At 67.7% G+C, this 45650-nt stretch carries 44 protein-coding genes; 23 read left to right on the top strand and 21 right to left on the bottom strand.

Annotation, left to right across the window (positions count from 1 at the left end; all coding sequences use genetic code 11):
• Positions 1 to 300: 300 nt before the first annotated feature.
• Entirely contained in the window at positions 301 to 2904 is a 2604-nt protein-coding gene (locus QH290_RS36255) for a bifunctional FO biosynthesis protein CofGH (RefSeq protein WP_280387904.1), read from the bottom strand.
• Between the two features lie 232 nt (positions 2905 to 3136).
• Between QH290_RS36255 and QH290_RS36260 the strand changes: the two genes are divergently transcribed.
• The 3 genes from QH290_RS36260 to QH290_RS36270 all read left to right on the top strand — a co-directional run bounded on the left by QH290_RS36260 (position 3137) and on the right by QH290_RS36270 (position 7027).
• Entirely contained in the window at positions 3137 to 3667 is a 531-nt protein-coding gene (locus tag QH290_RS36260) for a PH domain-containing protein (RefSeq protein WP_280264097.1), read from the top strand.
• Positions 3664 to 5292 (top strand): PH domain-containing protein, encoded by a 1629-nt coding sequence (locus QH290_RS36265; protein WP_280387906.1) that lies wholly within the window; start codon positions 3664 to 3666, stop codon positions 5290 to 5292. Before QH290_RS36260 ends, QH290_RS36265 begins: the two co-directional genes overlap by 4 nt.
• Positions 5293 to 5437: 145 nt before the next feature.
• The gene (locus tag QH290_RS36270; RefSeq protein ID WP_280387908.1) at positions 5438 to 7027 is read left to right on the top strand and encodes an alkaline phosphatase D family protein; all 1590 of its coding nucleotides are present in this window, start codon (positions 5438 to 5440) and stop codon (positions 7025 to 7027) included.
• A 273-nt stretch (positions 7028 to 7300) separates the two neighbouring features.
• Here QH290_RS36270 and QH290_RS36275 read toward each other — a convergent pair whose 3' ends face one another.
• The 5 genes from QH290_RS36275 to typA all read right to left on the bottom strand — a co-directional run bounded on the left by QH290_RS36275 (position 7301) and on the right by typA (position 12518).
• Positions 7301 to 7720, bottom strand: coding sequence for a hypothetical protein (locus QH290_RS36275; RefSeq protein ID WP_280264094.1), 420 nt, complete (start codon positions 7718 to 7720; stop codon positions 7301 to 7303).
• The gene (locus tag QH290_RS36280; protein WP_280264093.1) at positions 7717 to 7875 is read right to left on the bottom strand and encodes a hypothetical protein; all 159 of its coding nucleotides are present in this window, start codon (positions 7873 to 7875) and stop codon (positions 7717 to 7719) included. The genes QH290_RS36275 and QH290_RS36280 overlap by 4 nt, the downstream gene beginning before the upstream one ends.
• A 5-nt stretch (positions 7876 to 7880) precedes the next feature.
• A complete protein-coding gene (mshB, locus tag QH290_RS36285) occupies positions 7881 to 8774 on the bottom strand; it encodes an N-acetyl-1-D-myo-inositol-2-amino-2-deoxy-alpha-D-glucopyranoside deacetylase (RefSeq protein ID WP_280264091.1) in 894 nt (297 codons plus the stop codon).
• Positions 8771 to 10522 (bottom strand): ABC transporter family substrate-binding protein, encoded by a 1752-nt coding sequence (locus QH290_RS36290; RefSeq protein WP_280264116.1) that lies wholly within the window; start codon positions 10520 to 10522, stop codon positions 8771 to 8773. Before QH290_RS36290 ends, mshB begins: the two co-directional genes overlap by 4 nt.
• A gap of 94 nt (positions 10523 to 10616) precedes the next feature.
• Complete coding sequence (typA, locus tag QH290_RS36295; protein WP_280264090.1) at positions 10617 to 12518, bottom strand: translational GTPase TypA; 1902 nt, start codon at positions 12516 to 12518, stop codon at positions 10617 to 10619.
• Between the two features lie 167 nt (positions 12519 to 12685).
• Between typA and QH290_RS36300 the strand changes: the two genes are divergently transcribed.
• Together QH290_RS36300 and QH290_RS36305 are read left to right on the top strand one after the other, a co-directional pair.
• Positions 12686 to 12862: a hypothetical protein gene (locus tag QH290_RS36300; protein ID WP_169814185.1), complete on the top strand. Its 177-nt coding sequence runs from the start codon at positions 12686 to 12688 to the stop codon at positions 12860 to 12862.
• A gap of 20 nt (positions 12863 to 12882) precedes the next feature.
• On the top strand, positions 12883 to 13176 hold the full coding sequence (locus QH290_RS36305; RefSeq protein ID WP_280264085.1) for a 4a-hydroxytetrahydrobiopterin dehydratase: 294 nt from the start codon (positions 12883 to 12885) through the stop codon (positions 13174 to 13176).
• On the opposite strand, the gene QH290_RS36310 is transcribed toward QH290_RS36305, so the two are convergent.
• Complete coding sequence (locus QH290_RS36310; RefSeq protein ID WP_425301588.1) at positions 13088 to 14419, bottom strand: mannosyltransferase; 1332 nt, start codon at positions 14417 to 14419, stop codon at positions 13088 to 13090. The genes QH290_RS36305 and QH290_RS36310 overlap by 89 nt on opposite strands.
• Before the next feature lie 293 nt (positions 14420 to 14712).
• On the opposite strand from QH290_RS36310, the gene QH290_RS36315 reads away from it, so the two are divergent.
• Positions 14713 to 15531: an Rv1157c family protein gene (locus tag QH290_RS36315; protein ID WP_483244070.1), complete on the top strand. Its 819-nt coding sequence runs from the start codon at positions 14713 to 14715 to the stop codon at positions 15529 to 15531.
• Between the two features lie 189 nt (positions 15532 to 15720).
• Positions 15721 to 16035, top strand: a complete 315-nt coding sequence (locus QH290_RS36320) for a hypothetical protein (RefSeq protein WP_280387938.1) — start codon at positions 15721 to 15723, stop codon at positions 16033 to 16035.
• Positions 16036 to 16042: 7 nt separating this feature from the next.
• Here QH290_RS36320 and QH290_RS36325 read toward each other — a convergent pair whose 3' ends face one another.
• Both QH290_RS36325 and QH290_RS36330 read right to left on the bottom strand, forming a co-directional pair.
• On the bottom strand, positions 16043 to 16765 hold the full coding sequence (locus QH290_RS36325; protein ID WP_280387911.1) for a DUF1906 domain-containing protein: 723 nt from the start codon (positions 16763 to 16765) through the stop codon (positions 16043 to 16045).
• Positions 16766 to 16949: 184 nt separating this feature from the next.
• Positions 16950 to 18077, bottom strand: a complete 1128-nt coding sequence (locus QH290_RS36330; RefSeq protein ID WP_280387912.1) for a hypothetical protein — start codon at positions 18075 to 18077, stop codon at positions 16950 to 16952.
• A gap of 592 nt (positions 18078 to 18669) precedes the next feature.
• Between QH290_RS36330 and QH290_RS36335 the strand changes: the two genes are divergently transcribed.
• From QH290_RS36335 to QH290_RS36355, 5 genes are all read left to right on the top strand, one after another.
• Complete coding sequence (locus QH290_RS36335) at positions 18670 to 19320, top strand: ABC transporter permease (RefSeq protein WP_280264110.1); 651 nt, start codon at positions 18670 to 18672, stop codon at positions 19318 to 19320.
• A complete protein-coding gene (locus QH290_RS36340) occupies positions 19313 to 20551 on the top strand; it encodes an ABC transporter ATP-binding protein (RefSeq protein WP_280387914.1) in 1239 nt (412 codons plus the stop codon). The genes QH290_RS36335 and QH290_RS36340 overlap by 8 nt, the downstream gene beginning before the upstream one ends.
• Positions 20548 to 21306 (top strand): ABC transporter permease, encoded by a 759-nt coding sequence (locus QH290_RS36345; protein WP_280264075.1) that lies wholly within the window; start codon positions 20548 to 20550, stop codon positions 21304 to 21306. The genes QH290_RS36340 and QH290_RS36345 overlap by 4 nt, the downstream gene beginning before the upstream one ends.
• Complete coding sequence (locus QH290_RS36350; protein ID WP_280387915.1) at positions 21303 to 22313, top strand: glycine betaine ABC transporter substrate-binding protein; 1011 nt, start codon at positions 21303 to 21305, stop codon at positions 22311 to 22313. Before QH290_RS36345 ends, QH290_RS36350 begins: the two co-directional genes overlap by 4 nt.
• Positions 22314 to 22386: 73 nt before the next feature.
• The gene (locus QH290_RS36355) at positions 22387 to 23106 is read left to right on the top strand and encodes a helix-turn-helix domain-containing protein (RefSeq protein ID WP_280264072.1); all 720 of its coding nucleotides are present in this window, start codon (positions 22387 to 22389) and stop codon (positions 23104 to 23106) included.
• Positions 23107 to 23116: 10 nt separating this feature from the next.
• Here QH290_RS36355 and QH290_RS36360 read toward each other — a convergent pair whose 3' ends face one another.
• Positions 23117 to 23641 carry a hypothetical protein gene (locus tag QH290_RS36360; RefSeq protein WP_280264070.1) on the bottom strand — a complete coding sequence of 175 codons (525 nt, stop codon included), beginning with the start codon at positions 23639 to 23641 and terminating at the stop codon, positions 23117 to 23119.
• 184 nt (positions 23642 to 23825) lie between these two features.
• Here QH290_RS36360 and QH290_RS36365 point away from each other — a divergent pair, with 184 nt between their 5' ends.
• The gene (locus QH290_RS36365) at positions 23826 to 24518 is read left to right on the top strand and encodes a respiratory nitrate reductase subunit gamma (protein ID WP_280264068.1); all 693 of its coding nucleotides are present in this window, start codon (positions 23826 to 23828) and stop codon (positions 24516 to 24518) included.
• Here QH290_RS36365 and QH290_RS36370 read toward each other — a convergent pair.
• Complete coding sequence (locus QH290_RS36370) at positions 24455 to 25825, bottom strand: ABC1 kinase family protein (RefSeq protein ID WP_425301585.1); 1371 nt, start codon at positions 25823 to 25825, stop codon at positions 24455 to 24457. The genes QH290_RS36365 and QH290_RS36370 overlap by 64 nt on opposite strands.
• 131 nt (positions 25826 to 25956) lie before the next feature.
• On the opposite strand from QH290_RS36370, the gene QH290_RS36375 reads away from it, so the two are divergent.
• The 5 genes from QH290_RS36375 (at position 25957) to QH290_RS36395 (ending at position 30762) form a co-directional block, all read left to right on the top strand.
• Positions 25957 to 26586 carry a TetR/AcrR family transcriptional regulator gene (locus QH290_RS36375; protein WP_280264066.1) on the top strand — a complete coding sequence of 210 codons (630 nt, stop codon included), beginning with the start codon at positions 25957 to 25959 and terminating at the stop codon, positions 26584 to 26586.
• A 232-nt stretch (positions 26587 to 26818) separates the two neighbouring features.
• The gene (locus QH290_RS36380; protein WP_280264064.1) at positions 26819 to 28102 is read left to right on the top strand and encodes a PucR family transcriptional regulator; all 1284 of its coding nucleotides are present in this window, start codon (positions 26819 to 26821) and stop codon (positions 28100 to 28102) included.
• A 127-nt stretch (positions 28103 to 28229) separates the two neighbouring features.
• On the top strand, positions 28230 to 28421 hold the full coding sequence (locus tag QH290_RS36385; protein WP_280264062.1) for a YegP family protein: 192 nt from the start codon (positions 28230 to 28232) through the stop codon (positions 28419 to 28421).
• A gap of 252 nt (positions 28422 to 28673) precedes the next feature.
• Positions 28674 to 30116: a glycine betaine/L-proline transporter ProP gene (gene proP, locus QH290_RS36390; RefSeq protein ID WP_425303696.1), complete on the top strand. Its 1443-nt coding sequence runs from the start codon at positions 28674 to 28676 to the stop codon at positions 30114 to 30116.
• 112 nt (positions 30117 to 30228) lie between these two features.
• Entirely contained in the window at positions 30229 to 30762 is a 534-nt protein-coding gene (locus tag QH290_RS36395; RefSeq protein ID WP_280387919.1) for a DUF402 domain-containing protein, read from the top strand.
• A gap of 371 nt (positions 30763 to 31133) precedes the next feature.
• On the opposite strand, the gene QH290_RS36400 is transcribed toward QH290_RS36395, so the two are convergent.
• Positions 31134 to 31406: a hypothetical protein gene (locus QH290_RS36400; protein WP_280387921.1), complete on the bottom strand. Its 273-nt coding sequence runs from the start codon at positions 31404 to 31406 to the stop codon at positions 31134 to 31136.
• A 153-nt stretch (positions 31407 to 31559) separates the two neighbouring features.
• Here QH290_RS36400 and QH290_RS36405 point away from each other — a divergent pair, with 153 nt between their 5' ends.
• A complete protein-coding gene (locus QH290_RS36405; RefSeq protein ID WP_280387923.1) occupies positions 31560 to 32720 on the top strand; it encodes a helix-turn-helix domain-containing protein in 1161 nt (386 codons plus the stop codon).
• Between the two features lie 40 nt (positions 32721 to 32760).
• Here the strand turns inward: QH290_RS36405 and QH290_RS36410 are convergent, their stop codons facing one another.
• Complete coding sequence (locus QH290_RS36410; RefSeq protein WP_280387925.1) at positions 32761 to 33432, bottom strand: HAD family hydrolase; 672 nt, start codon at positions 33430 to 33432, stop codon at positions 32761 to 32763.
• A gap of 293 nt (positions 33433 to 33725) precedes the next feature.
• On the opposite strand from QH290_RS36410, the gene QH290_RS38275 reads away from it, so the two are divergent.
• Together QH290_RS38275 and QH290_RS36415 are read left to right on the top strand one after the other, a co-directional pair.
• Positions 33726 to 34133 carry a hypothetical protein gene (locus QH290_RS38275; protein ID WP_425303695.1) on the top strand — a complete coding sequence of 136 codons (408 nt, stop codon included), beginning with the start codon at positions 33726 to 33728 and terminating at the stop codon, positions 34131 to 34133.
• A gap of 41 nt (positions 34134 to 34174) precedes the next feature.
• Positions 34175 to 35959 (top strand): AIPR family protein, encoded by a 1785-nt coding sequence (locus QH290_RS36415; protein ID WP_280387927.1) that lies wholly within the window; start codon positions 34175 to 34177, stop codon positions 35957 to 35959.
• Between the two features lie 252 nt (positions 35960 to 36211).
• Here the strand turns inward: QH290_RS36415 and ychF are convergent, their stop codons facing one another.
• The 3 genes from ychF to QH290_RS36430 all read right to left on the bottom strand — a co-directional run bounded on the left by ychF (position 36212) and on the right by QH290_RS36430 (position 39485).
• Positions 36212 to 37306, bottom strand: coding sequence for a redox-regulated ATPase YchF (gene ychF, locus QH290_RS36420; RefSeq protein ID WP_280387929.1), 1095 nt, complete (start codon positions 37304 to 37306; stop codon positions 36212 to 36214).
• A 40-nt stretch (positions 37307 to 37346) separates the two neighbouring features.
• Positions 37347 to 38903 carry a serine/threonine-protein kinase gene (locus QH290_RS36425; protein WP_280387931.1) on the bottom strand — a complete coding sequence of 519 codons (1557 nt, stop codon included), beginning with the start codon at positions 38901 to 38903 and terminating at the stop codon, positions 37347 to 37349.
• Between the two features lie 117 nt (positions 38904 to 39020).
• Positions 39021 to 39485 carry an SgcJ/EcaC family oxidoreductase gene (locus tag QH290_RS36430; RefSeq protein ID WP_280264047.1) on the bottom strand — a complete coding sequence of 155 codons (465 nt, stop codon included), beginning with the start codon at positions 39483 to 39485 and terminating at the stop codon, positions 39021 to 39023.
• Positions 39486 to 39642: 157 nt separating this feature from the next.
• Here QH290_RS36430 and QH290_RS36435 point away from each other — a divergent pair, with 157 nt between their 5' ends.
• Entirely contained in the window at positions 39643 to 40071 is a 429-nt protein-coding gene (locus QH290_RS36435; protein ID WP_280264105.1) for a PaaI family thioesterase, read from the top strand.
• 235 nt (positions 40072 to 40306) lie between these two features.
• On the opposite strand, the gene QH290_RS36440 is transcribed toward QH290_RS36435, so the two are convergent.
• From QH290_RS36440 to QH290_RS36460, 5 genes are all read right to left on the bottom strand, one after another.
• Positions 40307 to 41140, bottom strand: coding sequence for an SRPBCC family protein (locus tag QH290_RS36440; RefSeq protein ID WP_280387933.1), 834 nt, complete (start codon positions 41138 to 41140; stop codon positions 40307 to 40309).
• The gene (locus tag QH290_RS36445) at positions 41133 to 41693 is read right to left on the bottom strand and encodes a helix-turn-helix domain-containing protein (protein ID WP_280264043.1); all 561 of its coding nucleotides are present in this window, start codon (positions 41691 to 41693) and stop codon (positions 41133 to 41135) included. Before QH290_RS36445 ends, QH290_RS36440 begins: the two co-directional genes overlap by 8 nt.
• Before the next feature lie 54 nt (positions 41694 to 41747).
• Positions 41748 to 42596 carry a carbohydrate ABC transporter permease gene (locus QH290_RS36450; protein WP_280387936.1) on the bottom strand — a complete coding sequence of 283 codons (849 nt, stop codon included), beginning with the start codon at positions 42594 to 42596 and terminating at the stop codon, positions 41748 to 41750.
• Positions 42593 to 43468, bottom strand: coding sequence for a carbohydrate ABC transporter permease (locus QH290_RS36455; protein WP_425301589.1), 876 nt, complete (start codon positions 43466 to 43468; stop codon positions 42593 to 42595). Before QH290_RS36455 ends, QH290_RS36450 begins: the two co-directional genes overlap by 4 nt.
• A gap of 221 nt (positions 43469 to 43689) precedes the next feature.
• On the bottom strand, positions 43690 to 44994 hold the full coding sequence (locus QH290_RS36460; RefSeq protein WP_280264040.1) for an ABC transporter substrate-binding protein: 1305 nt from the start codon (positions 44992 to 44994) through the stop codon (positions 43690 to 43692).
• A gap of 469 nt (positions 44995 to 45463) precedes the next feature.
• Here QH290_RS36460 and QH290_RS36465 point away from each other — a divergent pair.
• The coding region (locus QH290_RS36465) for a hypothetical protein (RefSeq protein ID WP_280387940.1) at positions 45464 to 45650 on the top strand (187 nt) is incomplete at its 3' end.

Consider the following 45650-nt stretch of genomic DNA (forward strand, 5'->3'; position numbering starts at 1 on the left):
CCCGCCGTGCGGGCCCCCCCCCCAATCCCCCCCCCCCCCCCCCCCCCCACCCACCCCCCCCCCCCCCCCCCCCCCCCCCTCTCCCCGCCCCCCGCCCCCCCCCCCTAATCCCCCCCCCCCCCCCCCCCGGGGCCCCCTCAGCCGGGGGAAATGCTGGGGCGCGCCGTGAAGCGGGAAATGCTGGGGCGGGCCGTGAAGCGGGGAATGCTGGGTCGGGCCGTGAAGCGGGGAAATGCTGGGTCGAGCCGCGAAGCGGGGAATGCTGGGACCGGGCGGGCGGCAGCCTTGGGGGTGGGCGGGTTAGCCGACCGGTAGGGGGAGGGGTGGGGTGCGGTGGGGTGGGGTGCCGTAGGTGGTGGTGCGTTCGCGGACGGGGCGGCCTATGCCGGAGGCTATTTCGGTCAGTTCGGCTACGGTTTTGGCGGAGCCGTGCTGGGAACCGGCCATGCGGGAGATGGTCTCCTCCATCAGGGTGCCGCCCAGGTCGTTGGCGCCACCGTTGAGCATCACCTGAGTTCCCTTGGTGCCCAACTTGACCCAGCTGGTCTGGATGTTGTCGATGCGGCCGTGCAGCATGATGCGGGCCAGGGCGTGGGCGGCGCGGTTGTCGCGGATGGTGGGCCCCGGGCGAGACGCCCCCGCCAGGTACAGCGGCGCGCTCTGATGCACGAACGGCAGCAGCACGAATTCGGTGAAACCGCCTGTCTCGTCCTGGATTCCGCGCAGCACACGCAGATGCCCGACCCAGTGCCGGGGGCTGTCGACGTGCCCGTACATCATCGTCGAGCTGGAGCGGATGCCCAGCTTGTGCGCGGTCGTGATGACATCGATCCAGGCCGAGGCCGGGAGCTTGCCCTTGGTCAGCACCCAGCGCACCTCGTCGTCGAGGATCTCCGCGGCCGTGCCCGGAATCGTATCCAGCCCGGCCTCTTTCAGCGCCGCCAGCCAGTCGTGCACGCTCTGCCCGCCGCGCGAGGCACCGTTGACGATCTCCATCGGGCTGAACGCGTGCACATGCATCGACGGCACCCGCCGCTTCACCGCGCGCACCAGATCGGCGTAACCGGTCACCGGCAGATCCGGGTCGATGCCGCCCTGCATGCACACCTCGGTGGCGCCGTCGACATGCGCCTCCCAGGCCCGGTCGGCGACCTCCTCGGCGCTCAGCTTGAACGCGTCGGCGTCGCCCTTGCGCTGGGCGAACGCGCAGAACCGGCAACCGGTGTAGCAGATGTTGGTGAAGTTGATATTGCGGTTGACGATGTAGGTGACGTCGTCGCCGTTGGTGTCGCGGCGCAGCTGATCGGCCAGCGCGGCGATCGCGTCCAGTTCTGCCCCGTCGGCCGTGGCCAGCGCCAGGTACTGATCGTCGGACAGCCCCGCCGGATCGCGCTCGGCCGCCCGCAGCGCCGCCAGGACGTCGGCGTCGAACCGCTCCGGCGCGGTGGCGGCCAGCTCACGCACCTGCTCGCGGATGGTCTCCCAGTCGCCGAACGCGCCCACGACATCCTCGCCGCCGAGCCCGGCATCGCTGCGCGCCTCGGTATTGCGGCCGTCGGTATCGATCGCGGTGTTCAGGTCGACGCGGCCCGCGGACTCCCACGACTCGTCCGGCTCCTGCCAGGGCAGGCCGCGCGGTATCGCGTCCGGATCCGCCAGTCCCGTCCGCATATCCGACAGGGCCGCGACGTGGGCTCCGATGCGCGGGTCTACCCACGGATTCCCGGCCCGCACATAGCGCGGATGCGCGGAGGTGCGCTCGGCCAGCCGGTAACCGGCCGCCTCGGTCATCTCGGCCAGGGTGTCCAGATTCGGCCAGGGCCGTTCGGGATTCACGTGGTCGGGGGTCACCGGCGAGACGCCGCCCCAGTCATCGATCCCGGCCTCGATCAGCGCCCGGCACTCGGCCTGCGACACCAGGTTCGGCGGGGCCTGCACGGCCACGTCCGGCGGCAGCAGCAGCCGCGACACCGCGACCGTGGCGAGGAACTCCTCGATATCGGCATCGGGGGTGTCGCGCATCGCGGTGTCGTCCTTGGCCCGGAAGTTCTGGACGATCACCTCCTGAATGTGCCCGAATGCCTTGTGCTGCTTGCGGATCGCCATGATCGACGCGGCCCGCTCGGGCAGCGTCTCACCGATGCCCACCAGGATGCCGGTGGTGAACGGCACCGACAGCCGACCCGCGTCGGTGATCGCGCGCAGGCGCACCTCCGGATCCTTGTCGGGGCTGCCGTAGTGGCAGTTGCCCTTCTCGGTGAACAGCCGCGCGGCGGTGGTCTCCAGCATCAGGCCCATGGACTGGCTGACCGGCTTGAGCCGGGAGATCTCCTCCCACGACATGACGCCGGGGTTGATGTGCGGCAGCAGGCCGGTCTCCTCGAGCACCATGATCGAGACGGCCCGCAGGTAGTCCAGGGTCGAGTCGTAGCCGTGCTCGTCGAGCCACTGCGCCGCCTCCGGCCAGCGGTCCTCGGGGCGGTCACCGAGGGTGAACAGCGCCTCCTTGCAGCCGAGCGCCGCGCCGCGCCGGGCGATGTCCAGCACCTCGTCGGGTTCGAGGTACATGCCGCGGCCCTCGGCGCGCAGCTTGCCGGGCACCGTCACGAACGTGCAGTAATGGCACCTGTCGCGACACAGGTGTGTCAGCGGGATGAAGACGTTCTTGGAGTAGGTGATGGTCTTCGCCCGGCCCTGCGATCCGACCGCCGCATCGCGCACCCGCGAGGCGCTGCGGCTCAATTCCACCAGGTCGTCGCCGCGGGCGTGCAGCAGGACGGCGGCCTCGTCGACGTTCAACGTCACTCCGTCGCGGGCCCGCCGCAGCGCCCGGCGCATCGCCGAGGCGGTCGGGGGTGCGGGCGGGATGCCAGGGTTCGGTAGATCCGTCACGCCCTCGATCATGCGCCAACCATCCGAGTGTTCTCCCTCCGGTGCCTGTGACGTGAGACAACCAGGCGTTCCGGTGGGCTATTCCAACTTCGGCAAACCGGTGTCGAAATGCCTGCCGCACAGCGTGTTACTCCGGCGGGTCGCGGTGCTACGCGGGAGTGCACTCCGGACATTTCGACGTCGGATGCGGGCGGCTGCGGTGCGCACCGGCCGCGAAACGCGTGTCCATGGAACCATGGCTGACATGGCGTACCCCGACGACCGGGCCCGGGTCGCTGCCTCGCCCGGGCGCAGCATCATGGCCGAACCGGCGTGGCGGCCGAGCCCGCGGGCGAAATTGCTGTGGGCGCTGGGCCCGGCCGTCGGCTGGGCGATCGTGCTGATCGGCGAGCTGGTGTGGATCGTCGTGGACGGCACGCATCGGGCCGCGCAGCTTTCGGCCGTGGCGGCGACGCTGGTGGTGGCGGCGTTCACCGTGGCGGTGGTGCCGCTGTGGCGGTACGCGGTGCACCGGTGGGAGGTGACCGACGAGGCGGTCTACACGCGCACGGGATGGATCACGCAGGAGAGCCGGGTGGCCCCCATCACCCGGGTCCAGACCGTCGATACGCAGCGCGGGCCGCTGGAGCGGATGCTGGGGCTCGCCACGGTCACGGTGACGACGGCCTCCTCGGCGGGGGCCGTGCAGATCAGCGCCCTGGACCTGCCCGTCGCCGAGCAGACCGTGACCCGGCTGACGGAGATCGCGGCGCTGCACCGAGGGGATGCGACATGACCGAACCCCCGCCTGCGTCCTGGCAGCGGCTGGACAAGCGAATGCTGCTGGTGCATCCGGTGCGGGAGATCGTCCGGTACATCCCGTTGCTCATCGTGTCCGTGGTCGTCGGGACGCGCAATGACAATCCGGGGTGGGGACTGCTCGCGCTCGTGGTCATCGTGGGATTCGCGGTCGCGCGGTGGTTCACCACGACCTATCGCATCGGCGCGGACAACGTCGAACTGCGCACGGGGGTCGTGCAACGCAAGCGGCTGGCGGTGCCGCGGTCGCGCATCCGTTCGGTCGACATCGAGGCCGACCCGCTGCATCGCGGGCTGGGGCTGGCGGTGCTGACCATCGGGACCGGGCAGCAGGTGGGCAAGGACGAGCAGTTCAAGCTCGACGCCCTCGATGCTCGGCTGGTGCCGGGGCTGCGCGCGGAACTGCTCGCGCATCTGAACAAGATGGAAGACGTTGGCGCACAGCATGGTTCGCTGACCGGTGAACCAGCGGCAGGCAGCCCCGACACCCCCGCACCGGCACCGGGCGAGACGGATGCGCACCGCGAAGGCATCGAAATCGCGCACTGGCAACCGCGTTGGGTGCGGTACGCGCCGCTGTCGCTGACCGGATTCGCCATCGTCGCGCCGGTGGTCGGCCTGGCCTTCCAGTACGGCCTGGCCGAGGCCATCTTCCGTTCCGACGCGGTGCACAGCGTGGAGGGCCGCGGGGCCTGGTTCCTGACGGCGGTGGTGGTGGCGCTGGTCGCCGCGGTGGCGGCGATCGTCAGCCTCGCCGGGTGCGCGCGGTATCTCGCAACATATTTCGGCCTGCGCGTGCTCGACGACGGCCGCACGCTGCACCTGCGGCACGGCCTGTTCACCACCCGCCAGACCACCCTGGATCTGGCCCGCCTGCGCGGCGCGACGGTGAACGAGCCGCTGCTGCTGCGCCTGGCGGGCGGCGCCGAACTCGAGGCCATCATGACCGGCACCAGCCCCCGGCAGAAGATCCTCCCCCAAGCCCCGCGCGCCGCGGTCGACCGCACGCTGGGACATCTGCTCGCGAGCCGAACCGCACGCCGATCCCTCACCGCGGCAACACAATCCGATCCCGCGTCGGCAACGACCGAAGCAGCGACATCGGCGGATATCACGGCATCGGCCGCACCGGCGACGATCTCGCTGAATCCACACGGCCCGAGGGCTCGGCAGCGTCGCTATACGCGCGCGCTGACACCGGTTCTGGTGGCGGCGATCGCGGTTGTCGCGATATCGGTTGCGGGGGTTGATGTTCCGCTGTGGATGTGGCTCGTGCTGGCCCTGATCGCCCTGGCGGCAACGGCTTTGGCCTACGACCGCTACCGCGGCCTCGGTCACGCCGTGCTACCCGCGGCGGGCGACCGCCCCACCTGGCTGATCACCCGCAGCGGCTCCCTGGACCGCGACCGCGACTGCCTCGAGGCCCCCGGCATCATCGGATGGACCCTCCGGCAGACCTTCTTCCAGCGACGGGCCGGGGTCGCCACCCTCGTCGCGGCCTCGGCCGCCGGGAAGAAGCGCTACCACGTGGTGGATATCCCCGTCGACCAGGCGTGGGCGCTGATCGAGAGGGTGACGCCGGGACAACTCGGGCACCGGTAGGCCCCATTCGTTCGAAGTCTGTTCGACAACCGTTCGCCCACACCGGCATTCCGTTCATCTCACCGTGATGACACCGTTGTCTTCGGGTCAACCGACAGTTATCTCATGGGATGTCCAGATAATGAGCCGAGGGAAGAGGTTGAACATGTCCGGCACTGTCTCGCGCCGTGGAATCCTGCTCGGCGGCACGGCTCTCGGGGTGACCGCGGCGGCGCTGGGTGATCCGCTCGCGCGGGCGGTGCCGCCGAATCCGTCTCGGCGCCTGGGGGATCCGTTCACGCTCGGTGTGGCCTCCGGGGATCCGGCCGCCGACGGCGTGGTGCTGTGGACCCGGCTCGCGCCCGATCCCCTCGCCGACGACGGCCGCGGCGGCATGCCGGACCGGGCCGTGCCGGTCGACTGGGAGATCGCGATGGACGAGCGGTTCGCGATCGTCGTGCAGCGCGGCACCGTCGAGGCGCGGCCGGAGCAGGGGCACAGCGTGCACGTCGAGGCCGCGGGATTGCTGCCGGGCGCCGAGTACTTCTACCGGTTCCGCGCCGACGGGCATCTCTCACCGGCCGGACGCACCCGCACCGCGCCGATCCCCGGGCTGGGCGCGCTCGGCATCGGCAGCGCCCTCACCATGTGCTTCGCCTCCTGCTCCCAGTTCGAGCACGGCTACTTCACCGCGTATCGCCGTCTGGCCGAGGAACATCCGGATCTGATCCTGCACCTGGGCGACTACATCTACGAGTACGCCCCCGGCGGCTACGTCCTCGACGAGGGCAACGCTCGCGACCACGCCGGGCCCGAGACCGGGACGCTGGCCGACTACCGGCGGCGTCACGCCCAGTACAAGGACGATCCGGATCTGCAGGCCGCGCACGCGATCGCCCCGTGGGTGCCGGTCTGGGACGACCACGAGATCGACAACAACTGGGCCGGGGACGTCTACGAGAAGCCCGAGAAGCCGCAGCCGAACTTCCTCGCCCGGCGCGCCGCCGCCTTCCAGGCGTATTACGAGAACATGCCGCTGCGCCGCGGCGCGGCACCGAGCGGCACCGGCATGCGGTTGTTCCGCCGCGTCCACTGGGGTGACCTGGCCACGTTCCACATGCTCGACACCCGGCAGTACCGCGACGATCAGGCCTGCGGCGACGGCGCCAAAACCTGTCCGGCACGCCTGGATTCGCGGCGCACCCTCACCGGAGCCGAGCAGCGGCGCTGGCTGCTGGACGGGTTCCGCGGCTCGCGGTCGCGCTGGGATGTTCTCGGGCAGCAGGTGTTCTTCGCGCAGCAGGACGTCCAGCCCGGCCCGGGCGAGAAGAACAATATGGACGCCTGGGACGGCTACGCCGCCGACCGCGACCGCGTCGTCGCCGGGTGGGTCGACGCCGGGGTCCGCAATCCGGTGGTGCTGACCGGCGACGTGCACGCCTCGTGGGCCGCCGACATCAAGCAGCGCTGGAACGATCCCGGCGCCCCCACCGTCGGCACCGAGCTGGTGGCGACCTCCATCACCAGCGGCGGCGACGGCTCGGAGACGACCGCCGAGACCGCCGCCGTGCTCGCCGAGAACCCGCACATCAAGTTCCACAACAACCGCCGCGGCTACGTGCGCACGCGCATCGGCCCCACCGAGATCCGCGCCGACTTCCGCGCGATCCCTTACGTATCCACGCCGGGCGCTCCCGTGGAAACCAAGGCCTCGTTCATCATCGAGGACCGCAAGCCCGGCCTGGAACGGGCCTGATTCCGGCCAAAAGCACGCCGGAAATACAGGAAGCCGGGCACGGCACGCGCCGGAGTGACAGGGGCCGAGCACAACACACACCGGAAAGACAGGCGGCCGAGCACAACACGCACCGGAAAGACGAGCAGCCGGGCACAACACGCACCGGAAAGACGAGCGGCCGGGCACAACACGCACCGGGAAGACGAGCGGCCGGGCACGGCACGCACCGGAAAGACAGGCGGCCGGGCACAACACGCACCGGAGACGGGCGGCCGGGCTCGGTGGGAGGGCTCAGGTGCGCGGGCGGACGAAGGTGCGGCGGAACAGGTAGAACCCCGCCGGGATCAGTCCGGCGGCCAGCAGGACCGGGGCGGTCCAGGTGTCGGTGAGCAGCACGTCGCCGCCGGGGCCGGTCGTGGCGCAGAGCAGGAAGCCGAACAACCACGCCGCGAGCGGCAGGGCCATGGCGGCCGGGCGGTTCGTCACCACGCCCATGCCCATCACCAGCAGCACGTTCACCACGGCCGCCACGAGGATCGAGAACGGGAGCGGGGTGCTGCCCACGTATGTCGGCAGATACAGCACCTCGAGGACGAGCGAGAGCAGGCCCTCGAACACCAGGAGCCCGGCCAGCGTCGCGCCGAGCGCCGCCCACCCGGGCGGCTGCACACCCGGCGCCGCGGCCGCGCGGTCGATCGAGGCCGCCGTCACGGCACCGGCGGGAAGCCGAGCAGGGTCAGCAGGTGACTCTGCATATCCACGAATCCGTAGAGCACGTGCAGGTACAGGTCGTGCTGCGCCTGCCAGTGCGGTTTCTGGCTGTCGACGAACGCGACGATGGCGTCCTGCAGGCTCCAGTTGTACATGGGGGTCAGTCTAAGCCCGCGAACAGGTCGTGCTCACGGCCGTCGGATCCGACCGGCCCCAGCCGCCCCCGCACGAGCACGTAATGCTCCTCCGGCAGCACCGGCTGGGCAATGTTGTTGGACAGCGCGAACTCCCGTCCCGACGGCGCCACGCTCACCTGGGTGGCGTGGGCGCGCAGCGCGGCGCGCTTGGCCGCCAGGGCGTCGGACACGTCGATGGTGGTGGTCACGGATTCGCTGGACACGCAGGCCAGATCGCCCGCGGCCGGGAGCCGCCAGCCCGGCGGCAGCGCCCCGGGCAGCCGGTCGACGGTGCGCCGGGCGAGCGCCTCGGTGTGCAGGCGCAGCACCTCGGCATCGGTCACGGTCCAATACGCCTTCGGCGTATCCCAGCCCCGCTCCTTCGCGGCGTCGAGGGCGGCCATCGTGATCCGGTGTGCCCGAACGTGATCGGGATGTCCGTAGCCGCCGCGCGGGTCGTAGCCGACCACCACCCGCGGCCGCGCCTCCAGCAGCACCTGCACCAGCGCGTCGACCGCGGCCTGTCCGGAGTTCGCGAACGCGCGCGGATGCAGCGGCTCGAGCGGGCGCGGATCGGCGACGGTGCCGGTCATCCCGGAATCGCGCCAGCGCCCGGCGCCGCCCAGGAACCGCGGCGGCCCGGCATCCAATTCCGCCAGCGCCCTGGTCAATTCGCCGATCCGGTAGCCGCCGAGCTGGTCCGCCTGGTCACCGGCCAGCTGCGCCCACTGCTCGCCGATCACCTCGCCCTCCTCGCCGAGCGTGCAGGTCACCACGGTCACCGGGACGCCGCGCCGGCGATAGTGCGCGATGGTGCCGCCGGTGGCGATGGATTCGTCGTCCGGATGCGCATGGACCAGGAGCAGACCGCCACTCACGACAATCGCCGCCAGGTCCCCGCCCCACCGAAGATCCCGACCTCGATGGCGCCGCTCAGCGAGACCCCGTCCATGCGCGAGCTGGCGGCCGCCACACCGTTGTCCTGCATGATCGGCAGCACGGTCGCCAGGTCCCAGAGCTTCGGCTCGGCCTCACCGATCACCTTGGGCGCGTCCTGCCCGTGCAGGGCGGTGTCGATCGCCGGTTGCAGCGCCGGATCGCAGATTCCCGAGATATTGCTCGGCGCCTTGCGGAAGTCCTCCACCCGCGACGACGACGTGTCGTCCTGCGGGGTGGCGGGCGGGGGCGGGCAGCCGTAGCGGGAGGCCAGCACGGTGGCCGGGTCGTTCCCGGCGCGGTCCCAGCCCACGACCGCATCGACCGTGCCGTCCAGCAGTTCCTTGCCGTAGAGCTCCTCGGCGGGCAGGCTGCGCACGCTGGCGTCGATGCCCGCGCTGCGCAACATGTCGGCCGCCGTGTTGGCCACGGCCAGCGCGGTGGTGTCCTTGTCCACCGCGCCCAGGCGGACGGCGAGGGTCCTGCCGTTCTTCACCACCTGGCGCGGCTGCGGCGCCGGGGACGTGGCCGAGGCGCCCTCCGTCGGGGTCTCCGGCGCGCGTGCGTATCCGGCCTCGGCCAGCAGCGCGAACGCCTCATCGGCGGAGATCCGCGGCGGCGCGGTCGGCGCGTAGCCCGGGTCCGAGGGCGAAAGCACCTGGGCCCGAGCCGGTTCCGTCCACGCCCCGGTCTGCGCGCCGACGGTCGCCAGCAGCGTCGGATCCAGCAGCGCCAGCACGGCGTGGCGCACCCGCTGATCGGTGAGGTCGCCGACGCGGCCGTTGAGCGCCAGCTGCAGTTCGCGCGCCTGCGGCATCATCGAGGTCCGCACCGCCGGGATCGCCTGCAGCTGCGACTGGGTGGCCGTGCCGCCGCGCACCAGCGCCATCTGCGCATCCCCCGAGCGCAGCGATTCGGCCAGCTGCGCGGTGGTGCCGCCGCGCCGCAGCATGATCTGATCCGGCACCGCGGGGGTGCTCCAGTAGCGGTCGTTGCGCTCGAGCAGGATCTCCTCGCGCCCGGAGTCGGCCTGCTTGACCCGGAACTGCCCGCCCGAGATCGGATTCTGGTCGATGAGGCCGCGCTCGACGGCCAGCGCCTTCTGGAAGCCGCCCGGCGAATCCTTCAGCAGATGGGAGGGCAGCAGATCGGTGAACAGCTGCTGCCACGCCGGATACGGCTCGCGGAAGGTGACCGTCACGGTCTTGCCGCCGTCGGAGGAGCCCACATCCGAGATCTGGCGGTACCCGGCGGGATCCACCACGCCGGGCTGGGTGATCATCTGCTGCCACAGGTACCGGAAGTCCTCGGCGGCGATCGGCGCACCGTCGGACCACGACGCCTGGTTCTGGATCTTGTAGGTGAGGGTGAACGGCTCCTGCGCGGTGACATCCGCCGACACCATCAGCGCGCCGTCGGGCACCCAGTCGGTCGCGCCGGGCACCGTCGGCGAGGGCACCGGCCGGAACGGACTGGGGAACACCATCGAGCTGACCGCGTTGGTGGCCGGCGACTGATTGGATCGCAGGTGCGGATTGAACCCGATCCCGATGTCGTCGACGGCCACCACCACCGTGCTCTTGGTGGGCTTGGCCGGTGTGGTCTTGGGGCTGTCGGTGCTCTCGATCGGCGGCGGCGGATTCGCCGTGCATCCGGCGAGCACCGCCACCGACGCCACCAGCATCAGCATCACCCGCGGGCGACGCCTGCCTCTCAGTGCTGCAGACACAGTTCGCGAACCTACACGCTCGCCGCGGCCCGCCCGGAAATGCACTGGGTGCGGGCTACGCGTTCTGGGAGGCGCGGTCGCGGGCCTTGCGGCGCGAGGCCTCCCGGCCCCGCTCGGTGGCGCTGAGGATGACCTTGCGCACCCGCACCACCTCCGGGGTCACCTCGACGCATTCGTCGCCCGCGCAGAACTCCATCGCGGCTTCCAGATCCAGCTGCAGCGGCTTGGCGAGGGTCTCGAGCACATCGCCGGTGGCCGACCGCATATTGGTCAGCTTCTTCTCGCGGGTGACGTTGATGTCGAGGTCCTCGGCGCGCGGGTTCACCCCGACGACCATGCCCTCGTAGGTGTCGGCGCCCGGCTCGACGAAGAACTGGCCGCGGTCGGCGAGCTGGATCATGGCGAACGGCGTCACCGATCCGGCGCGGTCGGACACCAGTGACCCGGTGTGCCGGGCCCGGATCTCACCGGCCCACGGCGCGTAACCGTCGAAGACCGCGTTGGCGATGCCGGTGCCGCGGGTCTCGGTGAGGAAGTCGGTGCGGAAGCCGATCAGGCCGCGCGACGGGACGATGAACTCCATCCGCACCCACCCGGCGGCGTGGTTGCTCATCTGCACCATCTTGCCCTTGCGGGCGGCCAGCAGCTGCGTGATGGCGCCCAGGTATTCGTCGGGGCAGTCGATGGTCAGCTCCTCGTACGGTTCGTGCACCTTGCCGTCGACCTGCTTGGTCACCACCTGCGGCTTGCCGACGGTCAGCTCGAAACCCTCGCGGCGCATCTGCTCGACCAGGATCGCCAGCGCCAGCTCACCGCGGCCCTGCACCTCCCACGCGTCGGGGCGGCCGATATCGAGCACCCGCAGCGAGACATTGCCGACCAGTTCCTGATCCAGGCGCGCCTTCACCATGCGTGCGGTCAGCTTGTGGCCCTGCACCCGGCCGACCAGCGGCGAGGTGTTGGTGCCGATGGTCACCGAGATGGCGGGCTCGTCGACGGTGATGCGCGGCAGCGCGACCGGATTCTCGACGTCGGCCAGGGTGTCGCCGATCATGATCTCGGGGATGCCCGCGATGGCGACGATATCGCCCGCGATGGCCTCCTCGCCGGGCTGCCGCTCGACACCGATGGTCTGCAGCAGCTCGGTGATCTTGACCGTCTTGGTGCCGTCGGCGTGCATCCACGCGACGTTCTGCCCCTTGCGCAGGGTGCCGTTGTGCACGCGGACCAGGGCGAGACGGCCCAGGAAGGGCGAGGCGTCGAGGTTGGTGACGTGCGCCTGCAGCGGCGCCGCGGCGTCGCCCTTGGGCGCGGGCACGTACTTCAGCAGCACCTCGAACAGTTCGTCGAGGTTCTCCGCATCGGGGGTGGTGCCGTTCTCGGGGCGGGTGGTCGAGGCCTTGCCCGCGCGGCCCGAGGCGTAGAGCACCGGGAGATCCAGGGCCAGCTCGGCGGCCTCGGAGGCCTCGTCGTCCAGGTCGGAGGCCAGATCCAGCAGCAGGTCGTGGGACTCCTCGACGACCTCGGCGATGCGCGCGTCGGGCCGGTCGGTCTTGTTGACCACCAGGATCACCGGCAGCGAGGCGGCCAGCGCCTTGCGCAGCACGAAGCGGGTCTGCGGCAGCGGCCCCTCCGAGGCGTCGACCAGCAGCACCACGCCGTCGACCATGGACAGGCCGCGCTCGACCTCACCGCCGAAGTCGGCGTGGCCGGGGGTGTCGATGACATTGATCACGGTGACGCTGCCGTCGGCGTTGTGCCGGTGCACGGCGGTGTTCTTGGCGAGAATGGTGATGCCCTTCTCGCGCTCGAGATCGCCCGAATCCATCACGCGATCGACCAGCTCGGCGCGCTCGGCGAACGCGCCGGACTGCCTGAGCATCGCGTCGACCAGCGTCGTCTTGCCGTGGTCGACGTGAGCCACAATCGCGACGTTGCGGAACTCGACAGACGACACGTTGAATCCTCCTGCTGGATGAGATGGTTGCCGGCCAACCCTCGCCGTAGAGGGTCAGTGCAAGACAGGTGGACGAGTGACTCACCGGGCATGCGGCCAGGTACACAGTACCGAAATGCGGGGCGGCACCGATTCCGGGCCATCCCGGTTAGGCTATGCTTACCTTCATGGGCAAGGTCAAGGCCAAGGAGGTGTCCCGCCTCAAGCCGAAGAAGAAGTGCTGTCGCAAGAAGACGCGCTGTGTGAAATGCCCTGTCGTGATCATGCGCATGAAGAAGGCCGAGTCCGCGGGGGTGTGCGGGAAAGACCTCAAGAAGTATCTCAAGCAGGCGCGCGCGGCCTGAGTCGAGAGTAGAACCGGGGTATGAGTACCCCACTGTTGACCGAGGACGAAATCGCCACCGCGCTCGAGAAGCTGCCGGACTGGACCCACACCGGCAACAGCATCGCCCGCACCGTCGAGGCCCCCTCGTTCCTGGCCGGGATCGAGCTGGTGCGCCGGGTCGCCGGGGAGGCCGAGGCGGCCAACCATCACCCCGATATCGATATCCGTTGGCGCCGTGTCACTTTCACGCTGTCGACGCACTCCGAGGGTGGGCTGACCCGGATGGATACGGCGCTGGCGCAGGAGATCGATCGGCTGGTTCAGGAGAGCTGAGCCGCCCGGTCCGGATCACCCAGACATAGAACGCGACGACACCGATCAGGTCGACCGCACCCAGCCAGGACAGGATCCCGGGCCGGGAGATCGTCCAGATCGTGGGCTGGAAGAACGACAGCACCCACGGCAGCCCGACCAGTGCGGTCGCCAGCCAGTAACCGGCCAGGACCCGGGCGCCCGCCGCCGCGCGCCACGGGCCGTACAGCAGCCACAGCACGAGCGGCAGCAGCCACACCCAGTGGTGCGACCACGAGATCGGCGACACCAGCAGCCCGAACAGCTGCACCACCAGCAGCGCGCCCAGCCGGTCCCCCGCGCCGAGGGCACGCCAGGCGAAGAAGGCCAGCACCGCGACGACCACGACACCGCCGAGCCACCACGGCCCGAACGGGATTCGATGTCCGCCGACGTGCCACGGCGCACCCGCGTCATAGCCCAGAATTCGGGTCAGCGCTCCCCGCAGCGACTGGTTCCAGACCGAGCCCACCGGTCCGATGCGGTTGGCATCACCGATCAGCGGCCCGAAGTACGTGCGGGTCTCGGCCGGGGAGATCGCGAAACTCACCCCGACCGTCGCCGCGAAGACCACCGCGGCCCACACCGCGCTCGCCCAGCGGCGCTGGGTCAGGAAGTACAGCCCGGTGACCGCCGGGGTCAGCTTCACCCCGGCCGCCACGCCGACCAGCAGGCCCGACAGCCACCACGCCGTGTAATAGGCGGCGGCCATCCCGGCCAGCACCAGGAAGACGTTGACCTGCCCGTAGTCCATGGTCGTGCGGGTCGGTTCGAGCCACAGCCCCACCGCGGTCCACCCGATCGCGGCCGTGCGCCAACGACTCTCGCGCGCGGCGTCGCCGAGCAGCAGGGCGAAGCCGATCCGCACCACCGCGTACAGCGCCGCCGCGATCAGCAGCAGCCAGACCACCGCGACCAGGGTGAACGGCAGGAAGTGCAGCGGGTAGAACACCACGGCCGCGAACGGCGGATAGGTGAACGGCAGCGGGAAGTCCGGGGTCTTCTCCGCGTAGGTGTAGTCGAAGAGGTGTCCGCTGCCCAGGCTGGCGGCGCCGTCGACGTAGACGTGCAGGTCGACCAGGTTCATCCCGTTGGGCGACAACAGCATCCACGCCAGCCGGGCCAGCACGGACAGACCCAGCGCGAGCAGGGCGACGCGGCGTCTGCCTCCGGTCCCGTCGCTACCACCGGAGGCCAATCGGAGCAGTCGGTTCACGGCGTGCAAACTTTCCGGTCGGTGACGGGCCGCGACAAGATTACCGGCGGGAGCGCCGAGGCCGAGAAGCGCCCATCTTGTAACATTTGCATCACTGATCACTTCAGTAACACCGGAGTGGGGTTATGGTCCGAGAACGGCACATAGCCGAGGAATAGCTCTCGACAAGATCGCGGCACGGCTGTACAACACGGCTGCTCTATCCCTAAAGTGACGCAAGCGATGCGGCCGCATCGCCGGATGAGGTACCCGAGGTAAGGACGGCTACACCAGTGCTTCGCACCAGAGGATCGCGGTTCGCAGTGTCCGCGCTGGCCCTCGCGGCCGGCGCCACCGTTGCCGCGTCTACCGCGGTCGCCGCCCCGGCGCCGAAGCCGCAGGCCCCTGCCAGTGCCCCCCTGATTCCCGAGGGCGTGCCGATCGACGCGATCGCCAACCTGGCGCCCGCCATCGTCGGTGCCGCCGCGGGCGCCGCCGATATCGCCTCCCCCGGCCAGCAGACCATCCTCGACCAGGCCAAGCAGATCCTGAACTCGGCCAACCTGCCCCCGCAGGTGAAGGCGGCGCTGCAGGCCATCATCAAATTCCTCGACGGCAGCGGCGGCGGTGGCCCCGAGCTGCCCGAGAACGGCCCCAATATCGCGCAGTTCCTCTACCCGACCATCGGCAAGGGCTGCATCGGTCCAGGCACCGATTCGGTCGGTACCGCGCTGGCCGTGCCCGGCCCGGCCGAACTGCCGCCGCCCGGTCCGCAGGGCGGTCAGGCCGGTTTCGTGTTCACCGCGCTGGGCACCAAAGGTTTGACCCCGCAGCAGAATCCGCCGATGACCGTGCAGTGGCTGAATTTGGATACGCGCCAGAGCGCCATCCAGCCGCTGACCGACGAGGCGCACATCAACCCCGACGGCCCGGCCACCCTGTCGACGATCGCCAACACCGGCCCCGGCCGCGTGATCGCGGTGATCTCCGGCTCGCTGACCACCCAGGCCGACGCCGAGAAGCCCCCGATCACCTGCTCGTTCCTGCCGACCCTGGGCTTCTTCAACGTCGCCCCGGCGGCCCCCGCGGTGCAGGCCCAGACGCAGCCGCAGGCACAGGCCCCCGCGCAGGCACAGCGTTAACCCCTAGCCGCACAAGGCCCGGAGCCGTCCCTGGACGACACTCCGGGCCTTTTGCCGTCATAAGCGCGGCAACCTGCGATGACCTGTGGTAGACCGGCAAATATGGCGACTGTCGATGAGCTCGTACGGTCCGCAGATTCCACCGCACCGGCGGCGCGCAAGGCCGGTGGCCGCTCCCGCCGGTCGGTCATGTCGCGCCGCTCCTACAAATCGGTGCTGTCCTCGCGCTCGCACCGATCGATCCTGTCGTTCCGGTCGGAGGGTTCGATCCTGTCGATCGGCTCGGCCTACTCGATCCTGTCCGTCGGCAGCGTGGGGTCGGTGCTGTCGGTGGGCTCCATCGGTTCGTTCTTCAGCCTGGGCTCCGCGTTCTCCGGGCTGTCGCGCTGGTCGCTGTTCTCCTGGATGGGCGTGCGCGAGGCGCCGGAGGCCCGGCCGCTGCTCTCGGTGGTTCCCGACGAGCCGGATCTGTGCGTCGACCCGACCTGTCACTGCCAGACCTGAGGCGCGGCTACCACCACTGCCCGTACTGCGGGGTGAGGATGTCGTTGACGTCCACACCCACGCCGCCGACCGAACGCTTGTCGATCTCGAACTGGTGCAGGTTCGCCGCGGGATGCACGAAGCCCTTCGGGGTGCCCCAGTTGTGTTGCCAGAACCAGGATCCCAGCCCGGCGGCCTTCGCCCAGGTGATGGTCGGCGCGTTGGCGTAGACGCCGACGTTCTCGCCGCCGAGCACCGACTGCCAGCCCATCAGGTACGGGGCGATCATCGTCGCGAACTCGGCCTCGGTGGGCTTGTCGTCGATGGAGGCGTAGATGGGTACGCCGTCGGGCCCGCCCGCCTCGCGGTGCAGTTCCAGGCCGCGCTCGGCGTGCTTCTTGCCCGCCTCCAGCCCGCCGCGCCAGTCCGCGGTATCGGCCTTGCCGTATTGGTAGCAGGACACGACCGACAGCCCCGCCTCGCGCAGCGCGTCGACCTCGCCGGCGCGCAACGGCTTTCCCTCCATCCACTCCGCGCCCGGACGGCGATCGGAGACGTACCGGATCACGCCGATATGGCCCGCGGCGCGGATCTCCTCGGCCGCGGGCACGGCACCCGCGTAGTCCAGGAGCGTGCCCAGCCCACTGCCCGTGGCCGCGGCGTTCGGGGCGAGCGCCGAGAGTCCGGCGGTGGCGGCGGCACCGGCGGCAACGCCGAACAGGGTGCGCCGAGACATGGGTGTGGAACGCATCGAAGTACTCCTTCGCGCAGTGCCTGACCTGGAACCGGCCACCCTGCAGGCCGGGAACTACCCGGCGCACCTTCCCCAAGCCTGTGCGCGCCGGGAGCCTCGAACGTGAACTCATTTCACCACATGCACACAGGAACCGCCAGGCTCACCGTGCACATCATTCACACGAGCCACACGGTGGACATCAGGCAGCACCGTCGATCCGCGTGCCCACGTCGATCGTTCGGAAGGAGGTGTCGGCGAGTTCGGCGCGGATGACGGCCGCTACCTGGTGGGCTATCTGCTGGCGGATGTTGCCCAGTTTGCCGAGGGCGCGGGCTCGCCAGCCCTCGGCGTGGAGGTCGACGGAGATGGCGCGGGGGTCGGGGGCGGAGGCGTCGATGACGATCAGCAGGGGGTCGGCGGCGCGGGCGATCAGGACCACCGGGATCTCGACCTCGGCGCGGTAGCGGTTGGCCTTGAGGACGTCGACGGTGATGTCCAGCGCTACGGGGATGGTCAGGTCGAACGACACCGGATCCTCGCCCACGCGGTCCGACAGCCGCGGCATCCGGACGGTGCCCTGCACCTCGACCGTCGCCGCCTCGCGCGGCCCGGTGCGCAGCGGGCCCACCTCGATGGCCCGCCCGGCCAGGCCCTCGACCACCTCGCGGACCCGTTCGGCGGTGACGATGCGCGGAAAGAAGCGCTGCCCGAATTCGTCGTAGCCGATCCAGTCGAACGACTCCCGGGTCGGATGCGGCGACCGGGTCCCGTTCAGGATGGCCTCGACGTCGAACACCCGCCCGCGGCGCGCGCCCGGATCGGCGAGCATGGCATTGAGGCGGTTGGCCACCTCGCGCTGCACCAGCACCGCGATCGGATCCAGCAGCAGCTCGAACGCGGCGCCGATGGCCTGCGCGCGCACCACGAAGCTGACGTCGCGGGGGGTGACCGGCGGAATGTCGATGATGACCAGCAGCGGGTCGGCGGTGCGCGCGTGCAGGGTGAGGTCGATCTCGACGACCGCCTCCAGCCGCAGCCGCTGCCCGCCGAGGGTGATGGTGACGTGCAGCGATACCGGCAGCCGGACCTCGAAGGTGACATGCGGCCCGCTGCGCGCGATCACCGGCTTCCCCACGCTGCCCTCGGCGACGAAACCGGCCAGCCCCGCGGGACCGACCGAGAACGGCCCGATCGTCATCCCGCGCCCCGCCATCCCGGACACCGCGGCCTCGATGCGCGCCGGCGTCACCGCGTGGGTGACGAACCTCTCACCGAATTCCGCGTAGTCGATCCAGGCCGGATGGTCGTGGGCGATGGACTGTCGCATGAGCTCCCGGTACCTCGCAGTGTCGGACGGCGTGCGCGCCCGTCATGGACACCCCGAGCGCGGCAGGAGGCGCCGGAAATCTGCCCGCGCCGTACGGAAATGCAGATCCCTGTCCTGCCGATGAGGGGGCAGCAGGACAGGGCCCGCGACGGCGGCGCTGCCGGGCACCGCCGGGTTCATCGTAGGACGAGGTGCTCGAGGCACCTCCCCCCACCAGCCAGATATATCCCCCGCAGGTGGATACGTTTCACAAACGACCGAACCCGACCATACCCGGAATCTCGGCCCGGATGTAATGGTGAATTCCGATAATGCGCGCCGGGACGGCGGGCGCGCCCCTTCGGCACGAGATCCTCGACGGCGACCGCTCGTGCCGTCCCCGCCGGGGCATCGCTTCGCCGTAGTGAGCATCGCGAGCGGACGCGCCGCCGGTCAAGGCGCCCGGGTGTCCCACTTTGTCCCAGTTGCGCCGCGCCGCCGCAGCATTCGCGCGCGGGTATCACCAGTGCGACAAACGGGCCGAAATGCCCTACTTTTCCTCCCTGTGTCGATACACTCTGCCCGGACGTCGAGGATGTGGGAGGGCTAAACCCTGGACACGCTGTGGAACTTCGTCGTCGATCACCGAAACCAACTGCTGACCGACTCGTATCTGCATGTCTCGGCGGTCGTGCAGTCGGTGCTGCTCGCGACGGTCGTGGCCGTGCTGATCGGCATCGCCGTCCATCGCAGTCCCTGGGGTTCGGCACTGTCCACCGCGGCCGCCAGCATCATTCTGACCGTTCCGTCGTTCGCCCTGCTGGGTCTGCTCATTCCGGCCATGGGCCTGGGCGTGCTGCCGACCGTCACGGCCCTGGTGCTGTACGCGCTGCTGCCGATCCTGCGCAACACCATCATCGGCCTGGCCGGGGTCGATCCGGCCGTCGCCGATGCGGCCCGCGGCGTGGGCATGAACCGGCTGCGCATCCTGGCCCGCATCGAGATGCCGCTGGCCTGGCCGTCGATCCTGGCGGGCATCCGCGTCAGCACCCAGCTGAGCATGGGCATTCTGGCCATGGCCGCGTACGCCAAGGGTCCGGGCCTGGGCAACCTGATCTTCTCCGGTCTGGCCCGGCTGGGCAGCCCGACCGCGGTGCCGATGGCGCTGACCGGCACGGTGCTGATCATCGTGCTGGCGCTGGCGCTCGATGCCGCACTCGTCCTCATCGGCCGCCTCACCACTCCGAGGGGAATCCGTGACTGATACCGCGACCGCCGTCTCCGAGCACACCGAGGACCATCCCCGGGCCGAGATCGTGCTCGATTCGGTCACCAAACGTTATCCGGGACAGCGGGATCCGGCCGTCGAGAACGTCTCACTCACCATCCCCGCCGGGGAGACCGTGGTCTTCGTCGGCCCGTCGGGCTGCGGCAAGACCACCACCATGCGGATGATCAACCGGCTCATCGAGCCGACGTCGGGCACCATCACCATCGACGGGCGCGACGTCGCCGCACAGGACGCCGATCGGTTGCGCCGCGGGATCGGCTACTCGATTCAGCAGGCCGGGCTCTTCCCGCACATGACCGTGGCACGCAATATCGCCACCGTGCCGGGCCTGCTCGGCTGGGACCGCGCCCGGGTCACCGCCCGCATCGACGAGATGCTCGAGCTCGTCGGCCTGGACCCGGGCACCTTCCGCGGCCGGTATCCGCGGCAGCTGTCGGGCGGTCAGCAGCAGCGCGTCGGGGTCGCGCGGGCCCTGGCCGCCGACCCGCCGGTGCTGCTGATGGACGAGCCGTTCGGCGCGGTCGATCCGATCACCCGCGGCCTGCTGCAGGACGAGCTCATCCGGCTGCAGGCCGAACTGCACAAGACCATCGTCTTCGTCACCCACGACTTCAACGAGGCGGTCAAGCTCGGCGATCGAATCGCGGTGCTGGGCAACCGATCTCGCATCCTCCAGTACGACACCCCGGCCGCGATCCTGGCCGAACCGGCCGACGAGACCGTCGCCGGGTTCGTCGGTGCCGACGCCGCGCTCAAGCAGCTCACCCTCACCCGGGTCGAGGACGTCGAGCTGCGGCCGTGCGCGACCGCCATCGAGAGCGATCCGATCGACCCCATCAGAACCGAACTGGCCCAACGGGATTGGAAGTGGGGCCTGGTACTCGATGCCGCCCGCCGGCCGGTGCGGTGGGTGTCCGAGGCGCACCTGGCCCACGCGTCGTCGCTGCGCGATCTCGGGCTGCCCGTCACCAGCACGGTGACGAACCGGTCGACGCTGCAGGAGGCATTGGAGGCGCTGCTGGCCGACAGCACCGCGCACGCGGTCGTCACCGGTCGCCGCGGCGAATACGTGGGCCTGGTCACCATCGACACGCTGGTCCGGCATCTGTCCGAGATCCGGGCCGAGCACACCAGCGCGGAGTCGGGTGACGCCGCCGCGACCGGGACCGGCACGGCGACAACGGATTCGGGCGACGAGCAATGAGCACGACCACCCGGCATCCCGAACGGCGGGCAGAGCGCGTCCGGCTGCTCGCCCAGCCGGCGCTGGCCGTCGCCGCCGCCGTCGGCGTGCTGGTGTGGGCGTTCACACGCGACCTCACCGCCACCCAGCAGGCGAGCATGAACGCCGACAACATCGCCACCGCCACCCGCCAGCACGTCGTGATCACCGCGACCGTCATCGCGATCGTCGTGGTGATCGCGGTGCCGCTGGGCACGCTGCTGACCCGGGGCCGCTGGCGGCGGCTGGCGCCGCTGTTCGTCGGCATCGCCAATATCGGATCGGCCGCCCCGACCATCGGCCTGATCGTGCTCACCTATCTGTGGACCCAGAAGACGGGCTTCTGGGTGGGCGTCGGGCCGATCGCGCTGTATTCGCTGCTTCCCGTGCTGCGCAACACGATTCTCGGTTATCAGCAGGTCGATCCGATGCTGATCGATGCCGGGCGCGGGCAGGGGATGTCGGGGGCTACGGTGTTGCGCCGCATCGAATTTCCGCTCGCGGTGCCCTACATCCTGGCCGGGCTGCGCACCTCGCTGGTGCTGGCGGTGGGCACCGCGACGCTGTCGTTCCTGGTCAGCGCGGGCGGGCTCGGCATCCTCATCGACACCGGCTACAAGCTGCGCGACAACGTGACGCTGTGGGTCGGCGCCATCCTCGCGGTCGCGCTGGCGCTGCTGGTGGACTGGCTCGGCGCGCTGGCGGAGCGGTTCCTCGAGCCGAAGGGGTTGCGATGAGGCTGGACGGAATCCGGCATTCCGGGGAGAAGGCAAGCAGGTGGGCCAAGCTGGCTGCTCCCCTGGTGGCTCTCGGACTGCTCCTGTCCGGCTGTGGTCTGGAGGCCGGGGGCGCGGTGCCGCTGCGCGTCGGGCCCGGCAGCATCAAACCCGTGGCGGAACTCGACGGTGTGCGAATCATCGTGGGCTCCAAGGACTTCACCGAGCAGATCATCCTCGGCTACCTGCTCGAATTCGCCCTCAGCGCCGCCGGAGCGGAGGTGCGGGACCTGACCGCCATCACCGGCTCCAACAGCCTGCGCGACGCCCAGCTGCACGGGCAGGTCGACGTCGCCTTCGACTACACCGGCACCGGCTGGATCAACTACCTCGGCAACGAGACCCCGATCCCCGACTCGCAGGCGCAGTTCGAGGCCGTCCGCGATCAGGATCTCGCGAAACACGGCATGGTGTGGGCGAATATGGCGCCGATGAACAACACCTACGCCCTGGTGACCAGCGCCCCCAGCCAGCAGCAGACCGGCGCCACCACCCTGTCGGACTACGCGCGCCTGGTGAATACCGACCCCGCCACCGGAAATACCTGTGTCGGAACCGAATTCAGCGTCCGCCAGGACGGATTCCCGGGCCTGGTGCGCAAGTACGGCGTCGATATGGGCAAGGTGAAGAAGCAGGTCATGCAGGATGCGCTGGTCTATCCGGCGACCGCGAACGGCACCTGCCAGTTCGGATCCGTCGCCGCCACCGACGGCCGCATCCCGGCGCTCGACCTGAAACTGCTCGAGGACGACCAGAAGTTCTTCCCGAAATACAATGCGGCGCTGGTGATGCGGGAATCATTCGCCACCGCGCATCCGCAGGTCGCCCAGGTGCTGGAGCCGATCTCGCGGCTGCTGACCAACGAGTCCATCACCGAACTCAACCGCAAGGTGGACGTGGAGGGTCAGGAGCCCGCGAACGTCGCCCGCGACTGGCTGGTCGCCGAAGGGTTCGTCACCTCGCGCTGAGCCGCCGCCCCGGACACGGTAGGTTTCTCGGCGGTAATCGCTAGACGCAGCATCCGGTCCGGGAGGTACGGCAGTGGCCGACGCGCATATGGCCATTGCGCACTATCTGCGCGAACGCCGCGAAGCGGCCGGTCTCACGCGCGCCGAACTGGCCCAGCGGGCAGGCGTCTCCGAGGCGCTGATCCAGAAGATCGAACAGGGCACGCGCGCACCGACACCCACCGCGCTCATCGCGCTGTCCGATGCGCTGCGGATACCGACGCAGTTCGTCGACCATGCCCTCGAACTTCTCCAGCCCGCGCGGCGGCAGACCACCGATCTGTACGGCGACCTCGCCGAGGGCGAAATCGACTTTCTGAACAGCCTGCCGCATCCGGCGTGCTACCTGACGCTGCCCGCCCGCGACCTGATCGCGGTCAACGACGCCCACCGCCGGTACTTTCCCACGCTGCTGCCCGGCACCAACGTCATCGCGTGGACGCTGCTGGATCCGATCGCCCGCCACGTCCTGGCCGATTGGGAACAGCAGGCGCACGTGCTCGTGCAGGCGTTCCGGTACATGGCCCCGGGCGTGGTGACTCCCGAACGTTGCGAGGAGATCATCCGGATGTGCCGGGCGGCACCCGAATGGGACCGGCTGTGGTCGACCGACCTTCCTCCCGACAACATCCCGCACCCGGTGCGTATGCGCTCGCCGGAGACCGGCGAATGGTGCCCCATGCACGTCCACCTGTTCAAGATCGAGATCCCGACCCGCCCGTGGTGGCTGTACTCGCTGATGCCCGCGCGCTGAGCCGCAGCCGTCAGGCGACGGCCGTGCGCAACGCCAGCCAGCCCTCCTCCGGCTCCGCATAACCGTGGTACATCAGCGGAATGCGTTGGTCCACACCGAAATAGCGATAAACGGCCAGCATGGCCCGGCGGACGGCGTGATCCTCGAAATCGTCGATGCGGCGCAGGCCGATGGGATGCTCGGGAAGCAGCGACAGCCGGGCCAGCTCGTCCGCATTCCCCGTGTCCAGGCCCAGCGGGCCGTCGGCGATGTAGTGGTCGTGGTAGACGGTGCGCAGACGCGCGCCCGGCAGCGCCGGATGGTCGGTGGACTCGAATGCCACCAGGCGGGCCCGTGCGCCGGGCAGGCCGCGGCCCTGCAGTGCCGCGACGAGGTCCGGGTCGCGGCGCGGGCCGTCGCCGACCGGCGCCTGTTCGAGCAGGTGCAGCATGCAGGCGCCGCGCACGCGGGGTTCGGGGACCAGGAACAGGCTCACCATCGGCCCCCGGTGCGCCGCACCGGTGAGGCAGATTCTGGCGGGTAACGGATCGGACATCCGGTCTCCTGACGACGAGGGCCGAGGAGCGCTACGCAGTCAAATATGCCACAGTTCCGGCGCCCGCGACCAGGGTTGCCCGGATACGCACCGGTAGGTGTCCAAGGTCCCTTGCCCGGGATTTGCGGCTCTGCGAGCGTGAGTGTCCCCGACATCCCACCATGGAAGGCGATGACCCGACCCCTTGACGGTTCTGCTGTGGATCGTACTGCCCTACTGCGCCCTGGGATCCTTTGTGCTGGGCCATATCTGGCGCTTTCGCCGCGACCGCTTCCGCCCGGCCCCGGACGCCGACCGCGCCGAACGGTACGGCGCCATCGCGTTCCGGCTCGGCGCGAGCCTGGTGATCGCCGCCCGCCTCGCCGACCTGTTCGCCTCCGGCCCGCACGACCACCCGCCCGGTGGCATGTATGTGCTCATCCTGGCGGTCGAGGTCGTCGCGCTACCCACCGCGGCCGCCGGTGCGGTGATGCTGATCCTGCCGTCGGTCATCGCGGGCACCCATCGCGGCCCGGTCACGCCGGTGGATCGCATCACCCTCCCCGTGCTGACCGCGATGCTACTGTCCGGCGTTCTCATCAGGCTGGATCCGAATTCCACCGCCGACGGCTACCGCACCGCCGAGACCCTGTTCAGCTGGGCCCGGTCGCTGCCCACCCCGCATCCGAACCCCGACGCGATGGCCGATGCCCCCGCGCTCTACCAGGCGCGCGGCCTGATTCTCGTACTGCTGCTGGGCATCTGGCCCTACACCCGCCTCGCGGACCTGTTCGCCGCGCCGATCGCCGGATGGGTGCCCAGGGTGTTCCGGCGTCAGCGGCGGCTTTCCCAGCGCGCCACCGTCCGCCCGATCTCGGTGGTCGGCGGCTCACGATAGAGCCACTCCCGCGCGATGCGGTGCCAGTTGTTGGTCGTCCCCAACTGGCCCAGCGCCGCGAAGGTGAACAGATCCACCCGCCGCGAGAAGACGTGCTCGGGCGGCAGCCGCTGCTGCCGCATGCCCTGGAATTCGGCGGCGCGGGGATCGACGGCGAGAACCACGGCGCCCGTGGCGATTTCGGGCGTGATCGTGATCTCCTCGTCGAGCAGATGCCAGCCCGCGGCGGCCCACACGTACTCGAGGACCTCCTGCGGATCGATACTCGCGGCCGGATCGATGATGCCGCGACCGACCCACAGGTCGTAGAGGTCCCGGGCGCGCAATTCACCCGCCGCGCGCATGCCCGCGCGCTCCAGCTCGACATACTCCGGTTCCATCGAGTGGTACAGCCCGAAATCCACGAATCCGACCCGGCCGTCGGTGGCGAGGAGAATATTGCCGGGGTGCGGATCGCCGCAGAACTGGTAGTCGGAGAACACGGTGTTGACGTAGAAGCGATAGATGAGCTCACCTATCCGGTCGCGGTCGTCGTCCGGCAGCTGCTGGATCTGCGGAAAGGACTTCCCGTCGAGGAATTCGGTCACCAGCACGTTGTGCCCGCAGAGTTCCTCGATGCTGTCCGGGACCGTGATGAACGGATGATCCCGATAATGCGAGGCCACGCGATGCTGGCTCACCGCCTCGCGCTCGTAGTCGAGTTCGCTGCCGATATTGCGGGCGATCTCGTCGAGCACCTCGTTGTCGGCCGCGCTGGGCAGAATGGATTTCCAGAGCCTGCTGATCATCACCAGATTGCGCATATCGGCCTCGACGGCCCGGTCCACGCCCGGATATTTGACCTTGACCGCGACCTGGCGCCCATCGTGCAGCGTGGCCCGGTACACCTGGCCGATCGAGGCCGCGGCGATCGCGTCCTCGTCGAAGTCGGCGAAGATTCGCGCCATGGGCCCGAGGTCGTCCTCGATCACCTTCCGCATCGCCGAGAACGGGGCCGCGGGAGCCTGATCGCGCAATTCGGCGAGCTTGTCGCGGAACATCTCGCGATGCGATTCCGGGAGCAGGTCGACATCGAGCACCGACAGCATCTGACCCAGCTTCATCGCCGCGCCCTTCATGCCGCCGAGCACCGTGACCAATTGCTGCGCGGTCTGCAAGGTGGACCGCTCGGCGAGCAGCTGCCGCGCGTCCTCGGGTTTCCCGATCATGGACAACCGCGTGCCGACTCCGCGGACCGCCTGTCCCGCGACCAACCGGCCCATCCTGCTGCCGCGCGCGAAACGGCCCTTCGGCACTCGACTGCCCACCAGCGCACCTCCATTGGCACATGCTTCGAATGACGCGGTGTTCACTCTGCACGTTTTCGGCCCGTGGCAACAGGGGGCGTGACTAAACTGAGCGATGCTCATCTTCTAGCGACAGCAGGCAGGAGGTCGCGATGCCGACGAAAGCGGTGGGCCAGCGTCGTCGCCCGACACAGGACCGGGCCAAGGCAACCAGGGAGCACATCCTCGACACCGCCGCACAGCTTTTCGGGGAGCGTGGCATCGCCAATACCTCGACGAACCGCATCGCGGCCGAGGCGGGGGTGAGCGTCGGGACGGTCTACCGGTACTTCTCCGACCGCTCCGTCATCGTCGAGGAGCTGCTCGGGCGGTTGCTCGAGAATGTCGAGCGGCGCTTCACCCAGCGGGTGTTCGGCCTCTCGGAAAAGTCTGTCCTGGAGATGATCACCGGCATCCTGGAGGTCATCACCGACGAGCTGGTGGACAATGCCCGCCTGGTGCGCGCGCTGGTGGCGGGCGTGCAGTTCTACAGCAGCGGCATCCCCGAATTCGAGCCGCGCCTGCGCCTGCTGGTCAAGGTGCTGGTGATCCAGCTGCTCGGCCCCGGTGACGATCACGAATACGACGTGATGACATTCGTGCTGATCAACACGGGTTTCGCGGCGGTGCTGCGGGCGTCGGCGCTGGAGGTCGACAGCCAGGAGCGCAAGGAGGCCATCGAGATGACCGCGCGCATGATGGCGGCCATGGCCGAGGCGGAGATCAAGTCCCGCGCGGCGTGAAACACGCTCGTCTCATGAAAAATGAGCACCTACCCAACTATGGGCTCCTCCGCTCTTACATCGTTTGGGCCACGAGCGGACCAACTGCCTGCTGAGGGCCCGTTTTTGCGACCGTCACCCACCTCTCAAAGAGGAGTAGAAGGTGAGCGCGCGCTCGGCTTACCGTTTGTGACAGAGCAAACAGCGATAGCAGACCACCGCGTCTGACTCATGGTTGGAAGAGAGGTCGCCGATGACCGCCGACACGTCGAACAACCCAGGCCTGACGTACTCCGGCACGCCGTTGTCCGAGCCGCTGAAGAACGTGCGCGCCTTGTCTCGGCAGATGGTGGGGCATTTCGTGGAGACGGTGGCGCCGTGCCGCACGCTCCCCGGGGACGCCATCCACGGCGACGTCACCAGCATCACCCGCCTGTGCCTGGAACTGGCGGTCAGCATGCTCGACGGTGTCGACGTCCCGGAGAAGATCCGCAAGCTCGAGGACACCGCCGGGCAGTGGGCGCGCGAGGGCGTGCCGATCGACACCATCCACCACGCCATCCACGAGGGGTTCCGCCTCGGCTTCGATCTCGTCGTCACCAGTGCCACCAACAGCTACCGGCGCATGCGCGACGACGGCGAGGAGGTGCTGCTGCTGCGGCGCGGCGACTACGACAACCTGATCGGCGGTGCCAAGCTCGTCGTCGACATGCTCGACACCATGACCACCGCGGTCTCGAAAGCCTATGTGCGCGAACTGCGTTCGGTGGTCAGCGAGCATCACACGGCGGTGCACACCCTGACCTCGGCGCTGCTCGGCGGGCATCCGACCTCCACCATGGCCCGCGAATGCGGCATCGAGATCGCCGAGCAGTACAACGTGCTGGCGCTGGCCATCCCCGCACATCCCGAGGAGGCCAATCCGATGGTGGACGGCGCGGTGGTCGCCCGGCGCAAGCTGCGGCGCATCCAGGCCGCGCTGGCCCCCGGACACGACGGCCACACGGTCCTGTCGCTGCTCAGCGTCGACGGCGGCACCCTGCTCATCCCCACCACCGACGGCGACTCCGACGAGCTCGACCGGCTGGTCACCACGCTGTCGCAGGCGGCGCAGGTGCCCATCACGGCGACGGTCGTGACCGCGGGATCCCACGACATTCCCGCTGCCGCCGATCGGGCCCATCAGCTGCTCGACATGGTGCATCGGCTCAAGCTGGTCCGGGGCCTGTACCGATTCGACGACATCGCCCTCGAATATCAGCTCACCCGGCCGGGTCCCGGCCGCGAGCACCTGGGCACCCTGCTCGACCCGCTCGACGCGCACCCCGAACTGCTCGAGACCCTGCAGCGGCACATCAGCAACAACCTCAACCGCCAGCGGACCGCGCACGCCCTGCACATCCACACCAACACCGTCGACTACCGGCTCAAACGCATCGCGACCCTCACCGGCTGCGATCCCACCCACGCCAGCGGGCTGTGGTACCTGCGCTCGGCCCTCGTCGCGCGCAGCTACCGGCAGACCCATCCGGCGTAGGGAGGCCGCGCACTACTTGCGGTAGTCGGTTTGTGATTGGCGTGGGCCAATTCGGGCAACTCCATAGCGTGCGCGCCGTCTCGGCTGGTGGGCGCGTTTCCCGACGATATGGAACGGGAGGAAGACAATGTCCGGCAAATTCGAACTCTTCGCCGATGCCGCCGATAAATTCCGGTGGCGCCTGAAGGCCGGGAACGGCGAGGTCATCGCGCAGAGCCAGGCCTACGCGACGAAGGACGCGGCGAGAAAGGGCATCGCCTCGGTGCAGAGCAACGCCGCCGATGCGACGGTCGTCGATCTCGCCGAAGCATCCGGATAACCGATGCGATCGAGCCCCATCCGGCACGCCGGGTGGGGCTCGATCGCGGAGACCGCAAACTTGCGGCATCCCTATCTGGTGCGCCTACCTGGAGCGGACCCACCGCGCGCTTACGATTCGCTGTTGACAGCGGCAGGGCATTCTCCGTCGAGAGTGGGGAGCGCGGCGATGGAACAGAGCAGCGGCCACCGGTCGGCGCGCGACGTCATGGCCGCCATGCCGGGGCATGTGCGGGCCGAATTCACTCGGCGCATGCGCAAGCGCGGCCGTCCGCTCGCGCTGAAGGACATCACGGTCGTCGATGCCGGGATGCTGAAGCGGGCCGTGGTCGCCGCCTCCGTCGGCAACTGCATGGAATGGTTCGACTTCGGCGTCTACAGCTATCTCGCGGTGGTCATCGGGAAGGTGTTCTTCCCGGATGTCGGCGCGGGCGTGCAGGTGCTGGCCTCGTTCACGACCTTCGCCGCGGCCTTCCTGGTCCGGCCGCTGGGCGGGTTGTACTTCGGTCCGCTCGGCGACCGGATCGGCCGCCAGAAGGTGCTGGCCACCACCATGCTCATGATGGCGGGCAGCACCTTCGCGATCGGCTTCATCCCCAGTTACGCCTCGATCGGCGTGGCCGCCCCGATTCTGCTGCTGGTCTGCCGGATGGTGCAGGGCTTCTCCACGGGCGGCGAGTACGGCGGCGCTACCACGTTCGTCGCCGAGTACTCCCCCGACCGGCGGCGCGGATTCCTGTGCAGCTGGCTCGATTTCGGCACGTTCACCGGTTACGCCGCCGGGTCCGGCATCGTCACCCTGCTCACCGCGACCCTCGGCGATCAGACGGTGGAGGACTGGGCCTGGCGCCTGCCGTTCCTGATCGCCGGGCCGATCGGCGCCATCGGCCTGTACATCCGGCTGAAGCTGGAGGACAGCCCCGCCTACCAGGAACAACTCGACGCACACGACCGGGATCTGGCCGAGCAGGAGTCCGGCAGCGGGCGGCTGCGGGAGATCGGGGAGATCCTCACCCGGCACTGGCGGGCCGTGCTGATGTGCATCGGCCTGGTGCTGCTGTACAACGTCACCAACTACATGGTGACGGCGTACCTGCCGACCTATATGACCGAATCGCTGCACCGCTCCGCCACGCATTCGGACATCCTGGTGCTCAGCGCGATGGCGCTGGTGGTCTTGCTGATCACGTTCGTGGGCCGCGCCAGCGACCGTTTCGGGCGGCGCCCGGTGTTCCTGACCGCGGCCGTGGCCCAGATCGTGCTCGCATACCCGTGCTTCCTGCTCATCCGCCAGGACGGCTGGGTGCTACCCCTGCTCGGCACCCTGGTCCTGGCCGCACTGCTGGCCGGTTTCGCCGGACCCAGCGCCGCCACCCTGCCCGCCCTGTTCCCCACCGCCATCCGCTACGGCGCCATGGGCATCTCGTTCAACATCGCGGTCTCCGCCTTCGGCGGCACCACCCCCCTGGTCAACACCGCCCTCGTCGACGTCACCCACAACCTGATGATGCCCGCCTTCTACCTCATAGCCTCCGGCGTCATAGGTTTCACAGCCGCCCTGTTCCTCAAGGAATCCTCCCTACTCCCCCTCCGCGGCTCCCAACCCATGGTCGGGACCAAGGAGGAAGCAGAACGCCTGGTGACAACCTCGGAACTGGCATTGGCGGAGCTACGGGCGGAGTCGTCGAAACGCTGAACTCGAGCGCGGCGGCGAAGCCCATATGTTCATGGCATCGACCGCTCGATCACGCCGAAAGGCCTACAGCGCAGGGCATCCCGTCAACCGCGGCGAAGCTAACGTGGAGGCTATGTCCGGGTTCACGGTCGGGTCCATGGTGCTGCGGCGCGAGGTACTGCACGGCCAGGTGTGGATGACTATGCCTGTTCAGGTCATCGCGGATGACGATGTACTCGCCGTCTGGATCGAAGACGGCACCCCCTTCACATTCCCGCAGCATCCGTTCGGCCCACACCCATGGTCGAGCCAGGACCGGTGGACCGGCAGCAGCGTATTGCAACTGTATCGCCCCACCGACGCCTATTCGGTCTGGGCGTTCTTCCACGGTGACCGGCTCGACTGTTGGTACATCAACTTCGAAAGGCCTTACAGCCGTGGTCAGAACTACTTCGACACCGACGATCACGGCCTCGATATCGTCATCAGGGACGGAGATTGGCAGTGGAAAGACCGTGAAGACGTCGCCAAACAGGTCGCCGACGGCCGCCTCACCCCTGCAGAAGCCGAAACAGTCTGGCACGAGGCCGAACACGTCGCTTCCGCGTTGAATCATGGCACCTGCTGGTGGGTTTCGCGTTGGGAGAACTGGAAGCCGATCCGGTAACCGATCAGCGCTGGTCGTCCTCGTCTCCGATTCGGTCTCGGATCTCGTCCACCGAACAACCTGGCCGCGGTCGCTCGGGCCAAAGCAGTGCCACCGAGAAGACAGCGGTCGGCACCGCAACAGCGGCGAGCAACCCGATGACGACCCATCCGCTCATCGGCCGAGCCCGGACTTGATCGCCAACGCCGCCCGGCCACGCAGACTGATCTGCCACCGGCCCCTGCGGCCCGATACCACCAGGCCGCGGGCATCCAGAGAAGCCAGCGCGTAACGAGTACTCCACCCTGTCAACGACGCCTCTCGACCTATCTGGGCGACGGTCAGCATCCCGCCAGGAGCGAGAACCGACAGAACGGCCACCTCGGTGGCCTTCATGCGCCCGCTCCCAACACGGTCCAGCGACTGAAAGACATTCGCGGACAAACCGTTTCGACATCCGCCACCTGCATAACCGCATCAATCTCCAGAGCACCCAGATGATTCGGAGCCGGGACGACCACCACGTCGACATCCGCAGCACGCGCGTGATCCACCAACCGAACCGGCGAATAATCAGGCCAGATCAGCACATACCCCAACCGCCGAGCCAACCGCCGCACCCGCGCCACATCCCACTCCACCGAATCCGACACCTCGAGGTCCATCCACCCGAGCGCGGTAGGTATACGCCTCATCTTCATCCGCCCCTTTCATTGTCTGGTTCGGTCCAGATTCGGCGCCGGGACCAGGGCGAAGGGCCAGCAGAGGGACAGTCCAAACCAGTAGAAGAGCTGGCCGCATGCCGTTAGGCTCGTGGAATGGGGCAGCATGCTGGAGAACGAATTGCGGCGGAGCGGAAGCTGGCCGGCCTCACGCAACGCCAGCTCGCCACCCGCGCCAATTACTCGTTGTCGATGTTGAAAGCCGTGGAACAGGGCCGCGAGGTGGCGTCCCCCGGGTTCCTGTCCGCAGTCGCCCGAGCACTGCGAATCACACCGGAACAGCTCACCGGCGCACCCTTCGATGACGGTAAGCCACTCGCCGACGCAATCAACGAGCTGTCGATCCTGCTGACCGAAGGCCGGTACGCTCGTGCCGTCGAACCGGATTCGCTCGACCGCATCGATACGGATCTTCGAGCGGCACAGAACTTGTACCGCCGGGATCGCACACGGCAGACGATCGAGGCACTGCCCGGAATCATCCGCAGACTGCACGGGGCCGTGCGTGAGACCTCCGGCGATACGACAACCCGCGCGTACACACTGCTCGTGTCGGCATACATACTGGCTGAATGGTCGGTCCGCCGCACCGGCCACCTCATGCTGGCCCTTCCCGCGCTGGATCTCGCCGATACTTATGCACCCCTCGCGTCCGACCAGAACTGGGGTTCGTACTCCACCCTCGCCCGTGCACGGGTCCTGACCCATTACGGCGAAGGAGAGGTGGCAGGTCGACTCATCGACTCTGCCATCAACGTCGCCGGAACCGACAGCGCCGGGATAGTCCTGGCAGGGTACTCACACCTTGCCGGATCCATTAATGAGGCACGAAAACTGAACTACCCCAACGCCATCGGGCACATCGATGCAGCCCGCGAACTCGCTGCCCAGACCGGCGAAACCGACGCGTACATGACTGCCTTCGGCCCTCTCAACGTCGAAATCCACGCCCACGCAATCGAACTGGAGTCCGGCGACCCGAACAAGGCAGCAATCGAGGGCGCCACACTCACCTACGCCCCCGATGCTCCCCCAACACGGATCGCCCACCACTGGCACGACAACGCCCGCGCGTGGTTGATGTCAGGCAAACCAGACAAAGCACTCGCCGCCCTGAACAAGGCCCGCCTCGCCGCACCCCAACAAACCCGACTACACCCGTCGGTCCGAGAAACTCTGTACGGAATCGCCGCAGCAGAACGCCGCCGCACAGACACCCTCGTCGGCTTCGCCAACTGGCTCGGCGCAGCCGTGTAGGACTTGAACCGGCAGTTGGGCACAGCCGCCTCCACGACCGTCAACTCACTTGTCGGCTAACCGAACCATTCTCCGCCGCAACGATTTCCGGCAATTCCGTCAGTTCGCGAATCTTCCAATCGGACAGATCCGCAACCTCTTGCTTGTCCCGAAGGATCCACCCCCACGGGCCACGCTGAATGTAGGCAGTCCGTATGCCAGCCTTCTTCGCGGGCGCAACATCGTTGTCGATGCGATCACCGACATACACGATCTCCTCCGCACGACACGGCGCCACCTCAACCACCTTCGCGAAGAACTCAGCCGACGGCTTCTCGACACCCCAGTCATCCGATGTGGCGATGAAGTCCGTGGGGAGCTTCAAGCTCCGAAGGATCCGCCCAGACCGAACTGTCTGGTTGCCGACGACACCCACCCATACACCCATGCCCTGCAACTTGGACAACGCGGGCCGAACATCGTCGTAGAGATCTCCCTCACCATATGACTCCGGCTTACCCGCATCGACTCGAGCTTGCCGCTCACGAGGGAGGTCGAAGCCCGGTTGGAACACCTGGAATGCCTCCCAGTAGTCGTGTCCGGACTCGATGACCGCACCGAACACGGCAGAAAACGTATGCCGTGGAGCGCCTAACCAGTCCGCCCACGACCCATACTCCCGACTCTCGTCCACCAACGTCTCACCGACGTCGAACACGATAGCTTGGATCATTCCTCCAACCGTAGCTGCATCGGTCGACACCCACTCTGCGGAAAGCCCACGTACACGCTCAGTTCTGTGCTGATCACCAGCAGAGGCTTATCGCACATCCCGGCCTCGTAATCGAGCCGATAGAACAGGCGATGATGCGTGCGACCGACCCATCGCAGCGCGGTTCGAACCATCCGGTCATGTTCCCGTGCATCATCTCCCAGCAACCCCCCCGCGAATCGTTGGGCGGAGTTTGACTACGGCGATCAGTCGTGCAGCAAACTTCGCACGGAGGTGTGCACAGAAGGCCACACATGACGGAGCGGCGACCAGGCTTGCGCCCGTGGGCAATCTGGGCCGGTTTCGGTACAGCGGGTCCCCCCGCAGCGAAGTCTGTATGGTGGTTCTGTTCACAACCAGGAACCAGGAACGAGGGCGACTGGCCTGACCAACTCGACCTTCAAACCGGGTTCTTCACCTACTACGGCGACGACCGGAAGCCCGTGCAGCCAGACCTCCACGACGGTCCACGTTCCACCAACGTTCCGCGTTGCGACGCCTTCGGCGCCACACGCGTCCGAGGCCGAGCGCTTGAAAGTGCCGACCGAGAGGCGGCCACCGGTTGCTCCGTATGTCTCCAAACCCAACCGGGATTCAGGATCATCAGCAGTTGCCAGGACCGGTACAGTCAACCAGAGGCGCCTGCCGTCCCGGATAGTTAGTGTCACTCAGTATCACCTTGCAGCGGCCAATAGGAGGACGGGTGCACACCCTGACCAGCAAGCGCGTCACAAAATTTGGTCGCGATTTCGGTTTTGAGGGTACAGAAGCAGATTTGTTCGAGCGCTACGTCGCCGCGAACTACCTCTTCCAATACCTTCGCGACGATGTAGATTCCATCGAACGGTCCGTTCTTGGCGGTGGTAGCGATGAGGGTATCGACATCGGTACAGTGATCGTGAACGGACGGGCCGTGTTTGAACCAGAAGAAGTCGACGACCTGATATCTGAGCAAACGACAAACTCTGCCAAAGTGATCTTCATTCAGGCTAAGACAAGTGAATCATATGACTCCAAGCTGATCGCCAAATTCCTACACGGAGTCGAGGCCGTCACTAAATATGCAATGAAGCCGGGAACTGTTAAACTTCCCCCTCGGCTAGTCGATCTGGCTAGTTTAATCGACAGAATCGCCGAGAGCGGTGACAAGTTCCAGGATAGCAGAATTCCATGTGAGCTTTACTACGTTACAACGAGCTCTCATACAGGAAAGAGCGTGCAATCAGAGCTTCAGATTACAGAAGCCCTCAACAGAATTCGCAATATTGGTGCCTACTCCGAAGGCTTGAAACTTCGAACTCACGGGCATGAAGAGCTCGCTACCAAGCAGAAGGAACGCTTCGGACCTCAAAACATCATGTTCAACTTTGAGAAGCGTCAGACAATCCCGGCCACTGATAGCGTTAGTGAGGCCTACATAGGCCTGATCTCGGCGACCGAGCTGATGAGACTCCTAAAAGATGAGTCAGGCGATATTAGGCCAGGAATATTTGATGACAATGTGCGCCTAGATCTCGGCCCACACAATCCGGTGAATAGCAGGATTATGGGCACACTCCGATCTTCAGAGCGTGAGCATTTCCCATTTCTAAATAATGGCCTAACAATCATTGCAACCGAACTACGCGGCCTCGGAGATCGCTTTTTCATTTCCGGTTACCAAATTGTGAATGGCGGTCAGACCAGCCATCAGTTGCTCCGTTGGTCTGAGTCCGATGACGTGAGCAACGAGTCGACGCTGCTGGATGACCTGTGGATTCCAGTTAAGATCGTCAGCTCCAATGATTCCGGTGTTCGAACCAGCGTCGCGATCGCAACCAACCTTCAGACCGCGATAGGCTTGACCGATATCCAGGCGAGTTCGCAAATCGCGAAGGATGTCGAAGAGTACTTCACACAATCCGGGATAGACGGCCTCCGCTATGAACGACAGAACCGAGGCGCGGCACTTGAATTCGCTCGCACGCGTGTTGTGACAACCCCAGAGCTCAACCGAGCCGTTGCTGCCACGCTATTCGGCGAGTCATCCCGTGCGATCGGATCCCCGAAGGATCTTGAGGCCGAAGGGTCATTCGTCTGGGGCGAATACCCCGTGGAGACCTACTACTACGCCGCCTGGATCATCTACCGGATCGACAGGTACTTCGCGCGAACACCCGAGTCCGCTACCCTTAAGGCTGCAAAGTATCACATTGCGATGGCTGTATCAGTCTTGGTGAATCCTGGGTTCGTACAGATCTTTGAGGATACTGACATCGAGGGAACAAGCAAGTCACTCAAGAAAACCAAGACTCTCAATTTTCGCGTGTCGGACAAGGCTCTGTCCGAGCAGATCGAAGACGCTATCGTTACCGCCGTACAACTTGCCGCTAGTACGTTCGCGACTCCCCTTTCTGAGGGACGAAGCCTTCGTAAGGATGACGTACGAAGTAGGCGGAGCCAAGAGACGATGCTAGAAAAGGCCAAGAACGCACCCCGGAAACTCTAGAACAAATTACTGGAGTTCTCCCGCTCTCGGTAGCCCTCTGGCGATCGTCCAATGCGGAATGCAGCCGAGCCGGTGTACGAGCGGCTCGGCAGATTCGACGCCAACGCGTTGCTTCGACATGTTCTCGATTCTGACTTCCTTGTCGACGAGGTCACCTTCTCGTACCTTCCGCCCCAGCGGATCCCAACACTCGCAGTTGCCGCTTACGTGCTGACCGAACCGACCTTGGTGAAGCCCCGCCGACGCGCTGATTTACTTCTTCCCAGACGCTAATCCGCTGCGGAACTCGACTACGTCGCCGTCTGACATCACGTAGTCCTTGCCCTCCATGCGTACCTTGCCTGCCGCCTTGGCGGCGGGCATGGAGCCTGCTTCGATCAAATCGTCGTAGGCGACGATCTCGGCCTTGATGAAACCCCGTTCGAAGTCCGTGTGGATTACGCCGGCGGCCTTGGGGGCCGTGTCGCCCTGGTGGATGGTCCAGGCTCGGGCTTCCTTGGGGCCTGCGGTGAGGTAGGTCTGGAGGCCCAGGGTGTGGAAGCCGGCGCGGGCCAGGGCGTGCAGGCCGGGTTCGGCCTGGCCGATGGATTCCAGGAGTTCGGCGGCGGACTCCTCGTCGAGTTCGAGGAGTTCGGCCTCGACCTTGGCGTCGAGGAAGACCGAATCCGCCGGGGCCACAGCGGCTTTCAGCTCGGCCACGCGGGACTCGTCGGTCAGCACCGACTCGTCGGCGTTGAAGACGTAGAGGAACGGCTTGATCGTCAGGAGCGAGAGTTCCCTGAGGTGGTCGGTGTCGAGCTTGTCGCGGACCGAGAACAGGGTCTTGCCCTCGTTGAGGATGTCCTGGGCCGCCTTCGCCGCCTCGAAGAACGGCTTGCGGTCCTTTTTGACCTTGGCTTCCTTCTCCAGCCGCGGGACGGCCTTCTCCAGGGTCTGCAGGTCGGCGAGGATCAGCTCGGTCTCGATCACCTCGATATCGGCGAGCGGATCGACCCGCCCGTCGACATGCACCACATCGTCGTCGGCGAAGACCCGCACCACCTGGCAGATGGCGTCGGCCTCGCGGATGTTGGCCAGGAACTTGTTGCCCAGGCCCGCGCCCTCGGAGGCGCCCTTCACGATGCCCGCGATATCGACGAACGACACGGTGGCGGGCAGGATCCGCGCGGACCCGAAGATCTCGGCGAGCTTGTCCAGCCGCGGATCGGGCAGCGGCACCACCCCGACGTTCGGCTCGATCGTGGCGAACGGGTAGTTCGCCGCCAGCACGTCGTTCTTGGTCAGCGCGTTGAACAGCGTCGACTTTCCGACGTTGGGCAGGCCGACGATACCGAGGGTGAGACTCACGAGTAGTGCAGTCTACGCGCCGGGCACCCGCCGACGGCATTCAGTCCAGGGTTGTCGTCTTCCACCACGCGAGGACGTCCTGCGGCTCGGACGACGACTTCGGGCGGGAGTACATCAGGAATGCGGCGCGGTCGTCGGTGTCCAGGAAGACCGTGACGATGGCCTCGCCCCAGTACGACTTCACGCGGTAGTTGGTGTAGGAGCGGCCGTGGTTGGACTCGACGAAGCGTTTGCCGGAGTCCAGCAGTGCGACGACGGCCCGGACGTCGGCCGAGGATTTGTAGGCGTAGAACCGGAACGTCGGGTCCTTGTAGTCGCCGCCGCTCTCGCATTCCCACTGGGCGGTCCATTTGCCGAAGTTCAGGCCGTCGTCCTCGTCCGGCGGCCGGTCCGCGGGCTGAAAACTCTCGCACCGCGCCGCGCTGAAACCCTCCTTGCGCTTGGTGTCGACGGGGACCATTTTCGGGAACGCCTGCCAGATCGCCGCGTGATCACCGGTCGAGGTCTGGTCACGATCTCCGGAAACCCCTTGGGAATAAAGGATTCCGGTGACCGCGAGCACCACAACGACTGCGGCAGCAACGATTCCGGCGAACAGCCGCCGACGAGAACGGGCGGGTGCCTGCGGTGGCACGGGCAGCGCGCCGACCGCGGGAGCGGACGGTGGCACGGGCCGCGCGCCGACGGTGGGATCGGTGGCGAACGGATGCCGCACGGTGCCGGGCGTATTCAGCGGCGTCGTCACGGTCGTATCCGGCATCCGCCCGTCCGCCAGGGCCCGTCGCGCGGCGGCCGCGAAATCCGCGCAGGTGCCGAACCGGTCCTGTGGCCGTTTGGCCATCGCCCGGGCCAGCACCCGGTCCACCGCAGGCGGCAGATCGGGCCGGATCGAGCTGAGGCTGGGTGGCGTGTCGTAGAGGTGGCCCTGCATCACCATCGCGGGATGTTCCGCCTCGTAGGGGCCCGAGCCGGTCAGCAACCGAAACAGCGTGCAGGCCAAGGAATATTGATCCGCCCGGGGATCCAGCGGTTCGCCGGACAGCTGTTCCGGCGACGCGTAGGCCAGGGTCGCGGTGAAGGTTCCCGTGCGGGTCAGGTGCCCGGCGTCGTCGCGCAGGCGCGCAATCCCGAAGTCGGTCAACAGGACTCGCTCGGGACGGCCGTTGGACGACTGCTCCAGCAGAATGTTCGCCGGCTTGACGTCGCGGTGCAGCACGCCCCGGCTGTGCGCGTGGTCGAGCGCCTCGGCGACCTCGGCGACGATGCGCACCGCGCGCTCCGGCGGCATCTCCTGCCCCGGAACGGCGGCCGCGTCCCGGCCCTCCACGTACTGCATGGAGATCCACAGCTGCTCGCCCACTGCGCCGCGGTCGTAGATCGCCACGATATTCGGATGATCCAGCCGCGCAAAGAGATCGGCCTCCCGATCGAATCGGGCCCGGCTCTCCGCATCCGAGAACAGTTCGCGATTCAGCACTTTCAGCGCGGTCCGGCGCGGTAGCCGCGGATGCTTCGCCAGGAACACCGAGCCCATTCCACCGCGGCCGAGCTCGCGCTCGATCACATAGTCGGCGAAGATCTCACCGCTACGAAGCATCTTCCACTCCCACACCGAACAGCATCCGGCGCGACCGTCCAGGGTTCGCGCCCGTAGCGGACAACATAGCCGCTCTCGCCGATTCACCCGAGTCGCCGCTACATCGCGGCAGCGAAATCACACCACGTTGGTGTTCTGCAACGCCGCGAACCACCAGGCACCGTCCCTGCGGACCACGACGGCGGTGCCGTGATTGCTGAAGTCTCCCTGCGGGGTCGTGGTGCGCTGCCGCATGTGGACGACGGCGGTGTCCGGGCCGAGGGCGTGCGCGCCCACCACGTGGATGCGGGTCGTCCAGTCGGCGACAGGCCCGCGCAACCGGGCCGTGTGGTAGGCGAACAGTTCGTCCCAGCCCCGCAGTGTCGTGCCGTCGGGCACGATCACCACGGCGTCGCGGGTGAACCGGCCGTCGAGCACCGCCGCATCCTTGTCGTTGAATCCGGTCTCGATCGACGCGACGAGTTCTTCCAGCTCACGTAGCTGCTGCTCGGTCACCGGCGGGCCGTAAGCGGCGGGACGGATCGACGCAGCGGCCTCGTTCCGTTCCTCGGTCGCGGCCGTCCCCAATTCGGAATTGCTCATGGTTGTGAACGCTAGAGCCGCGTGTTCTGCCGCCGCCTCTGTCGAACTACCGGGTTGCCGATCGCGGCGATCCGGAGCAGTGCGAGTCCTGTTCGCCCGCCGGTATCGAAAAATTCACGGTCGGACCAGGTGGCGGCAGTACGCTGCGGCCGTGCCCATGGAATCCGACGGCGAGTACCGCGCGCGTGTCGACGCCGCGCTCCGGGTGGAGCTGCAGCGAGCACTCGGCGCAGAGCTGATCGATGCCGCCGACCCGTCCGCCGGGGTGCGGTTTCCCGTGCGCGGCCTGGCGGCGACTCCCGCCGGAACCCTGCACGCCGGGGCGCTCAACGCGATCGCCGAACTCGCCGGATACCTCGCCGTGGCACCGACGCTCGGCCCGGGCGAACATGCCGTCACGCACGCCATCGCCACGCAACTCATCCGGGCGGCCCCGCGCGACGCCTGGGTGCACGTCTACGGCGCGCTGGCGAAACGGGGCCGCACCCTGGCCTTCGTGACCGCGACGGCGACGCTGGACGGCCCCGACTCACCCGTGATCGCCACGAGCCAGATCACCAAGTCCATCGTCGCCGACGGCGCCTGACCTTCCCCGGCGCGCTACCCGTGCACCGCCGATCAACTTGCCGCGGTGGTCTGTCGGAGCACAGTGGCCAGCCGGGTGTAGTCGACGTCCCGGCCCTCCGTGATCGTCGCGGATTTGCGCTCGCCCTTGCCCATCGACCGCAGGAACCCTGCGCCCCGGCGATGTACTCGTCGATCTGTTGCACACCGTTGTCGGGCATCGCCGAACCTCCTCTGATCGGACGGGTCCGGGCCGCTCAGGCGGCCACGGTGATCGGGCGCCACGGCTCGATCTCGTGGTAGCGACGCAGTTCGGCGAGGCCGGAAAGGTTTCCGAGCCATCCGGCGTACGGCGGGTTGTTCTCGTCGAAGCCGCTGGAGGTCAATGTCAGCCGGGTTCCGCCGTCGGATCCTTCGAGTTCCCAGGTGCCGATGCCGCCGGGCCCCCAGTTCACGCTGACCCGTTCGCCGGGCACCAGGTCGACGATGTGGGCCGGATTCGGGTTGTTCTCGATGCCGCCCATCGCGAACCGTCCGCCGACCTCCGGCTCGATCTCGATGGGGTAACCGAACCAGGCGGAGGCCTGTTCGGAGGAGATCAACGATTCGTACACCCGGTCGACCGGGGCGTCGATCTGCACGGTGGCGCTGAAATCGGCGCTGGTGAAATCGGCGCGCGCGGTGATCTCCCGACCCTCCAGATAGTCGACGAGGTTGGCAAGGGCGAGTGCCCAGAACGTCTGCAGCACACCGTGAACGGCGCCGGACATCATGGCGTCGAAGCTGAAATGGCTCTGCGTCACGGTGACGACGGTTTCGCCGTCCTGCGTGCCGACGGCGATATCGGTGGTGGTTTCGGCACCGTCGAGCAACCAGGTGATACTCAGCGACCCGTCTCCGGCACTCCGGACGGTTTGATGCGGCGCATCGCCCTCGGGCACCGACGGACCCCAGAACTCGTAGACGTTCGGCAGGTCGATTCGGGCGTGCTCGGCGAGCCAGTTGGTGACCGCCTTCTCCTCGGTGAGGGCGGCGAACGCCGCCTCGGGGGTGGCGGTGGTGCGAACGCGGAGCACGAGCGGCTCAGTCATGGGGTTCCTTTCCGAAGGGGTAGCAGGCGACGGCCAGCTTGAATCGGTCACCGTCGCGACCGCCGTAGCGGGTGAAGATGTCCTGGAGCGAACGGCTCAGTTCGTCGAGGAACTGAGCACGCTGGTCCGGGCGGATGTGGATCTGCCCGGAAATCCCGATGGACGGGAGATCGGTGACGGTGCGGTCGACCGCGGCGACATCGCGCTGGACCTCCTCGGTGAGGTCGAGCAGATGTCCCAGTCCCATCGCATCGCTGACCGAGCGCTCGCCGACCGTCCCGACGAGCTGCGGTGACAGCCAGTACGAGCGGGCGACGGCCTGATAGACGCCCTCGCGGGTGCCGCGGACCTGACGTTCGGCGAGGAGCCGGACGATCCCGTGTTCGAGGAGCTTCTTCACGTGGTAGTTCACGCGCTGCGGCGTCTGTTCCAACTGGACGGCAATGTCCCGGCACGTGGAGGGCTCGGCGAGCGCGCGCAGGATGTCGAGGCGCTGCGGCTTGAGCAGCGCCTCGGCCTGTTCGAGGCGATCGAGGTAGAGCACGTCCTTCACAAGAATCCATTTTTATATACAAATCGATTTTTGTAAAGAGGCCGAGGTTGAGCGTCAGCGCCCACCCAGCCCCGATTGCGCGATACCGCGCACGAACGACTTCTGGGCGAACGCGTAGACGAGCAGCAGCGGGACCAGCACGGTCACCGCGGCGGCCATGAGCAGGGGCCACTGGGTGTGGTACTGCCCCTGGAGGCGGACCAGACCCAGCGTGACGGTGGCGATCTCGTTGCGCTGGATCATCACCAGCGGCCACAGGAAGTCGTTCCACACGGTGATCCAGGTGAGCACGGCCAGCACCATGACGGCGGGCCGGGCGTGCGGGAGCAGCACCCGCCAATAGACCTGCCAGGTGCTGCATCCGTCGAGGATGGCCGCCTCCTCCAATTCGGCTGGGAGCGTGCGGAAGAACTGCCGCATCAGATAGGTGCCGAAGGCGGAGCCGAACAGGCCGGGGACGATCATCGCCCACGGCGTATCCACCCAGCCGAAGGTGCGCATGAGGATGAACTGCGGTATCACCGTCACCGTGAGCGGCACCATCAGCGTCGTCAGGTAGGCCAGGAACAGCAGTTCGCGGCCGGGAAACCGCAAGCGCGCGAACGCGTATCCGGCCAGCGAGCAGAAGAAGACCTGGCCCGCGGTGATCAGCCCGGCGTAGACGGCGGTGTTGAGCAGCATCCGCCCGAGCGGCAGCAGCCCGAACACCTCGCCGTAGTTCGACCACTGCGGATCCGACGGTATCGGGTTCGGATCGCTCACCGTCCCTTCGGGTTTCAGCGAGGCGCCGAGCGCCCACAGGATCGGGCCCACCGCGCACCAGGCGATCGCGATGAGCGCCGCGTAGATCAGCACCCCGCGCACGGTCCGGCGCAGGATCGCCCGCTGCCCGCGCGCACTCACGGCTGCTCCGGATCCCGGCGCGACAACCACAGCTGAATCAGGGTGAGCACCAGCAGCAGTGCGAACATCACCCAAGCCAGCGCCGCCGCGTAGCCGATCTCGTAGAACCGAAAGGCGTTCTGGAACAGCATGATTCCCAGCACGAAGGTGCCGGTCTCGGGCCCACCGTTGCCGTCGGTGAGCGCGTAGGCCTGATCGAATGCCTGCACCGAGTTGATGATCGTGATGACGAACACGAACGACAGCGCGCCCCGGATCAGCGGCACCGTGATCGAGCGGAACCGACGCCACGGCCCCGCCCCGTCGATCTTCGCGGCCTCGTACAGGTTTTCGGGGACGCCCTGCATGGCTGCCAGCAGGATGACGGTGGCGAACGGCACGCTCTTCCAGACCGTGACGATGCTCAACGCGAGCAGCGCCCAGTTCGGATCGCTCAGCCAGGGAATCGACGGCACCCCGAGCCAGCCCAGCATCAGATTCACCAGGCCGTCGTCGGTGGTGAACAGGAACCGCCACACCACGGCCATCGCGACGGTCGAGGCGACCAGCGGCAGGAAGGCCAGGGTGCGAAACAGCCCGATCCCCCGCAGTTTCCGGTTCAGCGCGGCCGCCACCGCGAGACTGATCGCCACCGTCGGCAGCAGCGCCAGCACCGTGAACACGGCCGTATTGCGCAGGGCGATATAGAACAGCGGATCGTCGAGCAGCTGCCGGTAGTTCCCCAGCCCGGCAAACCGCATCGGCCCGAACAGATCCCAGGAATGGAAGCTGAGATACAGCGAAAAGCCCAGCGGGAACAGCAGAAAGACCGCGACCGCCGCCAGATTCGGTGCGATGAAGCCGATTCCGGCGCGCATCCTGCGGCGCTCCAGGGTGGAGCGGCGCCGTTTGCGAGCGGGCGCGGGGTTCGCCCGTGCGGTTTCCGGAAGTGCCTCGGCGGCATGGATCGAACGAGTGACACGATTCCGTGCGACCACGGTGCTGATCCGGTTCGCCATCAGGTCCTCCGACCGGCCGGGCTGATGTGGGGCTGATTGTCGCCGCACCATGTTGGAGGGATCCCGGCCACAAACATGCCGGGAATGGGCCCCGTTCATGTTCGGGCTCGCAGTAATGCGTCGATGTCCGCGGCCGTTCCCGCAAGGGATTCCGCGCTCGCCGCACCGCGCAGCACTCGATTGCAGCTGCGGGACAGCAGCGACTCCACCTTGCTCCACGCGGGGGTGATCGCGAACTGGCGCGAAACTTCGGGCCCGTCCATGAATACTCGGAGATTGCGGATATCACGGTGGGCGGCGGCGAATCCCGGTGAGTGCAGGGCCGAATGCAGCACCGGCACGAACAATCCCGATTCGGCGATGATCTCCTGTCCCACCGGGCCGGTCGCGAATTTCACGAATTCCCAAGCCTGTTCGCGGCGCGGGCTGGCGGCGGCGATACCCAGTCCGGTGCAGCCGACGTCGGTGATCGCGCCCGGCCCGCCGTGGGGGCCGACCGGCAGCACGGTGACATCGACATCGAGTTCGTCCTCCTCGGCGAACTCCGAATACAGCCAGTGCCCGCCGAGCAGCATCGCCGCCCGGCCCCCGGCGAACAGGTCGTAGGCCGACACCGATTGCCGGTCCGCGATATCGGGCGCCACCCGATGCCGCAGCGCGAGATCGGCGTAGAACTGCACGCCCTCGGCAAAGCGCGGATCCCCGATATTGGTGCGCGTCGGCGCCATCGGCGGACTGAACCATTCGGCGCCGTTGTTCATCCCGAAACAGGCCGCCGAATAATAGGGCACCCAGCCGTCCACGAACCCCCACTGCCGCGTCCGCCCGTCGCCGCGACGGGTCAGTTCCTGCGCGGCAGAGAGGAATTCGGCATAGGACCACGCGTCGCGCCAGGTCCCCGGCGGGTGAATCCCGGCCCGGTCGAACAGCTTCCGGTTGTAATAGAGGAAGACCCCGGACCACTGCTCGGGCAGCGCATACTGCCCGCCCCCGTAGGTGAATGTGTCATACAGCGGCCGGTGGCTGTCGCTTCGCAAGGCCCGCGCGTAGTCCGGCTCCCGATCCAGCAGCGTATTGAGGTCCAGCAGCACCCCCCGCTCGGCCAGGCCCGCGTACAGCAGCTCCCATGCCATCAATACATCCGGGCATTTGCCGCCCGCGCAATAGGTCAGCATCTGCTGCAGCGGATCCGGGCCGGACATGATGGTGCGGATCCGGATATCGGGACGGCGGCGCTGGAATTCGTCGACGATGCGCAGCCGGGCGCGAGCCTCCTCGGGCCGGGCCTGGAAGAAGAAGGTCACCGCATCGTCGTCGGCCGTTCCACACGCGGCCGAGGCACTCGGGGCCAACGGCAACGCCAAGGCCGAACGGAGCACGGTGCGACGCGTCGGTGCCACGAACCTCCCTCTGCCGCTCCAGCGCGGACGAACAACCTCTGACCAGCACCGGAGCATACGGATTCCCATGCCGTGCGACCGGGTGACACGCGCACGCGAGCCGCGACGATCGGTGCGTGCGGCGTGATTGCCCGGGCCTACCCGATCCCAACTGGCGAGAATCGACGGTGCAGTATGTGAGATCGACGTGGCAGCCTACAGTCGGATGAGATACCGCGACCGGCATCACCCACGCCGCGCCGAACCGCCTCTGCCGGGCCCGTGAACAGCGGACTCCCGGCAGCCCACCCGACGGGCCACCATCTGCCGGGAATATATGTTCAGACTTTCTTAAGTCGGGTTCACGCACGCCCCGGTTCGGCTACGTTGTGTCCGTTTCCGCAAGACCAGTGAAAAGCACGGGAGAGTAGCTCGCATGGCGACCATCGAATACCTCCGAACAGACCCCGACCTACCTCCCGTGGGAGTCGTGGCCCGTTCTCGGTTCACCCCCCCCAAGAAGGGCATCTTGCACGCGATCGCCATCCTCGGCGCGGCCGCCAGGGCCGATCTCGGCAATGCGCGCGGCGAGAACCTCAACGCGGTGTGGAAGGCCCCGGCGACGGGCAGCGCGCGGATGCGCGCCTTCTCCGGCGGGTTCGCCGCCAGTTCCGCCA

Source organism: Nocardia wallacei (assembly GCF_029869545.1).
Lineage (GTDB): Bacteria > Actinomycetota > Actinomycetes > Mycobacteriales > Mycobacteriaceae > Nocardia > Nocardia wallacei_A.

Bases quoted from the DNA above. Each gene is read 5' to 3' on its own strand.
- QH290_RS36325 (WP_280387911.1), bottom strand. From the start codon at position 16,765: ATGCGTTCCACACCCATGTCTCGGCGCACCCTGTTCGGCGTTGCCGCC.
- QH290_RS36360 (WP_280264070.1), bottom strand. From the start codon at position 23,641: ATGTCCGATCCGTTACCCGCCAGAATCTGCCTCACCGGTGCGGCGCAC.
- QH290_RS36435 (WP_280264105.1), top strand. From the start codon at position 39,643: ATGGAATCCGACGGCGAGTACCGCGCGCGTGTCGACGCCGCGCTCCGG.
- QH290_RS36410 (WP_280387925.1), bottom strand. From the start codon at position 33,432: ATGATCCAAGCTATCGTGTTCGACGTCGGTGAGACGTTGGTGGACGAG.
- QH290_RS36430 (WP_280264047.1), bottom strand. From the start codon at position 39,485: ATGAGCAATTCCGAATTGGGGACGGCCGCGACCGAGGAACGGAACGAG.
- QH290_RS36270 (WP_280387908.1), top strand. From the start codon at position 5,438: ATGTCCGGCACTGTCTCGCGCCGTGGAATCCTGCTCGGCGGCACGGCT.
- QH290_RS38275 (WP_425303695.1), top strand. From the start codon at position 33,726: ATGACGGAGCGGCGACCAGGCTTGCGCCCGTGGGCAATCTGGGCCGGT.
- QH290_RS36290 (WP_280264116.1), bottom strand. From the start codon at position 10,522: ATGCTGATGCTGGTGGCGTCGGTGGCGGTGCTCGCCGGATGCACGGCG.
- QH290_RS36305 (WP_280264085.1), top strand. From the start codon at position 12,883: ATGAGTACCCCACTGTTGACCGAGGACGAAATCGCCACCGCGCTCGAG.
- QH290_RS36320 (WP_280387938.1), top strand. From the start codon at position 15,721: ATGTCGCGCCGCTCCTACAAATCGGTGCTGTCCTCGCGCTCGCACCGA.
- proP (WP_425303696.1), top strand. From the start codon at position 28,674: ATGCGCAAGCGCGGCCGTCCGCTCGCGCTGAAGGACATCACGGTCGTC.
- QH290_RS36255 (WP_280387904.1), bottom strand. From the start codon at position 2,904: ATGATCGAGGGCGTGACGGATCTACCGAACCCTGGCATCCCGCCCGCA.
- QH290_RS36350 (WP_280387915.1), top strand. From the start codon at position 21,303: ATGAGGCTGGACGGAATCCGGCATTCCGGGGAGAAGGCAAGCAGGTGG.
- QH290_RS36395 (WP_280387919.1), top strand. From the start codon at position 30,229: ATGTCCGGGTTCACGGTCGGGTCCATGGTGCTGCGGCGCGAGGTACTG.
- QH290_RS36400 (WP_280387921.1), bottom strand. From the start codon at position 31,406: ATGGACCTCGAGGTGTCGGATTCGGTGGAGTGGGATGTGGCGCGGGTG.
- QH290_RS36405 (WP_280387923.1), top strand. From the start codon at position 31,560: ATGGGGCAGCATGCTGGAGAACGAATTGCGGCGGAGCGGAAGCTGGCC.
- QH290_RS36265 (WP_280387906.1), top strand. From the start codon at position 3,664: ATGACCGAACCCCCGCCTGCGTCCTGGCAGCGGCTGGACAAGCGAATG.
- QH290_RS36440 (WP_280387933.1), bottom strand. From the start codon at position 41,140: ATGACTGAGCCGCTCGTGCTCCGCGTTCGCACCACCGCCACCCCCGAG.
- QH290_RS36375 (WP_280264066.1), top strand. From the start codon at position 25,957: ATGCCGACGAAAGCGGTGGGCCAGCGTCGTCGCCCGACACAGGACCGG.
- QH290_RS36330 (WP_280387912.1), bottom strand. From the start codon at position 18,077: ATGCGACAGTCCATCGCCCACGACCATCCGGCCTGGATCGACTACGCG.
- QH290_RS36300 (WP_169814185.1), top strand. From the start codon at position 12,686: ATGGGCAAGGTCAAGGCCAAGGAGGTGTCCCGCCTCAAGCCGAAGAAG.
- QH290_RS36425 (WP_280387931.1), bottom strand. From the start codon at position 38,903: ATGCTTCGTAGCGGTGAGATCTTCGCCGACTATGTGATCGAGCGCGAG.
- QH290_RS36280 (WP_280264093.1), bottom strand. From the start codon at position 7,875: ATGTACAACTGGAGCCTGCAGGACGCCATCGTCGCGTTCGTCGACAGC.
- QH290_RS36385 (WP_280264062.1), top strand. From the start codon at position 28,230: ATGTCCGGCAAATTCGAACTCTTCGCCGATGCCGCCGATAAATTCCGG.
- QH290_RS36380 (WP_280264064.1), top strand. From the start codon at position 26,819: ATGACCGCCGACACGTCGAACAACCCAGGCCTGACGTACTCCGGCACG.
- QH290_RS36260 (WP_280264097.1), top strand. From the start codon at position 3,137: ATGGCGTACCCCGACGACCGGGCCCGGGTCGCTGCCTCGCCCGGGCGC.
- QH290_RS36345 (WP_280264075.1), top strand. From the start codon at position 20,548: ATGAGCACGACCACCCGGCATCCCGAACGGCGGGCAGAGCGCGTCCGG.